The following is a 57,671-nucleotide window of genomic DNA, read 5'->3' as shown; positions in this document are numbered from 1 at the left end:
GGCGCGCGCGCCGGTACCGGCGAAGAGCAGGTCCCAGTCCACCCGGGCGCCGTGGTTGCGGGCGTCGGCGAGGGCGAGGAGGAAGCGGTCGGGGCCGCCCTCGTCGCGGCGCAGGGTGCCGAGGGCGGCGGCGGGCAGGCCGCTGTCCTCGATCGTCTCCTGGACGCCGGTGGTCACCACGGGGTGCGGGCTGACCTCGACGAACACCCGGTGTCCGGCGGCCAGCAGAGTGCGGGTGGCCTGCTCGAACTCCACGGTGTGGCGCAGGTTGCGGTACCAGTAGGCGGCGTCCAGCCCGGCGGTGTCGAGCACGGTGCCGGTGACGGTCGAGCAGAACGGGACATCGGCGCTGCGCGGGGCGATCGGCGCGAGGAGGTCGAGCAGCTCGTGCTCGATGCGCTCGACGTGGGCGGAGTGCGAGGCGTAGTCGACGGGGACGCGGCGGGCCCGCACGCCGGACCGCTCGCAGTCGGCGACCAGCTCGTCCAGGGCCTCGGGGTCGCCCGAGACGACCACCGAGGCGGGGCCGTTGACGGCGGCGACGCAGACGCGCCCGTCCCAGCGCGTCAGCCGCTCGCGGACGGCGGCGACCGGCTCGGCCACCGAGACCATGCCGCCGAGGCCCGCGAGCTTCCGGATCGCCCGGCTGCGCAGGGCGACCACGCGGGCGGCGTCGTCCAGGGAGAGCGCGCCGGCCACGCAGGCGGCGGCGATCTCGCCCTGCGAGTGGCCGAGGACGGCGGCCGGTTCGACGCCGTGCGCGCGCCACAGTTCGGCGAGCGAGACCATGACGGCGAACAGCACGGGCTGCACGACGTCGACCCGGTCGAAGCCCGGCGCACCGGGTTCGCCGCGCAGCACGTCCGTCGCCGACCAGTCGGTGAACGGCTCCAGCGCGGCTGCGCACTCGGTGAAGCGCTGCGCGAACACCGGTGCGGTGTCGAGGAGTTCGACGGCCATACCGGCCCACTGGGAGCCCTGGCCGGGAAAGACGAAGACCGGTGCGCCCTCCCCGGCGACCTGGCCCTCCAGGACGGCGGGGGTTGCGCGGCCGTCGGCGAGCGCGTCCAGGCCGTCCAGGAGCGCCGCCCGGTCGGGCGCGACGACGGCCGCGCGGTGCTCCAGCGCGGCGCGCGTCGTGACGAGCGAGCGAGCGACGTCGTCGAGGGCGGGCTCGGTGGCACGGACGTGGGCGGCGAGTCGGCGGGCCTGCCCGCGCACGGCCTCGGGGGTCCGGGCGGACAGCAGCCAGGGCAGCGGACGGGCGGCGGCCGGGCGCTCGGGCAGCGGCTCGGGCGCGGGGACGGCTTCGAGGATCACGTGGGCGTTGGTGCCGCTGACGCCGAACGAGGAGACGCCGGCGCGCGGCGGCCGTCCGGTCGCGGGCCACGCCCGGGCCTCGCTCAGCAGCTCGACGGCGCCGGAGCTCCAGTCGACCTGCGCGGTCGGCCCGTCGATGTGCAGGGACTTCGGGAGCTCGCCGTGCCGCATCGCGAGCACGGTCTTCATCACGCCGGCGACCCCGGCGGCGGCCTGGGTGTGGCCGAGGTTGGACTTCACCGAGCCGAGGAGCAGCGGGAGTTCGCGGTCCTGCCCGTAGGCGGCCAGGAGGGCCTGGGCCTCGATCGGGTCGCCGAGGCGGGTGCCGGTGCCGTGCGCCTCGACGGCGTCGACCTCGGCGGGCGTCAGGCCGGCGTCGGCCAGGGCGGCCCGGATCACCCGCTGTTGCGACGGGCCGTGGGGCGCGGTGAGGCCGTTGGAGGCGCCGTCCTGGTTGACGGCGGAGCCGCGCACGACGGCGAGGACGGGGTGCCCGAGGCGCCGCGCGTCGGAGAGCCGCTCGACGAGCAGCACGCCGACGCCCTCGGCCCAGCCCGTCCCGTCCGCAGCGGCGGCGAACGGCTTGCAGCGGCCGTCGGGAGCCAGGCCGCGCTGGCGGGAGAACTCGACGAACACCTGCGGCGTGGACATCACCGTCACGCCGCCCGCGAGCGCCAGCGAGCACTCACCGCGGCGAAGGGCCTGGGCGGCCAGGTGCAGGGCGACCAGCGAGGACGAGCACGCGGTGTCGACCGTGACGGCCGGGCCCTCCAGGCCGAGGGTGTAGGCGACGCGCCCTGAGATCACGCTCGCGGCGTTTCCCGTCATCACATGCCCGGCCACGCCCTCCCGGGCCGGGTCCAGCAGCACCTGGTAGTCCTGGAAGTTGGAGCCGACGAACACGCCGGTCCGCGAGACGCGCAGCGCCCCGGGGTCGATGCCGGAGCGCTCGACGGCCTCCCAGACCGTCTCCAGCAGGAGCCGCTGCTGCGGGTCCATCGCGAGGGCCTCGCGCGGCGAGATGCCGAAGAAGGCGGCGTCGAAGTCGGCCGGGGCGGTGAGGAACCCGCCCTCGGCGACGTAACTGGTGCCCTCGTGGTCCGGATCCGGGTGGTACAGGCGGTCGGTGTCCCAGCCGCGGTCGGCCGGGAACGGACCCACCGCGTCGCGGCCCTCGGCGAGCAGTTGCCAGAGGTCCTCCGGCGACTCGATGCCGCCGGGGAAACGGCAGGCCATCGCGACGATCGCGATCGGCTCGTCGGCGGCGACGGCGGGGGCCGCGAACGTCTCGCCGGCGGCCGTACCGGCCAGTTCGGCGCGCAGGTGCGCGGCGACGGCGGCCGGGGTCGGCCGGTCGAACAGCAGGGTGGCGGGCAGGCGCAGCCCGGTCACGGCCGTGAGGCGATTGCGCAGCTCGACGGCGGTCAGCGAGTCGAACCCGAGGTCCCGGAACGCCCGGGCGGCGTCGACCGTCGCGGTGGAGGCGTGCCCGAGGACGGCGGCGGCCTCGGTACGGACGAGCTCCAGCAGCAGGCGCTCCTGCTCGTCGGCACCGCGGCCGCGCAGCCGATCGGCCGGCGGGGAGTCGGTGGTCGTCGCGGCGACGCCCTGGTGGACCGCGCGACGCACCTCGGGCAGGTCCGCGATGAGCGCGCTCGGGCGGGCGGCGGTGAGCACGGGGGCGAGCGCGCTCCAGTCCACGTCCGCCACGGTGAGCCCGGAGGCATCCGCGAGCAGGGCCCGGCTCAGCGCGGCGACCGCCCGCTCCGGGTCCATCGGGGCGAGCCCGCTGCGCCGCAGCCGCCCGGTGAGGCCCGGGTGGTCCCCCGCCATGCCGCCCCCGGCCCAGGGGCCCCAGGCGACGGCGGTGGCGGGCAGCCCGGCGGCGCGGCGGTGCTCGGCGAGGGCGTCGAGGTAGGCGTTCGCGGCAGCGTAGTTGGCCTGGCCGGGGTTGCCGAGGACGCCGGTGATCGAGGAGAACAGGACGAACAGGGCGAGGTCGTGCCCGGCCGTCAGCTCGTGGAGGTTGCGGGCGGAGACGGCCTTGGCGCGGAGCACGGCGTCGAAGCGGTCGGCCGTGAGGCCTTCCAACACGCCGTCGTCGAGGACACCGGCGGCGTGGACGATGCCGGTCACCGGGTGTTCGGCCAGCAGGGCGGCGAGCGCGTCGTGGTCGGCGACATCGCACGCGGCGACGGTGACGCGGGCCCCGAGGGCGGCCAGCTCGTCGCTCAGCTGCCGCACGCCGGGGGCCTCGCGGCCACGGCGCCCGACGAGCAGGAGGTGCTCGGCACCGGCGGACGCCAGCCAGCGGGCGACGTGGGCACCGAGGGCGCCGGTGCCGCCGGTGACGAGGACGGTGCCTCGGGGGGCGGTCCAGCCGGCGGGGGCGACGGCCGCCGCGCGCCCGTCCGTACCGGTCGCGGCCGCGCGGGTCGACTCCGCCGGCAGGTGGCGGCGGGTCAGACGGCGGGCGTAGGCGCCGGAGCCGCGCAGGGCGAGCTGGTCCTCGGCGCTCTGGGCGAGGAGACCGGCCAGGCGGACGGCGGTGCGGGCGTCGGGGGTGGCGGGCAGGTCGATCAGCCCGCCCCAGCGGTGCGGGTGCTCCAGCGCGGCCACCCGACCGAGGCCCCACAGCTGCGCCTGCTCCGGCTCGCGCACCCGGTCGGCGCCCTCGGCCGCGACGGCGCCCCGGGTGAGGCACCAGAGCCGCGCCGGACCGCCGGCGGCCTCCAGGGTGCGCAGCAGCTCGACGGTCGCGGGCAGGTAGCGGGGCACGAGGTGGTGGTCGGAATGCGGGCGGCTGTCGGCGGCGAGGAAGGACAGGACGCCGGCGACCGGCTCGGCGGAGCCGTCCGCGAGCAGGGCGTCCACGTCCTCGACCCCCGCCGCGCGCTCGATCCGCAGGCCTCGCTCGGCCAGGGCGTCGAGGACGGTGGCGGGCCAGTCGCCCGCCGCGTCCGCCGCGCCTTCCGGCATGACGGCGAGCCAACGGCCGGCCGGGACGGTGTCGGTGAGGCCGTGCACGGGCGCCCAGGCCGTCCCGTACGTCCAGCCGTCGAGCGTGCCCAGCAGACGCCGCTGCCCGCGCCAGGAGGCCAGGACCGGCAGCAGGCGGTCGAGCGAGGCCTCGGCGGCCTCCTCCGCGATCCCGAGGACCGCCGACGCCTCCCGCAGGTCGCCGGCCTCGACGGCCGTCCAGAACGCGTCCTCGACCGGGTCGGCGGAGGGCGCGCCCGCGTCGCGGCGCTGGAGCTCGGGCAGCCAGTAGCGCTGCCGCTGGAACGCGTACGTCGGCAGATCGACGCGACGGCCGCCGGACCCGGCGAGCACCGCCGCCCAGTCCGGGCCCGCGCCGCGCACGTGCAGGCGGGCGAGGGCCGTCAGGAGGGCCGGCTCCTCGGGACGGTCCTTGCGGAGGACGGCGGCCAGGGCCGCGTCGGCGGGCAGCGAATCGGCCGCCAGCGCGGTGAGGACACCGTCGGGGCCGAGGTCGAGGAAGCGGGTGACTCCGGCCTCGTGCAGGTTGCGGATGCCGTCGCCGAAGCGGACGGCCTCGCGGACGTGGCGCACCCAGTAGTCGGGCGACGTCGGGCCCTCCGCCAGGTCGCCGGTCAGGTTGGAGACCAGCGGGATCGTCGGCGCGCTGTAGTTCAGCCCGTTGAGGACGGCGCGGAAGTCCGCCAGCATCGGGTCCATCAGTGGCGAGTGGAACGCGTGCGAGACCCGCAGCCGGGTCGTCTTGCGGTCGGCGAAGTGCGCGCGGACCGCCTCGACGGCCTCCTCCGTGCCGGAGACGACGACGGAGCTCGGGCCGTTCACGGCGGCGATCGACACGAACTCGCCCAGCAACGGCAGGACTTCCTCCTCCGTCGCCTGCACGGCCAGCATCGCGCCGCCCTCCGGCAGCGCCTGCATCAGACGGCCACGAGCACTGACCAGCTTGCAGGCGTCCTCCAGCGAGAACACCCCGGCCACGTGCGCGGCGGCCACCTCACCGATCGAGTGCCCGGCCACGAACTCCGCCCGCACGCCGAACGATTCGAGCAGCCGGTAGAGCGCCACCTCGACGGCGAACAGCCCGGCCTGGGCGAACTCCGTCCGGTTCAGCAGCTCCCCGTCCGCACCCCACACCACCTCGCGCACGGGTAGCTCCAGCTCCCCGCACACCGCGTCGAAGGCCTCCGCGAACACCGGGAAGCGCTCATACAACTCCCGGCCCATGCCCAGCCGCTGCGAGCCCTGCCCGGAGAACAGGAACGCCGTCGCCCCCTTCTCGACGGCACCCGTGGCAACGCCCGCTCCCCCGCCCCCGGCCGCGACGGCGTCCAGGGCGCGCAGGCGCTCCTCCGGGTCGGCCGAGACGACGACGGCCCGGTGGGCCATGGCCGTCCGGCCGGTCGCCAGGGAGTACGCGACGTCGGCCGGGTCGAACGGTCCGCGCGTCCGGAGGTGGGTGGCCAGACGTCCGGCCTGGGCCCGCAGGGCCGTCTCGTCGTGCGCCGACAGCACCCACGGCAGCGACGCCCCGGGCGCGGCCTCCGGCGCGACGCCACCGGCGGGCTCCGCCGGCGCCGCCTCCAGCACGACGTGCGCGTTGGTGCCGCTCACACCGAAGGAGGAGACCGCCGCCCGGCGGGGCCACGCGTTGGCGAGCCATTCCCGGGCCTCGCCCAGCAGTTCGGCGGCGCCGGCGGTCCAGTCGACGTGCGGGGTCGGGGCATCGAGGTGCAGGGTGCGCGGCAGCAGGCCGTACCGCATCGCGAGCACCGTCTTGATCACCCCGGCCACACCGGAGGCGGCCTGGGTATGGCCGGTGTTGGACTTCAACGCGCCGATGAGCACCGGCCGTTCGCGGTCCTGCCCGTACGTCGCGAGCAGGGCCTGCGCCTCGATCGGATCGCCGAGCCGCGTGCCCGTGCCGTGCGCCTCGACGGCGTCCACCTCGGCGGGCGGCAGACCGGCGTCAGCGAGAGCGGCCCGGATCACGCGCTCTTGCGACGGGCCGTTGGGCGCCGTCAGCCCGTTCGAGGCTCCGTCCTGGTTGACGGCGGAGCCCCGCACGACGGCCAGCACCGGGTGACCGAGGCGTTGCGCGTCGGACAGCCGCTCGACCAGCAGAATCGCTGCTCCCTCGCTCCAGGCGGTGCCGTCGGCCGCCGCCGCGAAGGGCTTGCACCGGCCGTCGGCGGCGAGGCCGCCCTGCCGGGAGAACTCGGTGAACATCTGCGGGCCGGACATCACCGTCACGCCGCCCGCGAGCGCGAGGGTGCACTCGCCGCGGCGCAGCGACTGCACGGCGAGGTGCAGGGCGACGAGGGAGGAGGAGCACGCGGTGTCGACCGTGATGGCCGGGCCTTCGAGGCCGAGGACGTAGGAGATGCGGCCGGAGGCGACGCTGACGGTGTTGCCGGTCAGCAGGTGCCCGGCGGCGGTCTCGGTGACCTGGCCGCCGGCGGTGGTGGCGCTGTCGTAACCGCCGTGCCCGGCACCGACGAACACGCCGGTCGGGGTGCCGGCCAACGTCCCGGGGTCGATGCCGGCCCGTTCGACGGCCTCCCAGGCGGTCTCCAGGAGGATCCGCTGCTGGGGGTCCATGGCCAGGGCCTCGCGCGGGGAGATGCCGAAGAACCCGGCGTCGAACTCGCCCGCGTCGTGCAGGAACCCGCTCTCGCGGGAGGTGACCGCGCCCTCGGGCAGGTCCCAGCCGCGGTCGGCGGGGAAGGCGGAGACGGCGTCGACGCCGTCGCGCACCAGCTCCCAGAGCTCCTCCGGGGAGGCGACCCCGCCCGGCAGCCGGCAGGCCATGCCGACCACGGCGATCGGCTCCCGGTGCTGCTCGGTCACCTCGCGGAGCTGCTCGCGGGTCTCGTGGAGGTCCGCGATCGCCCGCTTCAGGTAGTCGCGGAGCTTGTCTTCGTTCGACATCGGGACGTCAACCTCTCCGGGGGTGTGACTGGGAACGCCGTGCGGGAAGGGCCCTGCCGGACGCCAGGTCCGGCGCCGCGCGCGAACCCCTGACGTCGGGTCCGACCCGTCGCCCGCCCAGTCTCGCCACGGACGGCCCCGGTTTTCCCTAGAGCGCGAAGCACGGGCGGGCGTGCCCGGCACCCGCAGGTGCCCCGGCACGCCCGCCCGTCCAAGGCCTACTCCTGGCCGCGCAGCCACTCCTCCACGATCTGCGCGGTGAGGGCCGAGTCCTCCCGGATCATCGACAGGTGGTCGGCGTCGACGCCGACCACCCGGGCGCCCGGGACGAGCGGCTCCGCCTGGGCGCGCTGCTCGATGGGCGCCTCGTCGACGCCGGTCAGGGCGCGGTCGCAGGTGACCAGCAGGACGGGCGCCGAGGTGTGGTGGACCTCCAGCCGGTTGAGCAGGACCATCCAGCGGCCCATGGCGGAGAGCCGGGAGTTGGTCAGCCGCACCGGCGAGTCGGCGCCGGTGAAGTTGAGCCGCATCATGCCGGTGTAGTCGGTGCCCTCGTCGGCGTTGTGCTGGAAGCTCAGCGTGTCGAAGAGGACGACGCCCGCCGGGCGGATGCCCCACGTGTGCTCCAGCAGGCCGGCCGCGGCGTAGGCGAAGGAGCCGCCGGAGGAGTGGCCCGCGAGGACGAACGGGTGGCCGTCGCTGGCGCGCAGGGCGCTCTCCGCGATCACCCGGGTGGCGACCTCCGGGGTGGCGGGCAGCCGCTCGCCGGTGGCGAAGCCGACCAGCGGGAGCGCCGACACCTCGCGCTCGCCGCGGAAGTGGGCGGCGAGCCGGGAGTACTGGTGCACGCCCGCGTTGGCCGTCGGCGCGCTGACGCAGATCAGCCGGGTCGGGCGGGGTCCCTCGGCGAGGCGGGTGGCCCAGGGCAGGTCCTCCAGTTCTGCGGTCGCCTCGAAGGTGGGGCGAAGGGCCGCGACGGTGGCGAGCATGCGCTGGGCCTCGGGCACCTTGCCGTTGGCCAGGGCGTCGGCGAACAGCCGCTCCAGGGAGTCGAGTTCCGGTTCGCCGCCGGGGGCGAGCACGGCCCCGCCGTCGCCGTCCTCGGTGCGCTGGTCGGCGAGCTCGCTGCGGATCCAGGTGGCGAGCTCGACGGGCGAGCGGCTGTCGAAGACGACGGTGGCGGGCATCCGCAGGCCGGTGACGGCGGCGATCCGGTTGCGCAGTTCGACGGCGGTGAGCGAGTCGAACCCGAGTTCGTAGAAGTCGCGTTCGGCGTCGACGGCCTCCGGGGAGGGGTGGCCGAGGACGGCGGCGGCTTCGGCGCGGACGGTGTCGACGAGGTGGCGCATCCGGTCGCGCTCGTTGAGGTCGACCAGCTGCCGGGTGAAGTCGGCGGACGCCTCGGCGCCGCTCGCGCCGCCCCCGGAGGCGGTGCGCCGGGCGGCGCGGACGAGTCCGCGGAACAGCGGCGGCACCTCGCCCTGGGGGCGCATGCCCCCGGCGGCCAGGCCCATCGGGATGACGAGCGGTTCGGCGGAGCCGAGGGCGGCCTCGAACAGGGCGAGGCCCTGCTCGACGGAGAGCGGCGGGATGCCGCCGGACTGCATGCGCCGCATGTCGGTCTCGCTGAGCTCGCTGGTCATGCCCGCCTCCTGGGCCCACGGGCCCCAGGCGAGCGAGGTGCCGGCCAGGCCGAGCGACCTGCGGTGGTCGACCAGGGTGTCCAGGAAGGCGTTGGCCGCGGCGTAGTTGCCCTGGCCGGGGCTGCCCATGACGCCCGCGATGGACGAGAAGACGGCGAAGACGGCGAGGTCCAGGTGCCGGGTGAGCTCGTGCAGCTGCCAGACGGCGTCGACCTTGGGCCGCAGGACGGCGGACAGGCGCTCGGGGGTGAGCGCGGTGATGACGCCGTCGTCCAGCACACCGGCCGTGTGGATGACGGCGGTGAGCGGGTGTTCGGCCGGGATGCCGGCGAGCAGGGCCTCGGCGGCGGCGCGGTCGGCGGTGTCGCAGGCGACGACGCGGGCCTCGGCGCCGAGCACCGCCAGCTCGGCGAGGAGTTCGACCGCGCCGGGCGCCTCCGGTCCGCGGCGGCTGGTGAGCAGCAGGTGGCGGGCGCCGTTGACGGCGAGGCGGCGGGCGAGGTGGCGGCCGAGGGCCCCGGTGCCGCCGGTGATCAGGACGGTGCCGTCGGGGTCGCGCTCCGCGGGCATCGTGAGGACGGTCCGGGCGGCGGACTCCCCGGCGCTGAGCGCGGTGCGGGCGGCGCGGATGTCGTGCGCGGCGACCGGCGGCGCGGTGAGCTCGCCGCGTCCGGCCAGGGCGACGAGCTCCGCGAGGATCGCGGCGGTCTCGTCGGCGTCCGGCACGGGCAGGTCGGCGAAGGCGTCGTCGTCGAGCACGAGGTCGGTCCCCGCCGCCGCGCGCCCGACGAGCCGCTCGGGCGCCAGGCCGTGGCCGAGCAGGGCGGCGCGCAGCCCGTCGGGGGCCGTGGCGGAGACGTCGGCGCCCAGTCGCAGCGCGAGCTCGACGGCGGCGGTGGCCGGTCCGGTGGCGGTGGCGTGTACGTGGACGGTCCGGCCGGCCTCGACGGCCGAGCCGCCGAGGGCCTGCCGGGCGAGGACGAAGTCGGCGGCCAGGACGGCGGCGGCCCCGGCGGACCAGCCCTCGGGAAGCCGGGCCAGCAGGCGCCGGTCGGCGACCGCCTTCGGCCCGGCGGGCAGCACGCCGAACACCTCGTCGCCCGGGCGAAGGTCCGGCACGCCGTCACCGACCGCCGTCACCACGCCGGCCGCGCCGGCGCCGCGGCCGTGGACGGCGGCCCGGACGGCGACGGCGACCTGCCCGGCCGCGGGCGGCCCGGCCGCCTCGGGGCAGGGCACGAGCGCCATGTCGTCGGGCAGCAGGCCCTCCAGGACCCACGGCGTTCCCGCCGGGGGCAGCAGCCCCGCCGCGTCCACGAGCCGGGCCAGCCGGCCCACCCGCAGGGCGCCGCCGCGGACGGCGAACTGCGCCTCGCCGTCGGCCAGCAGGCCGGGCAGCAGCGGCAGGACCGCGGCCACGTCCTGCGTGCGTTCGACGTCGAGCAGGGCGAAGCGGCCGGGGTGCTCGGAGTTCGCCGAGCGGACGAGGCCCCAGGCGGCGCCACCGGGCAGGTCGCGGACGGCCTCGCCGTCGGCGGCCCGGACGGCGCCCCGGGTCACGAACACCAGCCGACCGGAGGCGGCGCGGTCGTCGGCCAGCCACTCCTGGACGAGGGCGAGCACGCGCGTGGTGTGCGCGTGGACGGCCTCGGGGACGTCGCCGGCCGGGCCGTCCAGGGCGACCAGGACGAGGTCGGGCACCGGTCGGCCGAGGTCCGCGAGGGTCGCGGCCGAGGAGCCCGTGCCGTAGGCGTCCCGGCCGAGCGCGGTGCAGCGCGGCGCCGTGGCGGCGGGCGGCGTGGCGGGGGCGGGGACCCACTCGATCCGGAACAGCGGGTCGCGGCCGGTGCGGGCGGCGGCAGCGGCGGCCTGCGGGGCGCGCAGGGTGACCGAGCCGACCGTCAGCACCGCGCCGCCCGCCGGGTCGGTGGCGGTGACGGACACCCTCTCCTCGCCGAGGCGGGCGAGGCGCACCCGTAGGGCGGCCGCTCCCCCGGCGTGCAGGGCGACGCCCTGCCAGGCCCTGGGCTGCGGCAGCTGCTCCTCGGTGCCGACACCGATCAGCACGGCGGCGTGCAGGGCGGCGTCGAGCAGGGCCGGGTGGAGGCCGAAGTAGCGGGCGTCATCGGCGGGTTCGCCGTCGAGCTCGACCTCGGCGAACACCTCCTCGCCGCGCAGCCAGGCGCCGCGCAGTCCCCGGAACGCCGGACCGCGCCCCGGCTCGCGGTAGAAGCCGTCCAGGTCGACGGCGAGCGCGCCGGCCGGCGGCCAGACCGTCTGGGCGTAGTCCGGCAGGTCGGTGTCCTGGGGCACGAGCGTGCCGGTGGCGCAGCGCGTCCACGGCTCGTCGGGGGCGGCGTCGCCGGGGCGGGCGTAGCAGGCCACCGGGCGGGCGCCGGCGTCGTCGGGCGCGCCGACGCGCACCTGCACGACGGGTTCGTCGTCCTCGGCGAGCGGCAGCGGGTCACCGGGCGTGAGCTCCGCGATCCGGCCGCAGCCGACCTGGTCGCCGGCCCGGACGGCCAGTTCGACGAAGGCGGCGGCGGGGAAGGCGAGGCGGCCGCCGATGCGGTGGTCGAGGATCCACGGGTGGACGCGCAGGGCGAGGCGGCTGGTGAAGAGCACGCCGTCGGTGTCGTCGGCGAGCGGGACGGCGGCGCCGAGCAGCGGGTGATCGGCCGGGACGAGGCCGACGGAGGCGACGTCACCGGAGAGGGCGGCCGGGCGGGGCCAGTAGCGGCAGTGGTCGAAGGCGTAGGTGGGCAGGTCGACCCGGCGGGCACCGGTGCCGTCGAACAGGGCCGCCCAGTCGACCGGGACGCCGGCCGCGTGGAGCGCGGCGAGGGCGGTGAGCAGGGTGCGCTCGTCGGCACGGTCCTTGCGCAGGGCGGCGGCGCGGACGCAGCCGGCCGCGTCGTCGCCGAGGCTCTGTTCGGCGAGGGCGGTGAGGACGCCGTCCGGGCCGAGTTCGAGGAAGGCGGTGGCCCCGGCCTCGCGCAGGGCGCGGACGCCGTCGGCGAAGCGGACGGCCTCGCGGACGTGGCGCACCCAGTAGTCGGGGCTGGTGAGGTCCGCGCCGAAGGCGCCGGTGAGGTTGGAGGCGACCGGGATCGAAGGGGTGCCGTAGGACAGGCCGTTGAGGACGGCGCGGAAGTCCTCCAGCATCGGGTCCATCAGCGGGGAGTGGAAGGCATGGGACACCCGCAGACGGGACGTCCGGCGGTCGGCGAAGTGCGCCTCGATCCCCGCGACGGCCTCCTCCGCGCCGGAGACGACGACGGAGGTCGGGCCGTTGACGGCGGCGATCGACACGAAGTCACCGAGCAGCGGCAGGACTTCGTCCTCCGTGGCCTGAACGGCGAGCATCGCGCCGCCCTCCGGCAGCGCCTGCATCAGCCGGCCGCGCGCCGCCACCAGGGCGCACGCGTCACCGAGCGAGAACACCCCGGCGACGTGCGCCGCGGCGATCTCGCCGATCGAATGGCCCGCGACGAACTCCGGGCGCACGCCCAGGGATTCGACGAGCCGGAACAGCGCCACCTCGACGGCGAACAGCCCGGCCTGGGCGTACTCCGTCCGGTTCAGCCGCTCCTCGTCCGAGCCCCAGACGACCGCGCGCAGCGGCTGGTCCAGGTGCTCGTCCAGCACCGCACGCACCGCGTCGAAGGCATCCGCGAAGACCGGGAAGCGCGCGTACAGCTCCCGACCCATGCCGAGGCGCTGCGAGCCCTGTCCGGAGAACAGGAAAGCCGTCGAGCGGTCCGCCGCGACACCGCGGGCCACCTCCGTCAAGCCCTCGCTGCACGCGAGCAGCACGGCCCGGTGCTCGAAGACGGAGCGTCCGGTGGCGAGCGCGAACCCGATGTCCAACGGGGAGAGTTCGAGCGCGCCGGCGCGGGCGAGGTGGGTCTCCAGCGCGTCCTCGGAGCGGCCGGAGAGCACCCACGGGACGACGGCGGGCAGCACCCGCTGGTCCTCGGTGCAGTCGGTCACGGCGGGGGCCTGTTCGAGGATCACATGCGCGTTGGTGCCGCTGATCCCGAACGAGGAGACCCCGGCCCGCCGGGGACGGCCGACCTCGGGCCACGGCCGGGCCTCGGTGAGCAGGTCGATCGAGCCCGCCGTCCAGTCCACGACGGTGGACGGCCGGTCGATGTGCAGGGACTTCGGCAGCACGCCGTGCCGCATCGCGAGCACGGTCTTGATCACCCCGGCGACGCCGGCGGCGGCCTGGGTGTGGCCGATGTTGGACTTCAGCGAGCCGAGCAGCAGCGGCCGTTCGCGCTCCTGCCCGTAGGTGGCGAGGAGCGCCTGGGCCTCGATCGGGTCGCCGAGGGCCGTGCCGGTGCCGTGGCCCTCGACGGCGTCGACCTCGGCGGCCGACAGTCCCGCGCTCGCGAGCGCCTGGCGGATGACGCGCTGCTGCGAGGGGCCGTTGGGTGCGGTGATGCCGTTCGAGGCGCCGTCCTGGTTGACGGCGCTGCCGCGCACGACCGCCAGCACCGGGTGCCCGTTGCGGCGGGCGTCCGACAGCCGCTCCAGGACCAGCATGCCGACGCCCTCGGACCAGTTGGTGCCGTCGGCGGCGTCCGAGTAGGCCTTGCAGCGGCCGTCGGCGGCGAGCCCGTTCTGGACGGTGAAACCGGCGAAGCTCACCGGCGTGGTCATCACCGTGACGCCGCCCGCGAGCGCGAGTCCGCACTCGCCGCCCCGCAGTGCCTGGGTGGCCCAGTGCAGGGCGACCAGGGACGACGAGCACGCGGTGTCGACGGTGACGGCCGGGCCCTCCAGGCCGAGCGTGTAGGAGATGCGGCCGGACAGCACGCTCGACGCGAGGCCGGTGCCGGCGTGGCCGCCGATGTCCTCGCGCGAGTTCATCATGAGCGTCGCGTAGTCGAGGCCGTTGGTGCCGACGAAGACGCCGGTGCGGCTGCCGCCGAGCTTCTGCGGGTCGACCCCGGCGCGCTCCAGCGCCTCCCAGGAGGTCTCCAGGAGGAGGCGCTGCTGGGGATCCATGGCGAGGGCCTCGCGCGGCGAGATGCCGAAGAAGGAGGCGTCGAAGTCGGCGACGGCGTCGATGAAGCCGCCTTCCCGGGTGGTGCTGCGGCCGCGGCCGTCGCGGTCGCCGACGAGGAGGGTGCGCAGGTCCCAGCCACGGTCCCTGGGGAAGCCGGCGATGCCGTCGCCGCCCTCGGAGACCAGGCGCCACAGCTCGTCGGGCGAGGTGACGCCGCCGGGCAGGCGGCAGGCCATGCCGACGATCGCGATCGGGTCGGTGTCGTCGGACGCGGCCCGGACGGCGGGAAGCAGCGGTTCGGCGGGGGTGTCGAGGAGTTCGGCGAGGAGGTGCTCGGCGAGCGCCTGGGCGGTCGGATAGTCGTAGACGGAGGTGGCGGGGAGCTTGAGGCCGGTGGCCGCGCCGAGCCGGGCGGGCAGCTCGACGGCCGTCAGCGAGTCGAAGCCGAGGTCGCGGAACTTGCGGTCCGGGGCCACGGCGGAGCGGTCGGCGTAGCCGAGCACGGCGGCGACGTGGGTGCGGACGAGGTCGGTGAGAAGGGCGGTGCGCTCGGTCGGGGTGAGGGCGCGCAGGCGGCCGGTGAGCTCGGAGGCGGCGGTCGCGTGGTCGCGGCGGGCCGCGGCGGCGGCCTCCAGGGCGGGCCGGGCGGCCGGGAGGTCGCGCAGCAGCGGGTTGCCACGCAGGCCGACGAGGCTCTCCAGGATCTGCGGCTGCGCCAGGTCCAGCAGCACGAGCGCGGGGGCCGGGCGGGTGACGGCCTGACGCAGCGCGGCCAGGGCGAGGTCGGGGTGCAGGGCGGGGACGGCGGCGCGCTGGATGCGTCCGTCGCCTTCGGCCGGAGAATTGTACTCGGCGCCGATCCAGGCGCCCCAGGCCACGGACGTGGCGGGCAGGCCGTCGGCGCGGCGGCGCTGGGCGAGCGCGTCCAGGACGGCGGCCGCCGCCGCGAGGGTGGCCCGGCCGGGGGTGCCGACGGCACCGGCGACGGAGGAGCAGAGCACGAAGGCCGTCAGGTCGAGGCCGCGGGTCAGCTCGTCCAGGTGGAGGGCGGCCCCGGCGCGGACCCGGTGGACGGCGGCGAGGCGCTCGGGCGTCAGGTCGTCGAGGACGCCGTCGTCGACCGTGCCCGCCGCGTGGACGACGGCGGTGAGCGGGGCGTCGGCGGGGATCCCGGCCAGCTGGGCGGCGAGGGCGTCACGGTCGGCGACGTCGCACGACGCGATCGTCACGACGGCGCCCAGGCCGCTCAGCTCCTCGGCGAGATCGGCGGCGCCGGGGGCGTCGAGCCCTCGACGGCTCGCCAGCAGCAGGTGGCTCGCGCCCGCGGCGGCGAGTTGGCGGGCCACGGCCGCGCCCCGGCCGCCGGTGCCGCCGGTGATCAGCACGGTGCCCGGGGTCCGCCCCGGCGTCCAGCCCGCGTCCGGCGCGCCGGCCGGGGCCGGGACCAGGCGGCGGGCGTGGACGGCGGCGGGGCGGATCGCGATCTGGTCCTCGCCGTCCGCGCCGGCGAGGACGGCGGCCAGGCGGCGCACCGCGGACCGGTCCGGCTCCTCGGGCAGGTCGACGAGGCCGCCCCACTGCTGGGGCTGCTCCAGCGCGGCGACCCGGCCAAGGCCCCACACGGCGGCCTGCTCGGGCGCGGCCGGCGATTCGGTACGGGCCACGGCGACCGCGCCGCGGGTCAGGCACCACAACGGCGCGGTGACGTCCGCGTCGCGCAGCGCCTGCAACAGGGCGAGGGTCGCGGCGGCCGGGTCGGCCGCACGGCCGAGCGCGAGGAGGGACAGCACGCCGGTGAACGGACGCCCGGTCGAGGGCAGCTCGCGCAGCAGCGCGGCGAGCTCGGCGCGCTCCGGGGCGGGCACCGACAGGCACAGCGCGTCCGGCCCGACGGCCTCGCAGGCCGCCTCCGTCCACGCCTCGTCGCAGCCCTCGGCGGGCGTCACCACCAACCAGGGGCCGGACGGCCGGGCCGTCGAGCCGCCCGGCAGGGCGCGCCAGGACTCGTGGAAGCGCAGCGCGTCCAGCAGGGACTGGTCGCGGTGGTGGCGCCGCCACGCGGACAGCGCGGGGAGCACCGCTCCGAGCGCGTCGCCGTCCACGGCGAGGTCGGCGGCGAGCGCGTCCAGGTCCTCGCCCTCGACGGCGTCCCAGAAGCGGGCGTCCAACGGGTCGTCCGACGCGGCGGCGCCGGGGTGGGTGGTCAGGGCGTGGGTCTGCGGCCAGTAGCGCTCGCGCTGGAAGGCGTACGTCGGCAGGCCGGTGCGGCGGGCACCGGTGCCGTCGAACAGGCGCGCCCAGTCGACGGGCACGCCGACGACGTGGAGGCGGGCGAGCCCGGCCAGCAGGGCGGTCTCCTCGGGACGGCCGCGGCGGCCCGCCGGCTCGACGACGACCTCCGAGGCATCCGCCAGGGTCTGGCGGACGGCCGGGGACAGGGCCGCGTCCGGGCCGAGCTCCACGAAGTCGGTCGCACCGGCGGCGTGCAGCGTGCGGATCCCGTCGGCGAAACGGACGGCCTCGCGGACGTGGCGCACCCAGTAGTCGGGGGTGCGGAGGTCCTCGTCGCCGAGTTCACCGGTGAGGTTGGAGACCAGCGGGATCGAAGGAGCGTGGTAGCTCAGCCCGTTGAGGACCGTACGGAAGTCCTCCAGCATCGGATCCATCAGCGGGGAGTGGAAGGCGTGCGAGACCTGCAACCGCGTGGTCCTCCGGTCGGCGAAGTGCGTCTCGATCGCCGCGACGGCCTCCTCCGCGCCCGAGACGACGACGGATGATGGGCCGTTGACGGCCGCGATCGACACGAAGTCGCACAGCAGCGGCAGGACTTCGTCTTCCGTCGCCTGCACGGCGAGCATCGCGCCGCCGGAGGGCAGCGCCTGCATGAGGCGGCCGCGAGCGGCCACCAGGGCGCAGGCGTCGGCCAGGGAGAACACTCCGGCGATGTGCGCGGCCGCGATCTCCCCGATCGAGTGCCCCGCCACGAACTCGGCCCGCACGCCCAGCGATTCGACGAGCCGGTACAGCGCCACCTCGACGGCGAACAACCCGGCCTGGGCGTACTCCGTCCGGTTCAGCCGCTCCTCGTCCGATCCCCACACGACCTCGCGGACGGGCAGCTCGAACTGCGCGCAGACCGCGTCGAAGGCCTCGGCGAACACGCCGAAGCGGGTGTACAAGTCCTGCCCCATGCCCAGGTGTTGGGCGCCCTGTCCGGAGAACAGCAGTGCCGTCCTGCGCTCGCCGTCGGCAATGCCCCGGGCCGCCTCGGCACCGTCCAGCAGCACCGCCCGGTGCGCGAACCGCGACCGCCCGGCGGCCAGCGAGAGGCCGACGTCCACGGGCGAGGCGTCCAGCCCTTCGAGTCGCGCGAGCTGCGCGTCCAGCGCGGCCTCCGACTTGCCCGCCACCACCCACGGCACGACGCCCGGCGCCACCGACGGCTCCGGTGCGAAGGCTTCGGCCGGCGGCGCCTGCTCGACGATCACATGCGCGTTGGTGCCGCTGATCCCGAACGCCGACACGCCCGCGCGGCGCGGCCGGCCGGTCTCCGGCCACTCCTCCGCCTGCGTGAGCAGCCGGATGTCACCAGCCGACCAGTCGACGTGCGAGGACGGCGCGTCCACGTGCAGCGTGCGGGGCAGCACGCCGTGCTGCATCGACAGCACGGCCTTGATCACGCCGGCCGCACCGGCGGCGGCCTGGGTGTGGCCGATGTTGGACTTCAGCGAGCCGAGCAGCAGCGGCCGTTCGCGCTCCTGCCCGTAGGTGGCGAGGAGGGCCTGGGCCTCGATCGGGTCGCCCAGGGTGGTGCCCGTGCCATGGCCCTCGACGAAGTCGACCTCCGCCGCCGAGAGGCGCGCGTTGGCGAGGGCCTGGCGGATGACGCGCTGCTGGGACGGGCCGTTGGGGGCCGTCAGGCCGTTGGAGGCGCCGTCCTGGTTGACGGCGCTGCCACGAACGACGGCGAGCACCGGGTGTCCGTTGCGGAGCGCGTCGGAGAGCCGCTCCAGCACCAGGACGCCCGCGCCCTCCGACCATCCGGTCCCGTCCGCACCGTCGGCGAACGCCTTGCAGCGCCCGTCCGGGGCCAGTCCGCCCTGCCGGGTGAAACCGGGGAAGCCGAGCGAGGACGACATCACGGTGACGCCGCCGGCCAGGGCCAGCGTGCACTCGCCGCTGCGCAGCGACTGGGAGGCCAGGTGCATGGCCACCAAGGAGGACGAGCACGCCGTGTCGACGGTGACGGCCGGGCCCTCCAGGCCGAAGGTGTAGGAGATCCGGCCGGAGACCACGCTCGCGGCCAGGCCGGTGCTCGCGTGGCCCTCGATGTCCTCCTGGGCGTTCATGACGAGCGTCAGGTAGTCCTGGCCGCCGGTGCCGACGAAGACGCCGGTCCGGCTGCCGCGCAGCGCCGTCGGGTCGATCCCGGCGCGCTCGACGGCCTCCCAGGACGTCTCCAGCAGGAGCCGCTGCTGCGGGTCCATCGCGAGCGCCTCGCGCGGCGAGATCCCGAAGAAGGCCGCGTCGAAGTCGGCCACCCCGTACAGGAATCCGCCCTTCGCGGTGGCACTGCGCCCCCGGTCGCCGGGGCCGCCGCCGAGCAGGGTGTCGAGGTCCCAGCCGCGGTCGGTCGGGAAGTCGGAGATGCCCTCGCGGCCCTCGGCGACCAGCGCCCACAACTCCTCGGGCGTGTCGATCCCGCCGGGCAGGCGGCAGGCCATGCCGACGATCGCGATCGGGTCGTCGGCGGGGGCGGCGGCCGTCGCGGCCGGGGCGACCGGCTCGTCGTTCCGGCCGAGCACCTCCGTGAGGACGAGGTCGGCAACAGCGGCCGGGGTCGGGTGGTCGAAGACCAGGGTCGCCGGGAGGCGCAGACCGGTGACGGCCGTGAGACGGTTGCGCAGTTCCAGGGCGGTGAGGGAGTCGATGCCGAGGTCGTGGAAGTCCCGGTCGGCGGCGACGGCCTGCGGCGAGGCGTGGCCGAGGACGACGGCGGCCTCGGTGCGGACGAGATCGACGACGTGGCGCAGGCGGTCGCTCTCGCGCAGCTCGTAGAGGCGGGCGGCGAGGGCCGTCATGGTGGCGGCGCCGGTTCCGGTGGCGGAGGCCGTGCGGCGCCCGCCGGGCAGGAGGGCGCGGAACATCGTCGGCACCTCGCCGCGCGGGCGGGCGCCGGCGGCCATCCGGCCGGTCGCGACCAGGAAGGGCTCGTCGACGGCCATGGCAGCGTCGAGCAGGGCGAGACCGTCCTGCTCGGTGAGGGGCGGGACGCCGGAGGCGTGGATGCGGTGCAGGTCGGCCTCGGAAAGAGTGCCGGTCATGCCGGCGGTCGGCATCCAGGCGCCCCAGCCCAGCGACTGGGCGGCCAGGCCCTGGTGGCGCCGCCGGTGCGCGAGCGCGTCGAGGTAGACGTTGGCCGCCGCGTAGTTGCCCTGGCCCGCCGTGCCCATGACACCCGAGATGGAGGAGAACAGGACGAAGGCCCTGAGGTCCTGGTCCTTGGTCAGCTCGTGGAGGTTCCAGGCCGCATCGACCTTCGGGCGCAGGACGGCCGACAGCCGATCGGGGGTCAGCGCCGTGACGACGCCGTCGTCCAGCGCACCGGCCGCGTGCACGATGCCCGTGATCCTCCGGCCGTGCAGGGCCTCGGCGAGCGCCTCCCGGTCGGCGGCGTCACAGGCCACGACCTCGGCGCGGGCGCCCAGCTCCGCCAGCTCGTCCACGAGCTCGGCGGCGCCCCCGCGCCGGCTCAGCAACAGCAGGTCCCGAACGCCGTGTTCGGTGACGAGATGGCGGGCGACGAGACGGCCCAGGCCGCCGGTGCCACCGGTGATGACCACGGTGCCCGTGCCCCAGCCGGACGAGGGTTCGTCGGCGAGCACGGCACGGGTCAGTCGGCCCACCCGGACGACGCCGTCGCGCACCACCACCTGCGGCTCGCCCACGGCCAGCACCGCGTCCAGCGGGAGCTCACCGTCCGTGTCCACGAGGACGAACCGGCCCGGGTTCTCCGACTCGGCCGCCCGCACCAGGCCCCACACAGCGGCGCCGACGAGGTCCTCGCCACCCGCCATGACTCCCCGGGTGACGAACACCAGGCGGGCGTCGGCGAACCGCGGCTCGGCCAGCCACTCCTGCACCAGGCCCAGCGCCCACGCCGTCACCCCGTGCACCGCCTCGGGCGACGAACCGCCCGCCACGGGCACGACAACGACGTCCGGCACCTCGCCGAGCGACGCCAGGTCCTCCCCCAGGGTCACCGCCCGCACGGGCTCACCCGCACGCGAGGGCGCGGGCACCCACTCCAGCCGCAGCAGCGACCCGGCCGTCCCATGAGCGGCCACCGTCGCCGGCTCGGCCAGCGTCAGAGCCTCGGCCGACAGCACCGGCTCCCCGGCGGCGTCCACGAGGGCGAGCGCGAGCGTCTCCGCACCCGTGCGCACGAGCCGCGCCCGCGCCACGGACGCACCCGAGGCGTGCAGCGACACCCCGGACCACGCCACCGGCACCAGCCCCCGGCCGTCCGCCCGCACGACGGCCGCCAGCAGGGCCGGGTGCACACCGAACCCCCCGGCCTCGCCGGCCCCGTCGCCCGGCAGGACCGCCTCGACGAAGGTCTCCTCGCCGCGCCGCCAGACCGACCGCAGCCCGTCGAAGACCGGGCCCAGGTCCGCCTCCTCCCGGAGCCCGGTGAGCTCCGCGACGACCGCGCCCTTCGGCGGCCACACCGAGGCGTCGAACCCGGCCGTGCGCTCGCCGCGGACGAGCTCGCCCGAGGCGTGCTCCGTCCACGCGCCCTCGGCGTCGGCGTCCGGGCGGGAGAAGATCCGCACCGGGCGGGCGCCGGAGGCCGCCGGGGCGTCCACCTGGATCTGCACGACGACCGCGCCGTCCTCGGGCAGGACGAGCGGCTCGGCGAGCGTCAGCCGCTCGACCCGGTCGCAGGCCACCTGATCACCGGCCCGGACGGCCAGTTCCAGGAACCCGGTCGGCGGGAAGACGGCCACGCCGCCCACCCGGTGGTCGCCCAGCCACGGCTGCGCCTTAAGCGACAGCCGACCGGTCAGCAGCGTGCCCTCGGCGTTCGCGAGCGCGACGGTCGCGCCCAGCAGCGGGTGCTCGGCGGGTGACAGGCCCGCGCCGGTCACGTCCCCGATCCGACGGGCCGGGCGCGGCCAGTAGCGCTCGTGCTGGAAGGCGTACGTCGGCAGGTCGACGCGCCGGGCGCCGGTGCCGTCGAACAGGCGCGCCCAGTCGACCGGGACTCCGGCGACGTGCAGCCGGGCGAGCGCGGTGACCAGGGTGTGTTCCTCGGACCGGTCGCGGCGCAGCAGCGGAAGGGCGGGGGTGTCGGAGCCCTCGATGTCCTGCTGGGCGAGGGCGGCGAGGACGCCGTCCGGCCCGAGCTCGACGAAGGCGGTGGCCCCGGCCTCACGCAGGGCGCGGAGGCCGTCGGCGAAGCGCACGGCCTCACGGACGTGGCGCACCCAGTAGTCGGGGGTGGTGAAGTCCTCGCCGAGGGTGCCGGTGAGGTTGGAGACCAGCGGAATCGAAGGCGCCTGGTACGTCAGCCCGTTCAGGACCTCGCGGAAGTCCCCCAGCATCGGGTCCATCAGCGGGGAGTGGAACGCGTGCGAGACCTTCAGCCGCGTCGTCTTACGGTCGGCGAAGTGCGCCCCGATCTCCGCGACGGCCTCCTCCGTCCCCGAGACGACGATCGAGCGTGGGCCGTTGACGGCGGCGATCGACACGACATCATTCAGCAGCGGCAGGACTTCGCCCTCCGTCGCCTGTACCGCCAGCATCGCGCCACCCGCCGGAAGCGCCTGCATCAGACGGCCCCGGGCCGCGACCAGCGTGCACGCGTCCGCCAGCGAGAACACCCCGGCCACATGCGCGGCCGCGATCTCACCGATCGAGTGCCCGGCCACGAACTCCGGCTCCACACCCAGCGATTCCAGCAACCGGAACAGCGCCACCTCGACCGCGAACAACCCGGCCTGGGCATACTCCGTCCGGTTCAACAGCTCCGCATCATCGCCCCACACCACATCCCGCAGGACCGGATCGAACTCGGCACACACCGCGTCGAACGCCTCAGCGAACACCGGGAACCGGGCGTACAACTCCCGCCCCATCCCGAGCCGCTGCGACCCCTGCCCCGAGAACAGGAACGCCGTCAACCGCTCCGCCGCCACCCCGCGCGCGACCTCGCCCCCGTCCACCAGCATCGCCCGGTGCCCGAGCCGCGAGCGCCCCGCCAGCGACAGGGCGACGTCCACCGGCGAACCGGCCGAACCGCCCGCCCCCGTGAGCCGCTCCAGCTGCGCGTCCAGCGCCGCCTCCGACTTCGCCGAGACCACCCACGGCACCGCGCCCGGCACCGCCGCAGGCTCGGCCGACGGGTCCGCGTCCTCCTCGATCGCCTCCTCGACGATCACGTGTGCGTTCGTCCCGCTGATCCCGAAGGCGGAGACGCCCGCACGGTGCGGCCGGTCCACCTCCGGCCAGGCCCGGGCCTCGGTGAGCAGCTCGACGGCCCCCGCCGACCAGTCCACCTCTGCGGCCGGCGCGTCGACGTGCAGCGTCTTCGGCAGCACACCGTGCCGCAGCGCCATCACCGTCTTGATCACTCCGGCCGCGCCCGCCGCCGCCTGGGTGTGGCCGATGTTGGACTTCAGCGAGCCGAGCAGGAGCGGCTGTTCGCGGTCCTGCCCGTAGGTGGCGAGGAGCGCCTGGGCCTCGATCGGGTCGCCGAGCGGCGTGCCCGTGCCGTGGCCCTCGACAGCGTCCACCTCGCCGGCCGACAGCCCGGCGGCGGCCAGCGCCTGCCGGATCACCCGCTGCTGCGACGGACCGTTGGGCGCCGTCAGCCCGTTCGAGGCGCCGTCCTGGTTGACGGCCGAACCCCGCAGGACGGCCAGCACCGGGTGCCCGTTGCGGCGGGCGTCCGAAAGGCGCTCCAGCACCAGGACGCCCGCGCCCTCGGCCCAGCCCGTCCCGTCCGCCGCGTCGGCGAACGCCTTGCAGCGCCCGTCCGGAGCGAGCCCGCCCTGTCGGGAGAACCCGGCGAAGCTCATCGGCGTCGACAGCACGGTGACGCCACCTGCGAGGGCGAGCGTGCACTCACCGGCCCGCAGCGCCTGCGACGCCAGGTGCATCGCCACCAGCGAGGACGAGCACGCGGTGTCGACGGTGACGGCCGGGCCCTCCAGGCCGAAGGTGTAGGACACCCGGCCGGACAGCACGCTCGCCGTCAGACCGGTGGTCGCATGGCCCTCCATGTCCTCGTCCGAGTTCATCACCACGCCGACGTAGTCGACGCCCGCCGTGCCGACGAACACGCCGGTCCGGCTGCCGCGCAGGCCCGCCGGGTCGATGCCCGCCCGCTCGAACGCCTCCCAGGACGTCTCCAGCAGGAGCCGCTGCTGCGGGTCCATCGCGAGGGCCTCGCGCGGCGAGATGCCGAAGAAGGAGGCGTCGAACTCGGCGGCCGCGACGAACCCGCCCTCGATCGACGCGCTGCTGCCGCTGCCCTCGCCGAGCAGGGCCGCCATGTCCCACCCGCGGTCGGCGGGGAACCCGGTGATGCCGTCCCGCCCGTCCGCGACCAGCCGCCAGAGCTCCTCGGGGGTGGTCACCCCGCCCGGCAGGCGGCATGCCATGCCGACGATGGCGATCGGCTCGTGTCGGCCGGACTCGGCCTCCAGCAGTCGTTGGCGTGTCTGGTGCAGGTCGGCCGTGACCCACTTGAGGTAGTCAACGAGCTTGCTGTCGTTCGACATGGGGGGTGGTGCCTTCCTGTGATGAGGCGGGGTCGGTCAGCGGTCGCTCAGACGGCCGAGCTCGTTGTCGATGAAGGCCAGGACCTCGTCGGCGCTCGCTGCTTCGAGCCGCTCCGCAACGGCGTCCTCGGCATTCTGCGCGTCCTGGTTTCGCAATTTCTCCAGCATTCGGCGCAGCCGGAGCGACACCGCGTTCCGGGTCGACTCGTCGGTGTCCGCATCGGCCAGGGCCGCGTCCAGGCGGTCGAGTTGGCCGAACAGTGCGGCGCCGTCCTCCGCGTCCTGCTCGTCCAGGAGCACGCCGAGCAGGTGTGCGCCGAGGACGGCGGACGTCGGGTGGTCGAAGACCAGGGTCGCGGGCAGGCGCAGGCCGGTGACGGCGGTGAGGCGGTTGCGCAGTTCAAGTGCCGTGAGGGAGTCCACGCCGAGGTCGCGGAAATCCCGGTCGGCCGCGACGGCTTGCGGCGAGGCGTGGCCGAGGACCGCCGCCGCCTCGGTGCGGACGAGGTCGACGACCTCGCGCAGCCGGCCGGCCTCGCGCAGTCCGGCGAGGCGGGCGGCGAGCGCGGCCACCGTGCCGGTGCGTCCGCCGGCGGACTCCGCCGCGCGGCGGGCGCCGCGAACGAGTCCGCGCAGCAGCGCGGGCACGGTGCCGGGCGTCCTGGCCGGACCGGCGGCGCGGCCGATGGGGACGAGGTAGGGCTCGTCGAGGCCCATGGCGGCGTCGAGCAGTGCGAGGCCCTGTTCCTCGGTCAGCGGCGGGACTCCGGTGGCGCGGATGCGGTGCAGGTCGGCCTCGGTGAGCGTGCCCGTCATGCCGGCCGTGGGCACCCAGGCGCCCCACCCCAGGGACTGGGCGGCCAGACCCTGTTGGCGCCGCCAGTACGCGAGGGAGTCCAGGTAGGCGTTGGCCGCCGCGTAGTTGCCCTGACCGGCGCTGCCCATGACGCCCGAGATGGAGGAGAACAGGACGAAGGCCCTGAGGTCCTGGTCCTTGGTCAACTCGTGCAGGTTCCAGGCCGCATCGACCTTGGGACGCAGGACGTCCGACAGCCGCTCCGGCGTCAGCGCGCTCACAACGCCGTCGTCCAGCACACCCGCCGCGTGCACGACGCCCGTGATCCTCCGGCCGCGCAGGGCCTGCGCGAGCGCCTCCCGGTCGGCGGCGTCACAGGCGACCACCTCGACGCGGGCGCCCAGCTCTCCCAACTCGTCCACCAGCTCGGACGCACCACCGCGTCGGCTCAGCAACAGCAGGTCGTGGACACCGTGTTCGGTCACCAGGTGCCGTGCGACGAGACGGCCCAGGCCGCCGGTGCCACCGGTGATCACGACGGTGCCCGAGCCCCAGCCCTTCGAGGGTTCACCGGCAAGGTCGGCCCTGGCCAGCCGGCCCACCCGGACGGCTCCGGCACGGGCGCTGAACTGGAAGTCCCCGCCCTCCAGTCGGGCGGCGAGGACGGGCAACGCCACCTCCACGTCCGACTCGCGCTCGACGTCGAGCAGGGCGAACCGGCCCGGGTTCTCCGCCTCGGCCGCCCGGACGAGACCCCAGACCGCGCCGCCGACGAGGTCCGTGACCTCACCGCCCGGCACCGCGCCCCGGGTGGTGAACACCAGGCGCGCGTCGGCGAACCGCGGCTCGGCCAACCACTCCTGCACCAGGCCCAGCGCCCACGCCGTCACCTCGTGCACCGCCTCGGGCGACGAACCGCCCGCCACGGGAACGACAACGACATCCGGCACCTCGCCGAGCGACGCCAGGTCCTCCCCCAGCGTCACCACCCGCACGGGCCCGCCCGCACGCTCCGGGGCGTCCACCCAGTCCAGCCGCAGCAGCGCCCCGGCCGGTCCGGCCCGCTCCGCCACGGCAGTCGGCTCACCCAGCGTCAGCGATCCCGCCGACAGCACGGGCCCGCCCGCCGCGTCCGCGACCTCGACGGACACCGTGTCCGCGCCCGCCCTCGCGACCCGCAGCCGCACGACGGCCGCGCCGGTCGCGTGCAGCGCCACGTCGTGCCAGTCCGTGGGCACCGGGCGTGCGCCGTCGTCCGCCCCGGTCAGGGCGGCGATCTGGACGGCCGCCTCCAGCAGCGCCGGGTGCAGCCCGTACGGCGCCGCGTCCTCGGCCCGGCCCGGCAGGACAGCCTCCGCGAACACCTCGTCGCCCCGCTGCCACACCGCCTGCAGCGTGCGGAACGCCGGGCCGTGGTCCAGCGGGTCGTGGCAGGACTCCGGGTCCACGGCGACCGCGTCCGCCGGGGGCCAGGCGGAGGCGTCGAAGCCGCCCTCCGCCTCGCCGACGGCCAGCGTGCCGGTGGCGTGGCAGGTCCACGGACCGTCCACCGCGTCCTCCGGCCGGGCGTAGCAGCTCAACGGACGCGTCCCGGCCTCGTCCGGGGCACCGGCCACCAGCTGGACGACGACGGCGCCGTCCTCGGGCAGCGCCAGCGGCTCGGTGAGCGTCAGCCGCTCGACGCGGTCGCAGCCCACCTGGTCGCCGGCCCGGACGGCCAGTTCCAGGAACCCGGTCGCCGGGAAGACGGCCACGCCGCCCACCCGGTGGTCGCCCAGCCACGGCTGCGCCTTCAGCGACAGCCGGCCGGTCAGCAGCACGCTGCCCGAGTCGGCCGGGGAGACCACCGCGCCCAACAGCGGGTGCTCGGCCGGCCGCAGGCCCGCGCCGGTCACGTCGCCCGTGTGCGCGGCCTGGGCAGGCCAGTAGCGCTCGCGCTGGAAGGCGTACGTCGGCAGGTCTACGCGCCGGGCGCCGGTGCCGTCGAAGACCCGGGCCCAGTCGACGGGCACGCCCACGACATGGAGGCGGGCCAGTGCCGTCAGCAGGACGCCTTCCTCCGGCCGGTCGGGGCGCAGCGCGGGGGCCGCGACGCGGTCGGCGCCCTCGTCGAGGTTCTGCTCGGCGAGGGCCGTGAGCACGCCGCCGGGGCCGAGCTCCAGGTAGTCCGTCGCGCCGGCCGCGTCGAGGGCGCGGACGCCGTCGGCGAAGCGGACGGCCTCGCGGACGTGGCGCACCCAGTAGTCGGGGGTGGTGAACTCCCCGTCCACCTCGCCGGTCAGGTTGGAGACCAACGGGATCGACGGCGCGCTGTACGTCAGCCCGTTCAGGACCTCGCGGAACTCCTCCAGCATCGGATCCATCAGCGGCGAGTGGAAGGCGTGCGAGACCTTCAGCCGCGTCGTCTTGCGGTCGGCGAAGTGCGCCTCGATCGACGAGACGGCCTCCTCGCTGCCCGAGACGACCACGGACGTCGGTCCGTTGACGGCGGCGATCGACACGAACTCGCCGAGCAGCGGCAGGACTTCGTCCTCCGTCGCCTGCACCGCCAGCATCGCACCGCCCTCCGGCAGCGCCTGCATCAAATGGCCACGCGCGCTCACCAGCGCACAGGCGTCCGCCAGCGAGAACACCCCGGCCACATGCGCCGCCGCGATCTCGCCGATCGAGTGGCCCGCGACGAACTCGGCCCGCACGCCCAGCGATTCGACGAGCCGGAACAGCGCCACCTCGACCGCGAACAGCCCGGCCTGGGCGTACTCCGTCCGGTTCAGCAGCTCCTCGTCCGAGCCCCACACCACGTCCCGCACGGGCACGTCCATCGCCGCACACACCGCGTCGAACGCCTCCGCGAAAACCGGGAACCGGGCAGACAACTCCCGCCCCGTCCCCAGCCGTTGCGACCCCTGCCCGGAGAACAGCAGCGCGAGCCTCCGCTCCCCCGCCGCGCCGCGCGCCACCTCGGTGCCGTCCAGCAGCACCGCCCGGTGCGCGAACCGCGACCGTCCGGCCAGCGACAGTCCGACATCCACCGGCGAGCCGTCCAGGTCGGCGAGCCCGGCCAGTTGCGCCTCCAGCGCGGCCTCCGACGCTCCCGAGACCACCCACGGCACCACGTCGGGCGCGATGCCCGTCTCCCCGGCCTGGTCCACCACGGGCGCCTGCTCGACGATCACGTGGGCGTTCGTCCCGCTGATCCCGAACGACGAGACCCCGGCCCGGCGCGGGTGCCCGGCCTCCGACCACTCGCGTGCCTCCGTCAGCAGCTCTACCGAGCCCGCCGACCAGTCGACGTGCGAGGACGGCGCGTCGACGTACAGCGTCTTCGGCAGCACGCCCGCCCGCATCGCCTCCACCATCTTGATGACGCCCGCGACCCCGGCTGCCGCCTGGGTGTGCCCGAGGTTGGACTTCACCGAGCCGAGGAACACCGGGAGTTCGCGGTCCTGCCCGTAGGTCGCAAGCAGCGCCTGCGCCTCGATCGGGTCGCCGAGGGCCGTGCCCGTGCCGTGCGCCTCGACGGCGTCGACCTCGGCGGCCGACAGCCCCGCGTTGGCGAGGGCCTGGCGGATGACGCGCTGCTGGGACGGGCCGTTGGGCGCCGTCAGGCCGTTGGACGCGCCGTCCTGGTTGACGGCCGAACCGCGCACGACGGCCAGGACCGGGTGTCCGTTGCGGCGGGCGTCGCTCAGCCTCTCCAGCACGAGGACGCCCGCACCCTCCGACCAGCCGGTCCCGTCCGCGCCGTCCGCGAACGCCTTGCAGCGCCCGTCCGTCGCGAGCCCGCCCTGGCGGGTGAAGCCTAGGAAGCTCATCGGCGTCGACAGCACGGTCACGCCGCCGGCCAGGACCAGCGTGCATTCGCCGCTGTTGAGGGACTGCGCGGCCAGGTGCATCGCCACGAGCGAGGAGGAGCACGCGGTGTCGATCGTGAGCGCCGGGCCCTCCAGGCCGAAGCAGTAGGACACCCGGCCCGAGATCACGCTGTTGGCCAGCCCGGTGCTCGCGTGGCCCTCCACCTCGTCCCGGGAGTTCATCACCAGCGAGGCGTAGTCCTGGCCCGTCGTGCCGACGAAGACGCCGGTCCGGCTGCCGCGCAGCGCCGTCGGGTCGATGCCCGCCCGCTCGAACGCCTCCCAGGACGTCTCCAGCAGGAGCCGCTGCTGCGGGTCCATCGCGAGGGCCTCGCGCGGCGAGATGCCGAAGAAGCCCGCGTCGAAGTCCCCGAGGCCGGCGAGGAAGCCGCCCTGGCGGGTGGCGCTCACGCCGTGGCCGGTGCCGAAGAGCGCGTCGAGGTCCCAGCCGCGGTCGGTCGGGAAGTCGGTGATGCCGTCGCGGCCCTCGCTCAGGAGCCGCCAGAGGTCCTCGGGGGTCCGCACTCCGCCGGGCAGGCGGCAGGCCATGCCGACGATCGCGATCGGCTCCCTGGCATCGGCGCGGGTGGCGGCCGCCGGGGTCTCCATGTCGTCTTCTTCGCCGAGGAGTTCCCCGAGGAGGTGCGCGGCGAGGGCGTGCGGGGTCGGGTAGTCGAAGACCATGGTCGCCGGGAGCCTGAGGCCGGCGACGTCGGCGAGGCGGTTGCGCAGCTCGATCGCGGTGAGGGAGTCGAAGCCGAGGTCGCGGAACTCCCGTCCGGGGTCCACCGCCTGGCCGGACGCGTGGCCGAGGACGGCGGCGGCCTCCGTGCGGACGAGGTCCACGAGGTGGCGCAGGCGGTCGCCCTCGCGCAGCTCGTACAGACGCGCGGCAAGGGCGGCGAAGGCCGTGCCGCTGGTGCTCGCTGCCGTGCGACGACCGGCGGGCAGGAGGGCGCGGAACATCGTGGGCACCTCGCCGCGCGGGCGGGCACCGGCGGCCGTCCGGCCGGTCGCAACCAGGAAGGGCTCGTCGACGGCCATGGCGGCGTCGAGCAGGGCGAGACCGTCCTGCTCGGTGAGGGGCGGGACGCCGGAGGCGTGGATGCGGTGCAGGTCGGCCTCGGAGAGCGTCCCCGTCATGCCGGCCGTGGGCACCCACGCACCCCAGCCCAGCGACTGGGCGGCCAGGCCCTGGTGGCGCCGCCAGTGCGCCAGGGCGTCGAGGTAGACGTTCGCCGCCGCGTAGTTGCCCTGACCGGCGCTGCCGAGGACACCCGAGATGGAGGAGAAGAGGACGAAGGCCTTGAGGTCCTGGTCCTTGGTCAGCTCGTGCAGGTTCCAGGCCGCATCGACCTTGGGGCGCAGGACGGCCGACAGGCGCTCGGGGGTCAGCGCCGTGACGACGCCGTCGTCCAGCACACCGGCCGCATGTACGACACCACTGATCGTCCGACCGTCCAGGGCCTCGGCGAGCGCCTCGCGGTCGGCCGCGTCGCAGGCCACCACCTCGACGGCGGCACCCAGTTCCCGCAGCTCCTCCAGCCATGCCCCGATGCCCCCGCGCCTGCTCAGCAACAGGAGGCCGCGGACGCCGTGTTCGGTGACGAGGTGCCGGGCGACGAGACGGCCCAGGCCGCCCGTACCACCCGTGATCACGACCGTGCCCTCGCCCCAGCCCACGGCCGACCCGCCGCCCGCGGCGCGGGTCAGCCGGCCGACGCGCACGGCGCCGTCGCGGACCACGACCTGCGGCTCGCCGGTCGCCAGCACGGCCTCCATCGGGAGCTCGCCGTCCGTGTCCACGAGCACGAACCGGCCCGGGTTCTCCGACTCGGCCGCCCGCACCAGGCCCCACACGGCCGCGCCGACGAGGTCGGACACCTCGCCGCCCGCCATGGCGCCCCGGGTGACGAATACCAGGCGGGCATCGGCGAAGCGCGGCTCGGCCAACCACTCCTGCACCAGGCCCAGCGCCCACGCCGTGACCTCGTGCACCGCCTCGGGCGCCGAACCTGCCGCCACCGGGACCACCACGGCCTCCGGCACGTCGTCGCCGACCTCCGAAAGCGCCCCGACCTGCACGGAAGGGACGGTGACCGGCCGGGCGGGCGCAGCCGCGACCCACTCCAGCCGCAGCAGCGAGCCGTTCGCGCTGTGGGAGGCGGCGGCCGGCTCGCCCAGCTCCACGGACTCCGCCGACAGCACGAGCTCGCCCGCCGCGTCGGCGAGGGCCAGCGACAGCGTGTCCGCGCCCGTCCGCACCAACCGGGCCCGCACCACCGTGGCGCCCGTGGCGTGCAGCGACACCCCGGACCAGGCCACGGCCACGAGCCCCCGGCCGTCCGCCCGCAGGACGGCGGCAGGCAGCGCCGGGTGCAGACCGAACCCGGCTGCCGTGCCCGCCAGTTCGGCCGGGAGCTCAGCCTCGACGAAGGTCTCCTCGCCGCGCCGCCAGACACCGGCGCCGTCCGCGACCGCGCCGGTCGGCGGCCAGAGCGCCGCGTCGAAGTCGGCGGCGCGCGCTCCCGTGGTCAGCACCCCGGTGGCGTGCTCGGTCCACGGCTCGTCGAGGCCACCGTGGGGGCGCGAGAAGAACGTCACCGTCCGCGCGCCCGCGTCGTCCGGCGCACCCGCCCGGACCTGGACCACCGTGCCGCCGCCCGCACCGGCCAGGGCGAGCGGCCGGGTGACGGCGAGCCGCTCGACCCGGTCGCAGCCGACATGGTCGCCGACCCGGATCGCCAGCTCCAGAAACCCGGTCGCCGGGAACACGTCCGCGTCGCCGTCCCACGCCGCAGTGCCGGGCGAGAGCCGGCCGGTGAAGACGACGCTGTCGGTGCCCGCGAGCGGCACGGCGGCACCGAGCAGCGGGTGGTCGGCCGCCAGCAGGCCTGCGGAGGCGACATCGCCGACGGCGCTGCCCAGCGCGGGCCAGTAGTGCCCGTGCTGGAAGGGGTACGTGGGGAGGTCCGTGTGCTGGGCGCCGGTGGCGTCGAAGAGTCGGGCCCAGTCGACGGGGACGCCGGTGACGTGCAGGCGGGCGAGCGCGGTGACGAGGGTGTGCTCCTCGGGCCGGTCGCGGCGCAGCACCGGGAGCGCAGGGGCGTCCGAGTCGTCCTGGGCGAGGGCGGCGAGGACGCCGTCCGGGCCGAGCTCGACGAAAGCGGTGGCACCGGCCTCGCGCAGGGCGCTGAGCCCGTCGGCGAAACGGACGGCCTCACGGACATGGCGCACCCAGTAGTCGGGGGTGGTGAACTCCCCGCCGCCCAGCTCTCCGGTGAGGTTGGGCACCAGCGGGATCGAAGGGGCTTGGTAGGTCAGCCCGTTCAGGACCTCGCGGAACTGCTCCAGCATCGGATCCATCAACGGCGAGTGGAAGGCATGGGAGACCTTCAGCCGCGTGGTCTTACGGCCGGCGAAGCGCGCCTCGACCCGCGAGACCGCCTCGTCCGTGCCCGAGACGACGACAGAGGTCGGGCCGTTGACAGCGGCGATCGACACGAACTCGCCCAGCAGCGGCAGGACTTCGCCCTCCGTCGCCTGCACCGCCAGCATCGCACCGCCCTCCGGCAGCGCCTGCATCAAACGGCCACGCGCACTCACCAGCGCACAGGCGTCCTCCAACGAGAACACCCCGGCCACATGCGCCGCCGCCACCTCACCGATCGAGTGCCCGGCCACGAACTCCGGCTCCACACCCAACGATTCGAGCAACCGGAACAGCGCCACCTCGACGGCGAACAGCCCGGCCTGGGCGTGGGCCGTCCGATTCAGCAGCTCCGCATCGTCACCCCACACCACATCCCGCAGAGCGGGATCCAGCTCGGCGCACACGGCATCGAAAGCCGACGCGAACACCGGGAACCGGGCGTACAACTCCCTCCCCATCCCCAAGCGCTGCGATCCCTGCCCGGAGAACAGGAACGCCGTCGACCGCTCCCCCGCCACACCACGCGCCACCTCGGCCCCGTCCACCCACACTGCCCGGTGCCGGAACCGCGTCCGTCCCGCGAGCGACAGCCCGACGTCCACCGCCGAGCCGCCGACCCCGGCGAGCCGTCCCAGCTGCGCGTCCAGCGCCGCCTCCGACTTCGCCGACACCACCCACGGCACCACACCCGGCACGACCGACGAAGCCGGCGCCGGAAGATCCTCCGCCGGCGCCTCCTCGACGATCACATGCGCGTTCGTCCCGCTGATCCCGAACGAGGACACCCCCGCCCGTCGCGGCCGCCCGCCCCCCGGCCACTCGCGCGCCTCCGTCAGCAGCCGCACCGCACCCGCCGACCAGTCCACGCGCGAGGACGGCGTGTCCGCGTGCAGCGTCCGCGGCAGCACGCCCGCCCGCATCGCCTGCACCATCTTGATCACGCCCGCGACCCCGGCGGCCGCCTGCGCATGCCCGAAGTTGGACTTGATCGAGCCCAGGAACAACGGGACTTCGCGCCCCTGCCCGTAGGCCGCGAGCAGGGCCTGGGCCTCGATCGGGTCGCCGAGCGGCGTGCCCGTCCCGTGGCCCTCGACGGCGTCGACGTCGGCGGCCGTGAGCCCGGCATTGGCGAGCGCCTGCCGGATCACCCGCTGTTGCGAGGGGCCGTTGGGCGCGGTGAAGCCGTTGGACGCACCGTCCTGGTTCACCGCCGAGCCCCGAACGACCGCGAGGACGCGGTGCCCGTTGCGGCGGGCGTCCGAGAGTCGCTCCAGCACCAGCACGCCGACGCCCTCGGCCCAGCCCGTCCCGTCGGCGCCGTCGGCGAACGCCTTGCAGCGCCCGTCCGAGGCCAGTCCGCCCTGGCGGGAGAACTCCATCAGCGAGCCGGGCGTCGACATCACGTTGACGCCGCCCGCGACGGCGAGCGTGCACTCGCCGGCCCGCAGCGCCTGGACCGCCCAGTGCAGGGCGACCAGCGAGGACGAGCAGGCGGTGTCGACCGTCACCGCCGGGCCTTCCAGCCCGAGGGTGTAGGAGATCCGGCCGGACAGGGCCGAGGCGGCGATGCCGGTGCCGATGTCGCCGGTGGCGTCGGCCAGGGAGCGCACCAGCAGATACGCGTAGTCCTGGCCGTTGGTGCCGAGGAAGACGCCGGTGCGGCTGCCGCGCAGGCCCGCCGGGTCGAGGCCGGCCCGTTCGAAGGCCTCCCACGACGTCTCCAGCAGCAGGCGCTGCTGGGGGTCGGTGGAGACGGCCTCGCGCGGGGAGATGCCGAAGAAGTCGGCGTCGAAGCCGGAGACCGAGTCGAGGAAGCCGCCACGCCGCGAGACGCGGGTGCCGCGCTCGTCGACGCCGGCGTCCGCCAGGGCACCGAGGTCCCAGCCCCGGTCGGCCGGGTAGCCGCCGGTGGCGTCGGTGCCGCCCGCCACGAGGTCCCAGAGGTCCTCGGGCGAGGCGACACCGCCGGGGTAGCGGCAGCCCATGCCGATGACGGCGACGGGTTCGGCGGCCGCGGCCAGGAGCCGGCGGTTCTGCTTGCGCAGCCGTTCGGTCTCCTTCATCGAGGACCGGAGAGCGGCGACTACCTTGTCGTGGGGCGTGGTCATGGCTGCTCCGTCAGTCCTGGGCGTGGTCGGGGTCGTTGCGCAGGGCGGCCTGCACCAGGTCGTCCAGGTCCATCGCGTCGATCGCGTCGGTGTCCTCGGCTTCCTGGGCGGGCGCGCCGTCGGCGAGCCTCAGCAGTGCGTCCAGGACGCCGCTGCGCCGCAGGCGGTCCAGCGGGACGGACTCGACGAGCGCCCGCAGGCGGGCGCGCTCGGGGTCCGCGCCGTCCGTTCCGGCCGCGCCGTCGCCCTCGGACAGCAGGCCGAGCAGGTGCTCGGCGAGCTCGATCGGGCTCGGGTGGTCGAAGACCAGCGTCGGGGAGAGGTCGAGGCCGGTGGCGGCGCCGAGCCGGTTGCGCAGCTCGATCGCGCCGAGCGAGTCGAACCCGAGGTCGCGGAAGGCCTTCTCGGGGCCGACGGCCTCGATGCCGGGCAGTCCGAGCACCTCCGCCGCGCGGCCGCGCACCAGCCCGAGGAGGGCGGCGGAGCGGCGGGCCGGGCTGAGCCCGGCCAGTTCGGCGCGCAGCTCACGGCCGTCCGCCGTGTCACCACCGTGGCCCTGCGGGTTCGCGTAGCCGGGGAGTTCGGCGAGCAGCCGGCTCGGGCGCACGACGGTGAAGGCCTGGACGAAGCGCTCCGGGTCGACGTCGGCGACGAGCGTGGTCGGCGCGGTGTCGAGGACGGCGCGGCGCAGCGCGGCGACCGCGACGGCCGGGTCGAGCGGCCGGATGCCGGTGCGGCGGGCGGCCTCGCCCGCCCGGGCGTCGGCGGCCATGCCTCCGCCGGCCCAGGCGCCCCACGAGAGGGACGTGGCGGCGAGTCCGTCGGCGCGACGGCGTTCGGCGAGGGCGTCGAGGACCGCGTTGGCGGCCGCGTAGTTGCCCTGGCCGGGGTTGCCGACGGCCGCGGAGGCGGAGGAGAACAGGGCGAAGACGGCGAGGTCGTGGTCCCTGGTCAGCTCGTCGAGCAGGAGCGCCGAGGTGGCCTTGGCACGGTAGACGTCCTCGAAGCGGTCGGGGGTGAGGCCGTCGATGACACCGTCGTCGAGCACACCGGCGGCGTGGACGACGGCGGTGAGCGGGTGCTCGGCGGGCACGGCGGCCAGGACGGCGGCGAGCGCCTCCCGGTCGGCCGCGTCGCAGGCCGCGACGGTGACGGCGGCGCCGGTGGCGGCGAGTTCCTCGCGGAGCTCGGCCGCCCCGGGGGCGTCCGGGCCGCGGCGGCTGAGCAGCACGAGGTGCCGGGCCCCGGCGGCGGCGAGGCCGCGGGCGACTTCGGTGCCGAGCGCACCGGTGCCGCCGGTGATCAGGACGGTGCCGGTCGGGTCCCAGTCCGCCTGGTCACCCGTACCGGAAGAGCCGCCGGGCGTGGCGGCCAGGCGCCGGCCGAGGACACCGGCGGGCCGGACGGCCAGCTGGTCCTCCCCGTCCGGGTCGGCGAGGACGGCGGCCAGCAGCGTGCCGGTGCGCCGGTCGAGGCTCGCGGGCAGGTCGATCAGACCGCCCCAGCGCTGCGGGAGTTCGAGCGCGGCGACCCGGCCGAGGCCCCAGACGGCCGCCTGGGCCAGCCCGGTGACCCGGTCGTCGGGGGCGGCCGCGACGGCGTCCCGGGTGAGGCACCACAGGGGTGCGCCGATCCGGGCGTCGCCGAGGGCCTGCACCAGGGCGGCGGTGCGGGCGAGCCCGGCGGGGGCGCTGCCGTCCGCCGACTCGTCGAGCGCCAGGAGGGACACTACTGCGGTGATCTTCTCGACCGCGCAGGGGAGTTCGGCGAGCTGCTTGGCGAGACCGACGCGGCCGGTGTCGGCCTCGACGGTCAGCCGGACGGCGTCCGCGCCGAGCGCGGCGAGGACGGCGTCCGTCCAGGCCGTGTCGCCGTGGCCGGCGGGCACGACGGCGAGCCAGGTGCCGGCCGGGGCCGCGGCGCGCGGCCGGTCGAGCGGCTTCCAGACGATCCGCCGGCGGCGGGCGTCCACGGCGGCCTGCTCCTCGCGCCGGTCGTGCCAGTCGCGCAGCGCCGGGAGCACCTGGGCGAGGGCGTCGCCGTCGACGTCCAGGGTGCCGGCGAGCGCGTCGAAGGACGCGGTGCGCAGCGCCGTCCAGAACTCCCCGTCCGGGGAGGTGGCCGGCGACGCGGCCGAGGCGAACGACTGCTCGGGCCAGTAGCGCTTCCGCTGGAACGGGTAGGTGGGCAGGTCGACCCGGCGGGCGCCGGTGCCGGCGAAGACGGCGGACCAGTCCGGTGCGAGCCCGTCGGTGTGCAGCCGGGCGACGGCGGCGAGCAGGGTCGTGCGCTCGTCGCGGCCGTGGCGCAGCGCGGTGGCGGTGACCACCGGGCGGGCCTGGTCAGCGTCTTCCGCAGTGTTGGCCTGGACGAGGGCGGACAGCACGCCGTCCGGGCCGAGTTCGAGGTGGCGGCGCACGCCGCGGGCGGTGAGGGCGGCGACGCCGTCGGCGAAGCGCACGGCCTCGCGGACGTGCCGCACCCAGTACCGCGCCCCGGTCTCGCCGGTGACGACGTCGCCGGTCAGGTCGGACACGAGGGGGATGCGCGGGGCGGCGTAGGCGATGCCCCGGGCGGTCCGTTCGAAGTCGTCGAGCATGGCGTCCATGTGTACGGAGTGAAACGCATGGCTCACCCGCAAACGCCTAGTCCTGCGTCCGTCGGCGGCGAATCCGGCGGTGATGCGTTCGACGGCGTCCGCGTCTCCGGAGAGGACGACGGCCCGCGGCCCGTTGACGGCGGCGATCGAGACGTCGTCCGGCAGCAGCGCCAGCACCTCCTCCTCCGTCGCCTCGACCGACACCATCGCTCCCCCACCGGGGAGTTCGGACATCAGCCGGGCCCGAGCAGCCACCAGCGTGCAGGCGTCCTCCAGCGAGAACACCCCCGCCACATGCGCCGCCGCGATCTCACCGATCGAATGCCCCAGCACGAAATCGGGCCGCAGACCCCACGACTCCACCAGCCGGAACAGCGCCACCTCCAGCGCGAACAACGCCGGCTGCGCGTACCCCGTGTCGTCCAGCAGCGCCGCCTCCGCCGAACCCTGCGCCGCGAACAGCACCGGCCGCAGCGGCCCGGCCAGCCGTCCCTCGAAGCCGGCGAGGACGGCGTCCAGCGCGTCGGCGAACACCGGGTGGGCGGCGTACAGCTCCCGCCCGGCGCCGGGGCGCTGCGAGCCCTGGCCGGGGAAGAGGAAGGCGGTCTTCCCGCCCAGGGCCGAGCCCTGGACGAGCTGCGGCGCGGCCTGGCCGTCGACGAGGGCGCGCAGGCCCTGGGTCAGCTCGGCGCGGTCGGCGGCGAGCACGGCAGCCCGGTGGTCGAGCAGCGTGCGGGTGGTGGCCAGCGAGTGGCCGAGGTCGCGGACGGTCGGCTCCGGGTGCGCGGCCAGGTGGCCGAGCAGCAGGGCGGCCTGCTCGCGCAGCGCGGCGGGTGTCGCGGCCGAGAGCGGGACGGGCAGCGGCCGGTCGTCCGGGCGGTCCTCGGCGGGCTCGGCGGCGGGCGGCGCCTCGACGATCACGTGGGCGTTGGTGCCGCTCGCGCCGAAGGCCGAGACGCCCGCCCGGCGCGGGTGGCCGGTGGCCGGCCACGCGGTCTCCTCGGTGAGGAGCTCGGCGGCCCCGGCCGTCCAGTCGACGTGCGAGGACGGCGTGCCGACGTGCAGCGTGCGCGGCAGCAGGCCGTGGTGCATGGCCAGCACCATCTTGATCACGCCGGCCACGCCGGAGGCCGCCTGGGTGTGGCCGAGGTTCGACTTCAGCGCGCCGATCAGGACGGGCCGTTCGCGGTCCTGGCCATAGGTGGCGAGGAGTGCCTGCGCCTCGATCGGGTCGCCGAGCCTGGTGCCGGTGCCGTGTGCCTCGACGGCGTCGACCTCCGCGGGCGCCAGGCCCGCGTTGGCCAGGGCGCGCCGGATGACGCGCTGCTGGGACGGGCCGTTGGGCGCGGTGATGCCGTTCGACGCACCGTCCTGGTTGATCGCGGAGCCGCGCAGGACGGCCAGCACGCGGTGGCCCCGGCGCTCGGCGTCCGAGAGCCGCTCGACCACCAGGACGCCGACGCCCTCGGACCACGCGGTGCCCTCGGCGGCATCGGAGAAGGTGCGGCAGCGCCCGTCCGGGGAGAGCGCCCCCATCTCGCCGAACTCGACGAACCCGACCGGGCTCGACATCACCGTCACACCGCCCGCCAGGGCCAGCGAGCACTCGCCGGAGCGCAGGGCCTGGGCGGCCAGGTGCAGAGCCACCAGCGAGGAGGAGCACGCGGTGTCCACGCTGACCGAGGGCCCCTCCAGGCCGAGGGTGTAGGAGAGCCGGCCGGAGAGCAGGCTCGCGGACTGCGCGGTCTCGACGTGCCCGAGCTGACCGATGGCCGGCCGGTAGTCGCCGCTGCCGCCGCCGATGAACACGCCGGTGTCCCCGCCGCGCAGGCCCGCCGGGTCGATCCCGGCACGCTCCAGCGCCTCCCACGCGGTCTCCAGCACGAGCCGCTGCTGCGGGTCGACGACCATCGCCTCGCGCGGGGAGACCCCGAAGAAGGCGGCGTCGAACTCGGCCGCGTCGTACAGGAACCCGCCCTGCTGCGTGACGCTTCGCCCGCGGCCGTCGCGGTCGCCGTGGGTGAGCCGGTCGAGGTCCCAGCCGCGGTCCGCCGGGAACGGGCCGATCGCGTCGACGCCCTCCCGCAGGAGCCGCCACAGGTCCTCGGGCGTGCGGACGCCGCCCGGGTAGCGGCAGCCCATGCCGACGATCACGATCGGGTCGTCGGTGTCGGCGGCGACGGCCGCGCGCTCCACCTCCCGCGCCTCGTCGAAGAGTTCGGCGCGGAGGTACGCGGCGAGGGCAGCCGGGGTCGGATAGTCGAACACGAGGGTGGCGGGCAGGCGCAGGCCGGTCGCGGTGTTGAGCCGGTTGCGCAGGTCGACGGCGGTCAGCGAGTCGAAGCCGAGGTCCTTGAACGGGTGCCCGGCCGGCACGTCGTCGGCGTCGGCGTGACCGAGCACGGCGGCCGACTCGGCCCGGACGATCGCCAGCAGCGCCTCGGTGCGCTCGGCCGCCGACCGCTGGCGCAGACCGGCGCGCAGCGCGTCGGCCCGGCCGGAGGATGCGGTTGCCTCCTCCGGGTCGGCGGCGACGCGGACCTCGGGCAGGTCGGCGAAGAGCCGCGTCGGCCGGGACTGCGCGAAGGCGGGCACAAAGCGCTCCCACGCCACGTCGGCGACGGTGACGGCGGGACCGTCGAGGGCGGCGGCGAGGGCCGTCAGGGCGCGGTCGGGCGCGACGGGCGGCAGCCCGTTGGCCCGCAGGTGCGCAGCCAGGGAGTCGGGCGTGCTGCCCGCCCAGGCACCCCATGCGACAGCGGTGCCGGCCCGACCGGCGGCGCGGCGCCTCTGGGCGACGGCGTCGAGGAGCGCGCTGGCGGCGGCCTCGTCGGCCCGGCCCTTCACACCCCAGGTGCCGGCGATCGACCCGAACAGCACATAGGCGTCGAGCTCCCGGTCCGCGAACGCCCGGTCGAGCGCGTCGAGATCGGCGAGCAGCCCGGCGAGGTGGTCGGCGGACGCTGCGGTCCGGCCCGTGTAGAGGACGGCCGAGAGGTCCGGCAGCCCGAGGACGGCGGCGACGGCCTCCGGGTCGCCGGGTGTGCCGGTGACGAGCGCCAGCTCGGTACCGTGCTCGGCGAGCTCGGCGCGCAGCCGGTCGACTGCCCGGCTGTCGGCGCCGGTGAGCAGCCCCACCTGCCGGGCGCCCGCGTGGGCGAGCCAGCGGGCGGTGGGGGCCGCGTGGCCCTCCGCGTCGCCGACCACCAGGACCGTTCCGCGCGGGGTCCACGGGCGTGCCGTGTCGGCCGCCGTGGCGCGCACGAGGCGGCGGGCGAAGGCTCCGGCGGGGCGCAGCGCCAGCTGGTCCTCGCCGTCCCCGGCCGTCAGCAGGGCGCGCAGGCGGGCCGCCGTGCGGGCGTCGGGGGCCTCGGGGAGGTCGATCAACCCGCCCCAGCGCCGCGGGTGTTCGAGGGCGGCCACCCGGCCGATGCCCCAGACGGCCGCCTGGGCGGCGTCCTGCGGGGCCTCGGTGTCGCCGAGGGCGACGGCGCCCCGGGTGAGGCACCACAGCGGGGCCTCGACGCCCGCCTCGCCGAGGGCGGCGAGCAGGGCGTCCGGCCGGGCGGGCCCGATGGGCACGCCGTCGGAGGCGCCGAGCAGGGACACCATGCCGGTGATCGGCCCGGCGAGCGGGGCCGGGTCCACGGCGCCGTCCCCGTCGACCGCCACCCGCACGACGTCCGCGCCGAGGGCCGCGAGCACCGCGGACGTCCAGACGTCGTCGTCCCGGTCGGCCGGAACGAGGGCCAGCCAGGTGCCCGGCAGGGCGTCCGGGCCGGCGGGGGCGGCGTACGGCTTCCAGACCGCGCGGTAGCGCAGCCGGTCGGCGTCCGTCCGCTCGGTCCGGCGGCGGCGCCACGCCGAGAGGGCGGGGAGCAGCGCGCTGAGCGACGTGTCGTCGTCGAGGCCGAGGGTCGTGCCGAGGGCGGCGGTGTCGGCGCGCTCGACGGCGGACCAGAACGCGGCGTCCGCCGGGTCGGTGGCGGCGACGGCCTCGGGTGCGCGCTCAGGCCAGTAGAGCTCGCGCTGGAACGGGTAGGTGGGCAGGTCGACCCGGCGGGCGCCGGTGCCGTCGAACAGCCGCGCCCAGTCGACCGGCACGCCCGCGACGTGCAGGCGGGCGAGGGCAGTGACCAGAGTGTGTTCCTCCGGCCGGTCGCGGCGGAGGGTGGAGGCGGTCACGCTCTCCGCGCCGAGACCCCGCTCGGCGAGGGCGGCGAGGACGCCGTCCGGGCCCAGCTCCAGGAAGGCGGTGGCGCCCGCCTCTTCGAGCGCCCGGACGCCGTCGGCGAAGCGGACGGTCTCCCGGACGTGGCGCACCCAGTACTGGGGGGTGCACAGATCCGCGCTCGCGTCGCCCGTCAGGTTCGAGACGAGCGGGATCGACGGAGCCGCGTACGCGAGCCCGTCGAGGACGGCCCGGAACTCGTCGAGCATCGGCTCCATCAGCGGCGAGTGGAAGGCGTGCGAGACCTGCAGGCGCGTGGTCCGCCGGTCGGCGAAGTGCGCCTCGATCGCCGCGACGGCCTCCTGCGCCCCCGAAACCACCACTGACGTCGTCCCGTTCACCGCGGCGATCGACACCGACTCGTCCAGCAGCGGCAGGACTTCGTCCTCCGAAGCCTCGACGGCGAGCATCGCGCCGCCCTCCGGGAGCGCCTGCATCAGCCGGCCGCGCGCCGCCACCAGCGTGCACGCGTCCTCCAGGGAGAACACTCCGGCCACGTGCGCGGCCGCCACCTCGCCGATCGAGTGCCCGGCCACCAACTCCGGCCGCACGCCCAGCGATTCGACGAGCCGGAACAGCGCCACCTCGACCGCGAACAGCCCGGCCTGGGCGAACTCCGTCCGGTTCAGCAGCTCCGCGTCCTCGCCCCACACCACGTCCCGCAGCGGCCGGTCCAGGAGCTGGTCCAGGCGTGCGCAGACGCCGTCGAAGGCCTCGGCGAACACCGGGAAGCGGGCGTACAACTCCCGCCCCATGCCGCGCCGTTGCGAGCCCTGCCCGGAGAACAGGAACGCTGTCGAGCGCTCTGCGGCGACACCGCGCGCGACCTCGGCGCCGTCCAGCAGCACCGCCCGGTGCCCGAGCGAGGCCCGGCCGACGGCCAGCGAGTGGGCGACGTCCAGCGCGGACGGCCCGTCCACCTCGGCGAGGCGCGCGAGCGAAGCGCCCAGCGCGGCCTCCGACCTGGCGGAGACCACCCACGGCGCGGCGGCCGCGGCCACCACCGGAGCGGCCGGGTCCACAGCGGACGGCGCCTGCTCCAGGAGGACGTGCGCATTGGTGCCGCTGACGCCGAAGGCGGAGACACCGGCCCGGCGCGGGCGGCCGGTCTCCGGCCAGTCCCGGGCCTCCGTCAGGAGCTCCACGGCCCCGGCCGTCCAGTCGACGTGCCGGGAGGGCGCGTCGACGTGCAGCGACTTCGGCAGCAGGCCGTGCCGCATCGCGAGCACCGTCTTGATCACACCGGCGGCGCCGGCGGCGGCCTGGGTGTGACCGAGGTTGGACTTCACCGAGCCGAGCAGCAGCGGCAGTTCACGATCCCGCCCGTAAGCGGCCAGCAGGGCGTGCGCCTCGATCGGGTCGCCGAGGGCGGTGCCGGTGCCGTGCGCCTCGACGGCGTCGACCTCGGCGGCGGTCAGGCCCGCGTCGGCGAGGGCCGCGCGGATCACCCGCTGCTGGGCCCGGCCGTTGGGGGCCGTCAGCCCGTTCGAGGCGCCGTCCTGGTTGACGGCGCTGCCGCGCACGACCGCGAGCACCGGGTGCCCGTTGCGCCGCGCGTCGGAGAGCCGCTCCAGGACGAGCACGCCCGCACCCTCGGACCACGCGGTGCCGTCGGCGGCGTCGGCGAAGGGCTTGCAGCGGCCGTCGGCGGCGAGGCCGCCCTGCGCGGTGAACTCGACGAAGGCGTCCGGGCTGGACATCACCGAGGCGCCGCCGGCCAGGGCCAGTGAACACTCCCCGGCGCGCAGCGCGCGGGCGGCCAGGTGGAGCGAGACGAGGGCGGAGGAGCACGCGGTGTCGACGGTGACGGCCGGGCCCTCCAGTCCGAGGGTGTAGGAGAGGCGGCCGGACAGGACGCTCGCGGTGTTGCCGGTGGCGGCGTGGCCGCGGACGTCGGCGGTGCCGCGGCGCAGCACGGTGAGGTAGTCCTGGCCGTTGGTGCCGACGAAGACGCCGGTGTCGCTGCCGCGCAGGCGGTCGGGGGCGATGCCGGAGCGCTCCAGGGCCTCCCAGGAGGTCTCCAGGAGGAGGCGCTGCTGGGGGTCCATGGCGAGGGCTTCGCGGGGCGAGATGCCGAAGAAGCGGGCGTCGAAGCGGCCGACGCCGTCGAGGAAGCCGCCGTGGAGGGTGGCGGAGCCGCCGCGGGCGAGGGCGTCGAGGTCCCAGCCGCGGTCGGCGGGGAACGGGCGGATGGCGTCGGCGCCGTCGCCGAGCAGCCGCCAGAGGTCCTCCGGGGACTCGATGCCGCCGGGGAGGCGACAGGCCATGCCGACGATCACGACGGGGTCGTCCGAAACGTCCCGCAGGACCGGGGCCCGGTCGGGTTCGGGCAGGGTGCCGAGGAGTTCGGCGAGGAGGTGGGCGGCCAGGCCGGCCGGGGTCGGGTGGTCGTAGACCAGGGTGGCGGGCAGGGGCAGGCCGGTGGCGGCGGTGAGGGCGTTGCGCAGTTCGACGGTGGTGAGGGAGTCCATGCCGAGGTCGGTGAAGGGCTGGTCGGCGCCGACGCGTTCGCCGCCCGTGTGGCCGAGGACGGCCGCGACGCGCGTGCGCACGAAGTCGAGGACGAACCGCTCCCTGGCCTGCTCGGACAGCTCGGCGAGGCGCTGTCGCAGCCCGGAGTCCGGGGCGGTCGCCGACGGCCGGCCGACCGCTCCGGCCAGCGTGGCGATCAGCGGGACGGGCCGCTGCGCGGTGAAGACGGCGGCGAAGCGCTGCCAGTCGATGTCGGCGACGGTGAGCGCGGTGTCGTCGTGGTCGAGGGCGTGTCCGAGGGCGGTCAGGGCGCGCTCGGGCGCCATCGGGCCGTAGCCGCCGCGGCGCACCCGCTGTTCGACGCCGGCCCCGGCCCCGGCCATGCCGTCGCCGGCCCACGGGCCCCAGGCGATCGCGGTGGCCGGGCGGCCGTCGGCGCGGCGCTGCTCGGCGAGGGCGTCGAGGTGGGCGTTGGCGGCGGCGTAGTTGGCCTGCCCGGCGGCTCCGATGGTGCCGGCAGTGGAGGTGAACAGGACGAAGGCGGCGAGGTCGGTGTCGCGGGTCAGCTCGTCGAGGTGGTGCGCGGCGTCGGCCTTGGGGCGGTGGACCTCGGCGAAGTGTTCGGCCGTCAGGGTGTCGAGGGTGCCGTCGGCGACGACGCCGGCGGTGTGGAAGACGGCCGTGAGCGGCCGGTCGGCGGGGACGGCGGCGAGGACGGCCGCGAGGGCGTCCCGGTCGGCGGCGTCGCAGGCGGCCAGGGTGACGTCGGTGCCGAGCGCGGCGAGGTCGGCGCGCAGCTGCTCGGCGCCGGGGGCGTCCGGGCCGCGGCGGCTGACCAGCAGCAGGTGCGGCGCGCCCTGGGCGGCGAGGCGGCGGGCGAGCTGCCCGCCGAGGCCGCCGGTGCCACCGGTGATCAGGACGGTGCCGGCGGGCACGTACGGCCGGGCGGCCGGGCGGCCGCCCAACGGCCGGCGCACGAGGCGCCGGGCGAAGGTGCCGGAGGCGCGGACGGCGAGCTGGTCCTCGCCGTCGGTGCGGGTGAGCACGGCGGCCAGGCGGCGCAGCGCGGTGTCGTCGAGCTGTTCCGGCAGGTCGATCAGCCCGCCCCAGCGGGTGGGCAGTTCGAGGGCGGCGCAGCGGCCGAGGCCCCAGACGGCGGCCTGCCGGGGGTCGGCGGGGCGGTCGGAGCGGCCGGTGGCGACGGCGCCGCGGGTGAGGCACCACAGCGGGGCGGTGAGGTCCGCGTCGCCGAGAGCCTGGACGGCGGTGACGGTGGCCGCGAGCGGGTCGTCGCCGAGGGCGAGCAGGGACAGGACACCGGTGAACCCGGCTTCCTCCGCGATCACTTCACGGAGCTGCGCGGTCATCGCGGACCGGTCGCCGGAGACCCGGAGGGTCACCCCGTCGACGAGCCCGTCCGCCCACCGCGCGTCGTCCGACACGAGCACCAGCCAGCGGCCGGACGGCCGGGCCGCGGCGCCCGTGGCATCGAGCGGCGTCCAGGAGGCGCGGTAGCGCCAGGCGTCCACGGTGGAGTGCTCGCGCCGGGCGCGGCGCCAGGTCGAGAGGGCAGTCACGGTGTCGCGGTCGAGGTCCAGGCCGGTGCCGAGCGCCCCGAGGTCGCCGCGGTCGACGGCGGCCCAGAACTCGGCGTCCACGGGGTCGGATCCCACCGCCGGGACGGACCGGCCCTCCGGCCAGTAGCGCTCCCGCTGGAACGGGTACGTGGGCAGGTCGGCCCGGCGGGCGCCGGTGCCGGCGAAGACGGCCTCCCAGTCCGGGCGCAGGCCGCCGACGGCCAGCCGGGCGAGCGCCGCTGTGAGCGCCGGGACGCCGGGCCGGCCGCGGCGCAGCGCGGGCACGCCGGTGAGGCGGGCGCCGTCGCCGAGGGTGTCGCGGGCGGCGGCGGTGAGGACGCCGTCCGGGCCGAGTTCGAGGAAGGCGGCGGCGCCGTGGCTCGCGAGGGCCTGGACGGCGTCGGCGAAGCGGACGGTGCCGCGCACCTGCCGGGCCCAGTACGCGGGCGCGGCGAGCTCGTCGGCGGTGGCGGGCGCGCCGGTGACGGTGGAGATCAGCGGGATCGCCGGGGCGTCGTAGGTGAGCGTGGCGGCGACGCGGGTGTAGGCGTCGAGCATCGGCTCCATGTGCGGGGAGTGGAAGGCGTGCGAGACGCGCAGGCGCCTGGTGCGCCGCCCGTCGGCCGCGAACTGCTCGGCGATGCGCAGGACTTCGCTCTCGTCGCCGGCGAGCACCACCGACGTCGGACCGTTGACGGCGGCGATCGAGACGTCGTCCGTCAGCAGCGCCAGCACCTCCTCCTCCGTCGCCTCGACCGACACCATCGCTCCCCCACCGGGGAGTTCGGACATCAGCCGGGCCCGAGCAGCCACCAGCGTGCAGGCGTCCTCCAGCGAGAACACCCCCGCCACATGCGCCGCCGCGATCTCACCGATCGAATGCCCGACCACGAAGTCCGGCCGCAGACCCCACGACTCCACCAGCCGGAACAGCGCCACCTCCAGCGCGAACAACGCCGGCTGCGCATACCCCGTGTCGTCCAGCAGCGCCGCCTCCGCCGAACCCGCCGCGAACAGGACGTCCCGCACGGGCCGTTCGTAGTCGAGGTCGAAGCGGGCGAGGACGGCGTCGAGCGCCTCCGCGTACACCGGGTACCGGTCGTACAGCTCCCTGCCCATGGCCGGGTACTGGCTGCCCTGGCCGGTGAACAGGAAGGCCAGGCCGCCGGCGGCCGCCCGGCCGGTGAGGAGGGCGGCGTCCGGCAGCCCGTCGCGCAGGGCGGCGAGCGCGCGCCGCAGCTCGGCGCGGTCGCCGGTGGTGACGGCGGCACGGCGGTCGAGCGCGGCGCGGGTGGTGGCGAGGGAGAACGCCAGGTCGGTGAGCGGCAGTTCGGGCTGCTCGTCGAGCGCGGTCAGCAGCCGACCGGCCTGGGCGCGCAGCGCCTCGTCGGTACGGGCGGACAGCGTGAAGGGCACGGTGTCGCCGTCCGTCGGCGCAGTTGCCGCGGCGGCGGCCGGTGCCTGTTCGAGGATCACGTGCGCGTTGGTGCCGCTCAGCCCGAAGGAGGAGACGGCGGCCCGGCGGGGCCGCCCGGTCTCGGGCCAGTCGCGCGCCTCGGCGAGGAGCTCGACGGCGCCCTCCGCCCAGTCGACGTGGGTGGAGGGCCGGTCGATGTGCAGGCTGGCCGGGAGCACGCCGCTGCGCAGCGCGAGCACGGTCTTGATGACGCCGGCCACGCCGGAGGCCATCTGGGTGTGGCCGATGTTGGACTTCACCGAGCCGAGCAGCAGCGGCAGTTCGCGGTCCTGGCCGTAGGTGGCGAGGAGCGCCTGGGCCTCGATCGGGTCGCCGAGCCTGGTGCCGGTGCCGTGGCCCTCGACGGCGTCGACCTCGCCCGGGGCGAGCCGGGCGTTGGCGAGCGCGGCGCGGATCACGCGCTGCTGGGCGGGCCCGTTGGGCGCGGTGAGGCCGTTGGAGGCGCCGTCCTGGTTGACGGCGGAGCCGCGCAGGACGGCGAGCACCGGATGGCCGTGCCGCTCGGCGTCGCGGAGGCGCTCGACCAGGACGAGGCCGACGCCCTCGGCGAGGCTCATGCCGTCGGCGGCCTCGGCGTAGGCCTTGCAGCGGCCGTCCACGGCCATCGCGCGCTGGCGGCTGAAGCCGACGAACGCGTTGGGCGTGGCCATCACGCTGACGCCGCCGGCCAGGGCGAGGGAGCTCTCCCCGTTGCGCAGCGACTGGCAGGCCAGGTGCAGGGCGACGAGCGAGGACGAGCACGCGGTGTCGAGCGTGACGGCCGGGCCCTCGAAGCCGAAGGTGTAGGAGAGCCGGCCGGACAGGACACTCGGGATGGTGCCGGTGACGAGGTGGCCCTCGGCGCCGTCCTGGGCGGAGTCGCCGGGGCTGTAGTCCTGGTAGCTGGCGCCGATGAAGGTGCCGGTGAGACTGCCGCGCAGGGCGGACGGGTCCAGGCCGGCGCGCTCCATGGCCTCCCAGGCCGTCTCCAGGAGGAGGCGCTGCTGCGGGTCCATGGCGAGGGCCTCGCGCGGGGAGATGCCGAAGAACGCGGCGTCGAAGTCGGCGACGTCCCGCAGGAAGCCGCCGCGCACCGAGTAGGTGCGGCCGGGCGCGTCCGGGTCCGGGTCGTACAGCCCCTCGGTGTCCCAGCCGCGGTCCGCCGGGAACTCGGTGATGGCGTCGCCGCCCGAGGTGACGAGCCGCCACAGGTCCTCGGGCGAGGCGATCCCACCGGGGTAGCGGCAGCTCATGCCGATGATGGCGATCGGCTCGTCCGACGCGTCGCCCACCGCCGCAGGAGCGGGGCCGTCGGCGGCGGTGCCGGCGATCTTCTCGCGCAGGAAGCGCACCAGGGCGAGCGGGTTCGGGTGGTCGAACACCAGAGTGCTGGGCAGGGTGAGCCCGGTCGCGGACGCCAGTCGGTTGCGCAGGTCGACGGCGGTCAGCGAGTCGAAGCCGACGTCGCGGAAGGCCCGTTGCTCGGACAGCACGTCGGGCGAGGCGTGGCCGAGCGTGGTGGCCGCCTCGGCGCGGACCAGGTCCAGCAACCGGCGCTCCTGTTCGGCGGCCGGCACGGCGCGCAGTTTGGCGGCGAACTCGCCCTCTCCGGCCGGGCGTTCGGCGGCCTCGGCGAGCCGGCGCACCTCGGGGACGTCCTCGAACAGCGCGGTCGGGCGGCCGGAGGTGAAGACCGGGTGGTAGCGCTGCCAGTCGACGTCGGCGATCGCGAGCACCTGCTCGTCGGCGTCCAGGGCCTGGCGCAGCCCGTCCAGGGCGAGCGCGGGGTCCATGAAGACCAGGCCGCTGCGCCGGATCTGGCCGGGGTCGACGCGGCCGAGCTTCAGGTCGTCGGCCCAGATGCCCCAGGAGATCGCGGTCGCCCGGCCGCCGCGGGCGCGGCGGTGCTCGGCGAGCGCGTTGAGGTAGGCGTTGCCCGCGACGTAGGCGGCGTGCCGGCCGCTGCCCCACATGCCGGCGGTGGAAGAGTACAGCACGAAGGCGTCGAGCTGGTCGTCGGGCAGGAGCTCGTCGAGGTGGCGGGCGCCGGCGGTCTTGGCGTGCAGGACCTTGGCGAAGGCCTCGTGGGTGGTCTCCTCGATCGACAGCAGCTCGATGACGGCGGCGGTGTGCACGACGGTGCGCACCTGGTGGCCGGCGGCGGCGAGGTCGGCGAGCATCGCCGCGACGGCGTCGCGGTCGGTGAGGTCGCAGGCCGCCATCTCGGCCGCGCAGCCCGCGGCGTTGAGTTCGGCGAGCAGTTCGGCGGCGCCCGGCGCGGTGGCGCCGCGGCGGCTGGTGAGCACGATCCGCTCGGCGCCCTCCGCGGCGAGCCGACGGGCCAGGTGCGGGGCGAGAGTGCCGGTGCCGCCGGTGATGAGGACGGTGCCGCGCAGCGGCCGGGCCTCCCGACGGGTGGCGGTCCCGGCGCGGACGATGCGGCGGGCGTAGGCGCCGGAGGGGCGGATCGCCACCTGGTCCTCGGCGCGGGCGGCCAGCACGGCGGCCAGCCGCTCGCCGCCGCGCCGGTCGAGCTCCTCGGGCAGATCGACGACGCCGCCGAAGCGCTGCGGGTGCTCCAGAGCGGCCGTCCAGCCGAAGCCGTGGACCTGTGCCTGCACCGGGTTGGCGACCCGGTCGGTGCGCCCGGCGGCGACGGCGCCGCGGGTGAGGCACCACAGCGGCGCCTCCTGCCCGGCGTCGCCGAGGGCCTGAATCAGGGCGAGGGTGAGCGCGACGCCCTGCGGCAGGGCGGGGTGGCGTTCGCTCGGCTGCTCGGCGGTGGCGAGCAGGGAGACGATGCCGGCGAGATCGGCCGGCTCAAGGCGTGTGGCGAGCCGCTGCCGGTCCGTGCAGGTGTCGTCCAGGACGAGGCGTTCGACCGTCGCGCCGTGCGCGGTCAGCGCCTCGCGGACATCGTCTCCTTCGTCCTCGGAGGCGGTGACGAGCAGCCAGGTGCCGTCCAGGCGGGCGGAGGCGACGGAGACCGGCTTCCACGTCGCCCGGTAGCGCCAGGAGTCGAGCGTCGAGCGCTCGCGCCGGCGGCGGTGCCAGTCGGACAGGGCGGGCAGCACCGGCGCGAGCGCGCCGCTGTCGACGCGCAGCCGGGCGGCCAGCGCCTCGACGTCGGCCTCCTCGACGGCGCTCCAGAACTCGCCGTCCTCCGGCTCCCCGCCGGGGCGCGGCGCGACGGCCCAGAGGTGCTCGTGCTGGAAGGCGTAGGTGGGCAGCGGCACGCGGCGCCCGCCGGCTGTCCGGGCGGACCAGTCGGCGCGTCCGCCGCGGACGAAGGCCTCGGCGAGCGAGGCGAGGAAGCGGTCGGTGCCGCCCTTGTCGCGGCGCAGGGTGCCGACGGCGGTGGCGCGGTCGCCGCGGTCCTCGGCGGTGGCCTCGATCGCCATGGTGAGCACGGTGTGTGGGCTGACCTCGACGAACAGGCCGTGGCCCTGGGCCATCAGCTCCCGCACGGCCGGATCGAAACGGACCGGGTTGCGCAGGTTGCGGTACCAGTAGCCGGCGTCCATAGCGGTGGTGTCGAGCCAGTCGCCGGTGACGGTGGAGAAGAACGGCACCTCGGCGGCGCGCGGGCGCACAGGGGCGAGGTCGGTCAGCAGGTCGTCCCTGAGGAGTTCGACCTGGGCGGAGTGCGAGCCGTAGTCGACGCTGATCCGCCGGGCCCGCAGGCCTTCGGCCTCGAACTCGGCCATCAGCTCGTCGAGTTCGTCGGCCGGACCGGCGACGACGACGGTCCGTGGCCCGTTCACGGCGGCGACGGCGAGCCCACCGCCGCGCGAGCGCAGCCGCTCCTCCGCCTCGTCGGCCGGCAGCGGCACGGACACCATCCCGCCGGAGCCCGCGAGGACGCGGCCGATGAGCCGACTGCGCAGCGCGGCCACCCGGGCGCCGTCCTCCAGGGAGAGCGCCCCGGCGACGACGGCGGCGGCGATCTCGCCCTGGGAGTGGCCCACCACGGCGTCCGGGTGGATGCCGTGGGCGCGCCACAGTTCGGCGAGGGCCACCAGGACGGCGAAGGTCGCCGGCTGGACGACGTCGACGCGGTCGAGGGCGGGCGCGCCCTCGACCTGGCGCAGCACGTCGAGCAGCGACCAGTCGACGTGCGCGGACAGGGCCACCGCGCACTCGGCGATGCGCGCGGCGAACACCGGCGACTCGTCGAGCAGCTGGGCGCCCATGCCGGCCCACTGGGAGCCCTGGCCGGGGAAGACGAAGACGGTGCGGCCGCCGTCCTCGGCGAGGCCGCGGACGGCGTTCGGCGCGGAGGCGCCGTCGGCGAGCGCGGCGAGGCCCTCGCGCAGTTCGGCGGTGTCGGCGCCGAGCACGACGGCGCGGTGCTCGAAGACGGCGCGGGTGGTCAGCAGGGTGTGGGCGACGTCGTGCGGGCGCAGGTCCGGCTCGGCGTCGAGGTGCTCGACCAGGCGCGTGGCCTGGGCGCGCAGGGCGGCGGGGGTGCGGGCGGAGAGCACCCAGGGCACGACGCCGTCGGACACCTCGGCACGCTCGGCCGGAAGGGCGGCGGGCGCCTCCTCCAGCACGACGTGCGCATTGGTGCCGCTGATGCCGAAGGAGGAGACCGCGCAGCGGCGGGTCCGCTCGCCGGTCGGCCACGGCCTGGCCTCGTTGAGCAGGGTGACGGTGCCCGGCGTCCAGTCGATGTGCGAGGACGGCTCGGCGGCGTGCAGGGTGGCCGGCAGCACGCCGTGGCGCAGCGCCTGGACCATTTTGATCACGCCCGCGACGCCGGCCGCCGACTGGGTGTGGCCGATGTTGGACTTGACCGAGCCGAGCAGCAGCGGGCGCTGCGGGTCGCGGTCGCGCCCGTACGCGGCCTGGAGCGCCTGGGCCTCGATCGGGTCGCCGAGGGCGGTGCCGGTGCCGTGCGCCTCGATGGCGTCGACGTCGTCGGGGGTGAGGCCCGCGGTGTGCAGGGCCTGGCGGATGACGCGCTGCTGGGCGGGCCCGTTGGGCGCGGTGAGCCCGTTGGAGGCGCCGTCCTGGTTGATCGCGGAGCCGCGGATGACGGCGAGGACCTGGTGGCCGTTGCGCTCGGCGTCGGAGAGCCGCTCCAGGACGACGACGCCGACGCCCTCGGCGAGGGTCATGCCGTCGGCGGCCTCGGAGAAGGCCTTGCAGCGGCCGTCGGCGGCCAGGGCGCGCTGGCGGCTGAAGGCGATGAAGGCGTTCGGGTTGGTCATGACGGTGGCGCCGCCGGCGAGCGCGAGGGAGCTCTCGCCGCCGCGCAGCGACTGGCAGGCCAGGTGCAGCGCGACGAGCGAGGAGGAGCACGCGGTGTCGACGGTGACGGCCGGGCCCTCCAGGCCGAACAGGTAGGCCAGGCGCCCGGAGAGCACGCTCGGGCTGGTGCCGGTGACGGCGTGCCCGGCGGAGCTGTCGTCCATGCCGAGCCCGTACTCCTGGTACGTGGACCCGATGAAGGTGCCGGTGGCGCTGCCGTGCACGGAGGTCGGGTCGATGCCCGCGGATTCGAGGGCCTCCCAGGTGGTCTCCAGCAGCAGGCGCTGCTGGGGGTCCATGGCGAGGGCCTCGCGCGGGGAGATGCCGAAGAACGCCGCGTCGAACTCGCCGGCCTCGTGCAGGAACCCGCCCCGGGTGGAGTAGCTGCGGCCGGGGGTGTCCGGGTCCGGGTCGTAGATGCCGGTGTCCCAGCCGCGGTTCTCCGGGAACTCGGAGATGGCGTCGGTGCCCTCGGCGACGAGTCGCCACAGCTGCTCCGGGCTTGCGACGCCGCCGGGGAAGCGGCAGCCCATGCCGACGATGGCGATCGGCTCGTCCGGGTCGGCGGCGGCGACCGGCAGTGCCGTCACGTCCTGTTGGCCGTCGAGCAGTTCGCCGCGGAGGAACGCGGCGAGCGCCACCGGCGTCGGGTGGTCGAAGGCCATCGTGCTGGGCAGTGGCAGCCCGGTGAGCGTGGCGAGGCGCTTGCGCAGCTCGACGGCGGTCAGCGAGTCGAAGCCGGTGTCGCGGAAGGCGCGCTTCTCGGGCACGCCGTCGACGGAGCCGTGACCGAGGACGGCGGCGGCTTCTCGGCGCACCAGGTCGACGAGCAGGCGGTCGCGCTCGGCCTCGGACAGGCCACGCAGGCGGCGGACGAGGTCGGAGGCGGCCCCGGCGTCGGCCGCGGCGCCGCGGGCGAGGGCGCGGACTTCGGGCAGCTCGTCGAACAGGACGCTCGGCCGGGCGGCCGTGAATACGGGGGCGTAGCGCTCCCAGTCGACCTCCGCTACGGTCACGGCGACGTCCTCGTGCACGATCGCGCGGCGCAGCTCGGTGAGCGCGGTCTCCGGGGCGAGGAAGCGCAGGCCCTGGCGGCGCAGGCCGTCGGAGACGGCCTCGTGGGCGGCCATGCCGGCGCCCGCCCACGGGCCCCAGGCGATCGACGTGGCGGTCAGCCCGCGGGCCCGGCGGTTCTCGGCGAGGGCGTCGAGGTAGGCGTTGGCGGCGGCGTAGGCGCTCTGCCCGGCGCTGCCCCAGATGCCGGCGACGGAGGAGAACAGGACGAAGAAGTCCAGGTCGTGGTCGGCGAGGAGGGCGTCGAGGTGCGCGGCGCCGTGCAGCTTGGCGGCGGTGAGCGCGGCGACCTCGGCGACCGGGGTGTCCGCGAGCGGGGCGGCCTGGCCGACGCCGGCGGCGTGCACGACGCCGGTCAGCGGGTGCTCGGCCGGAACCGCGGCGAGCACGGCGGCGAGCGCGTCGCGGTCGGCGACGTCGCAGGCGACGACGTCCGCGGTGGCACCGAGTTCGGCGAGTTCGACGACGAGCTCGGCGGAGCCGGGGGCGTCCGGGCCGCGTCGGCCGGTGAGCACGAGGTGCCGGGCGCCGCTGCGGGCCAGCCAGCGGGCGACCTCGGCGCCGAGCGCGCCGGTACCGCCGGTGACGAGGACGGTGCCGTCGGCGGTGAACTCCTCGGCGCGGGGCAGCTCGTCGACGGCGTGCCGCACCAGGCGGCGGCCGTAGGCGGCGCTGCCGCGCAGCGCGATCTGGTCCTCTCCCGCGCGCTTGCCCGCCGTGCTCGCCGCGAGGACGCCGACGAGGCTCTGTACGGTCGGCGCGTCCAGCACCGGCGGCAGGTCGACCAGCCCGCCCGGCGCCTGCGGGCGCTCCAGGGCGGCGACCCGGCCGAGGCCCCACGCGGCGGCCTGGACGGGGTTGGTGAGCGGATCGGCGGGCCCGGTGGAGACGGCGCCGCGGGTGACGGTCCACAGCGGCGCGGCGGAGCGCAGGTCTCCGAGGGCCTGGGCGAGGACGACGCCGCGCGCGACACCCTCCGGCAGGCCGGGCCCGGGGGTGGGCCGATCGGCCAGCGGGACGAGCGACAGGATGCCGCTCAGCTCGCCGAACTCCGCTATCCGGCGGCCGAGTTCGGCGCGGTCGCGGCAGGCCTCGTCGAGCGCCAGGCGCTCCAGACGGGCGCCGTGGCCGCGCAGCGCGTCGAGGAGCTCGGCGTCGTCGACGGCGTCGGTGGTGGCGACCAGCCAGGTGCCGTCGAGGACGGGCGCGGCCGCCGGGCGGACGGGCCGCCAGTGGACGCGGTAGCGGGCCGCGTCGAGCTGGGCCTTCTCGTGCCGAGTGCGGCGCCAGTCGGCGAGGGCGGGCAGGAGGGCGTAGAGGCCTGCGTGGTGTTCGTCGCGCAGGCCGAGCAGGTCGGCGAGTTCGGCGGCGCTGCCGCGCTCGACGGCGCCCCACAGGGCGGAGTCGGCGGGGGCGGCGGCCGGGGCGGCGAGGGCGGGCTCGGCCTCGGGCCAGTAGCGCTCGTGCTGGAACGCGTAGGTGGGCAGGCCGGTGCGGCGGGCGCCGGTGCCCGCGTACAGCGCGGCCCAGTCCAGGGCGTGGCCGCGCACGTGGAGCGCGGCCAGGGCGTGGGCGGCGGTCCGCTCCTCGGGGCGGCCGGCGCGCAGCAGCGGGATGGCGGTCGCGGCGGTGTCGTCGGCCAGGATCTCCTCGGTGAGAGCGGACAGCACGCCGTCCGGGCCGAGTTCGAGGAAGGTCGCGGCGCCGGCCGCACGGGCGGCGCGGACGCCGTCGGCGAAACGGACGGCCCGGCGGACGTGCTCGACCCAGTACTCGGGCGAGCACAGCTCCGCCTCGGTGGCGAACTCGCCGGTGGTGTCGGAGACCAGCGGGATGACCGGCGCTCGGAAGTCCAGCTCCGCGACGGTGCGCCGGAACTTCTCCAGCATCGGCTCCATCAGCGGCGAGTGGAAGGCGTGCGAGACGCGCAGCCGCTTCGTCCGGCGGCCCTCGGTCGCGAACTCTCCGGCGATGCGCAGGACTTCGTCGTCCAGGCCGGAGATCACCACGGCCCGGGGGCCGTTGACGGCCGCGACGGAGACGCCGGGCACCAGGCGCGGCAGCACCTCGTCCTCGGTGGCCTCGACGGAGACCATGGCGCCGCCCTCGGGCAGCGCGTCCATCAGCCGGGCCCGCGCGGCGACGAGCACGCACGCGTCGGGGAGCGGGAGCACCCCGGCGCAGTGCGCGGCGGCGATCTCGCCGACGGAGTGGCCGAGCAGCACGTCGGCGCGCACGCCGAGCGAGGCGACCAGGCGGAAGAGGGCGACCTCGACGGCGAAGATCGCGGGCTGCGCCCAGCCGGTGCGGTTCAGCAGCTCCTCGTCCCCGCCCCACAGCACGTCGCGCAGCGGGCGCTCCAACCGGGGGCCGAACTCGCGCAGCACCTCGTCCAGGGCCTCGGCGAACACCGGGAAGCGCCCGGCGAGTTCGCTTCCGGTGCCGAGGCGCTGGGCGCCCTGGCCGGCGAACAGCACGGCGAGCTTGCCGGCCCCGGTCTCGCCCGCGACCAGCCCGGCGGCGGACTCGCCGGCGGCGAGGGCGGCCACGGCGGCGAGGAGTTCGTCGCGGTCCGCGCCGACGGCGACGGCGCGGTGGTCGAAGCCGGAGCGGGTGGTGGCGAGCGAGAGGCCGAGGTCGGCCGGGCGCGCGTCCGCCTCCGCGGCGGCGAAGGCGCGCAGGCGGGCGGCCTGGTCGCGCAGCGCGGCCGGGCTGCGGCCGGCCAGCGGCCACAGCAGGACGGGCTCCGCGACGGCCGGGGCGGCGTCCCGCGGGGCGACGGCGGGGGCCTGTTCGAGGATGACGTGGGCGTTCGTGCCGCTGAAGCCGAAGGAGGACACGCCGGCCCGGCGCGGGCGGCCGGTCTCCGGCCAGTCGGTCTCCTCGGTCAGCAGCTCCACCGCGCCCTCGTCCCAGTCCACGTGGGAGGACGGCTCGGCCGCGTGCAGAGTGCGGGGCACGACGCCGTGTCGCATCGCCAGCACCATCTTGATCACGCCCGCGACGCCGGCGGCGGCCTGGGTGTGGCCGAGGTTGGACTTCACCGAGCCCAGCAGCAGCGGGAGTTCGCGGTCCTGGCCGTAGGTGGCGAGGAGCGCCTGAGCCTCGATCGGGTCGCCCAGGGAGGTGCCGGTGCCGTGCGCCTCGACGACGTCGACGTCGGCCGTCGCGAGTCCGGCGGTCGCCAGGGCCTGCCGGATGACGCGCTGCTGGGAGGGCCCGTTGGGCGCGGTGAGCCCGTTGGAGGCCCCGTCCTGGTTGACGGCGGAGCCGCGCACGACGGCGAGCACCTGGTGCCCGTTGCGGCGCGCGTCGGAGAGGCGCTCCAGGGCGATCACGCCGACGCCCTCGGACCAGCCGACCCCGTCGGCCCGGTCGGAGAACGCCTTGCAGCGCCCGTCCGGGGCGAGGCCGCGCTGCCGGGAGAACTCGATCAGCGAGGTCGGGGTGGACATCACGGTGACACCGCCGGCCAGGGCGAGCGTGCACTCGCCGGCGCGCAGGGCCTGCATGGCCCAGTGCATGGCGACGAGCGACGAGGAGCACGCGGTGTCGACGGTGACGGCCGGGCCCTCCAGGCCGAGCGTGTAGGAGACGCGGCCGGAGGCGATGCTGGGCGACGTGCCGCTGCCCTGGTGGCCCTCGAAGCGGCCGCCCGCGAGCAGCGCGGAGTAGTCGTTGTACATCACGCCGGCGAACACGCCGGTGCGGCTGCCGCGCAGCGACGCCGGGTCGATGCCGGCCCGCTCGACCGCCTCCCAGCAGGCCTCCAGCAGCAGGCGCTGCTGGGCGTCGGTGGCCAGCGCCTCGCGCGGGCTCATGCCGAAGAAGCCCGGGTCGAAGTCGGCTGCCTCGTGCAGGAAGCCGCCGAAGCGGGTGTAGCTGGTGCCGAGGTGGTCCGGGTCCGGGTGGTAGAGCGCCTCGACGTCCCAGCCGCGGTCGGTGGGCAGGCCGGAGATCGCGTCGGTGCCCTCGCGCAGCAGGCGCCACAGGTCCTCGGGCGAGGCGACGCCGCCGGGGTAGCGGCAGCTCATGCCGACGATGACGATCGGGTCGTCATCGGCCGCCGCCCGCACGGGGGCCGTGGCGGCGGGCGCCTGGGCACCCGTCAGGCCGTCCAGGACGTGCCCGGCGAGGGCGGTGACGGTCGGGTAGTCGAAGACGACGGTCGCGGAGGTGCGCAGCCCGGTGGCGGCGCTCAGGCGGTTGCGCAGCTCGACGGCGGTGAGCGAGTCGAAGCCGAGGTCCTGGAACGGGCGGTGCGGGTCGACCTCCGACGCGTCGGCGTGCCGCAGCACGCCCGCCACCTGGGCGCGGACCAGGTCGACCACGGCCTCGGTACGGGCGCGCTCGTCCAGCCCGGAGAGCCGGCGGGTGAGGGCGCCGGCCGCCTCGGTGCCGGTCACGGCGGCGCGCCGCGCGCGGGTGCGGATCAGGCCGCGCAGGAGCGGCGGCACCTCGCCCTGGGCGCGCAGCGCCGGGAGGTCGAGGCGGACGGGCAGCAGGACGGCCTCGGGGCGGGCGAGGGCGGCGTCGAACAGCGCGGTGCCGTCGGCCTCGGAGAGCGCCGGGGTGCCGAGCCGGGCGAGCCGGGCGAGGTCGGTGTCGGTGAGCCCGCCGGTCATTCCGCCGACGGGCGCCCAGGGCCCCCAGCCCAGCGAGAGTCCGGGCAGTCCGGCGGCACGGCGGGTGTGCACGAGCGCGTCCGCGAAGGCGTTGCCCGCGGCGTAGTTGGCCTGCCCGGCCGCGCCGACGGTGCCGGAGAAGGAGGAGAAGACGACGAACGCGGCGAGGTCGAGGGCGCGGGTGGCCTCGTGCAGGTGCCACAGGGCGTCGGCCTTGGGCCGCAGGACGGCGGCGAGCCGCTCGGGGGTGAGCTGCTCGACGACGCCGTCGTCGAGCACGCCGGCGGCGTGCACCAGGGCGGTCAGCGGGTGTCCGGCGGGCACGCCCGCGATCAGGCGCTCGACGGCGGCGCGGTCGGTGAGGTCGCACGCCTCGACGGCGACCTCGGCGCCCCCCTCGGTGAGCTGCGCGGCCAGGTCGGCGGCGCCCTCGGCCGTGGCGCCGCGGCGGCTCGCGAGCACGAGGCGGCGGACGCCGAGCACGGCCACCAGGTGCC

Annotated in this window: 4 protein-coding genes (1 of these 4 running past the window's edge); all 4 read right to left on the bottom strand. The window is 76.2% G+C overall.

The features are described from left to right. On the bottom strand, window positions 1-7,248 hold the beginning of the coding sequence (locus tag ABTY61_RS33980; protein ID WP_350509009.1) for a type I polyketide synthase. The gene continues 9,003 nt to the left of window position 1, outside the view; the window shows 7,248 of its 16,251 coding nt (coding positions 1-7,248); the start codon lies at window positions 7,246-7,248; its stop codon lies beyond the left edge, outside the window. A 218-nt stretch (window positions 7,249-7,466) separates the two neighbouring features. After that, window positions 7,467-23,696 (bottom strand): type I polyketide synthase, encoded by a 16,230-nt coding sequence (locus ABTY61_RS33975; RefSeq protein ID WP_502895474.1) that lies wholly within the window; start codon window positions 23,694-23,696, stop codon window positions 7,467-7,469. Between the two features lie 36 nt (window positions 23,697-23,732). Continuing rightward, window positions 23,733-33,887: an SDR family NAD(P)-dependent oxidoreductase gene (locus tag ABTY61_RS33970; protein ID WP_350509008.1), complete on the bottom strand. Its 10,155-nt coding sequence runs from the start codon at window positions 33,885-33,887 to the stop codon at window positions 23,733-23,735. A 10-nt stretch (window positions 33,888-33,897) separates the two neighbouring features. After that, on the bottom strand, window positions 33,898-57,671 hold a 23,774-nt coding region (locus tag ABTY61_RS33965; RefSeq protein ID WP_350509007.1), incomplete at its 5' end, for a type I polyketide synthase.

This window comes from Kitasatospora sp. NPDC096128 (genome assembly GCF_040303105.1).
Lineage (GTDB): Bacteria > Actinomycetota > Actinomycetes > Streptomycetales > Streptomycetaceae > Kitasatospora.
The sequence above is the reverse complement of the archived record's forward strand: the minus strand, read 5'-3'. Positions and strand labels throughout refer to the sequence as shown.

Excerpts from the sequence above, each read along its gene's own strand:
- ABTY61_RS33975 (WP_502895474.1), bottom strand. The coding sequence starts at position 23,696 with ATGTCGAACGACAGCAAGCTCGTTGACTACCTCAAGTGGGTCACGGCC.
- ABTY61_RS33970 (WP_350509008.1), bottom strand. The coding sequence starts at position 33,887 with ATGACCACGCCCCACGACAAGGTAGTCGCCGCTCTCCGGTCCTCGATG.